Genomic DNA, 56,278 nt, shown 5'->3' with positions numbered 1-56,278 from the left:
GACTCTGGAGGTGAACGGCTACGGTCCCTCCCTGCTGTGCTCCCTCGTGGGCTTCACCGACGGCGGGGGCCGCTCGGTCGGCCTCGTCTACCTGTACAAGCGGGGCACCTTCTACCCGTTCGCCCCTCGGGGCAAGGGCCGGGACAACGCAATGGAGCTACAGGTGGAGGCGGCGATCGGGGACGATCTGCCGATGGAGAAGGACAAGTCCCGCTGGTTCCCGGTCTACGGTGCCCCGGGCCTCTGACGAGGAGGCAGATGTCTTTCTCCGCTTCCGGCGCACACCGGAGATGGCATCCGGGGCCGGGACAAATTACCCTTGGAGGTGCGAGTACACCCGTGAGCCGCCGGTGCCACATCCACATCCTGTGGCCACGGCGGCAGGGCGAACACAGCGGCCACAAGGTGGAATGCCGCGCGGGCTCCCGGCGTTGGGACCCGTTGAAGAGGACTACACCCGCCACGGCGGGCCGATCCGGCACGCGACCGGGGTCGCCAGACGGCCGCAACCCCTTTTAAGAGGAGCTTTACAACATGACGGTTCAGAGCGAGGCCACCGCGCAGGGAGTCATCCTCACCGATGGTGCGGCCGACAAGGTTCGGACGCTCCTTGAGCAGGAGGGCCGGGACGACCTGCGCCTGCGCGTGGGTGTCCAGCCCGGTGGTTGCTCGGGGCTGCGTTACCAGCTCTACTTCGACGAGCGCGACCTGGACGGCGACGTCATCGCCGACTTCGACGGGGTCGAGGTCGTCACCGACCGCCGCAGTGCCGCCTACCTCATCGGCGCGACCATCGACTTCATGGACACGATCGAGAAGCAGGGGTTCACCATCGACAACCCCAACGCCACCGGTTCCTGCGCCTGCGGTGACTCCTTCAACTAGGGGTCTCCACGGTCGGCCGGGCACGTTCGACCAGGCATAGCCGCCCCGGCGGGGGCGGTGCCCTCAGGGGGAGGGTGGACGCAGCAGAGCGTCCGCCCTCCCCCTCAGTGTGTCCGGTTCCGCGGGCCTGAGGACGGTGTCGGTGCGCTATCCGTGCCCGCCCGGCCTTTAAGGACCGTCGCCCCCTGGGTAACCTAGGCGGGTCCATCGGTCGCGCCCCCGGCGTGGCCGACTACGCCCACAACATGTCCAGCCCGTCCCCCGAGTGCATTCTTCTTCCCAACCAAGGAGCTCACGTACAGTGCGTATCGCGGTTGCCGGATCCATCGCCACCGACCACCTGATGACCTTCGACGGTCGGTTGGCCGAGCAGATCATCCCCGACCAGATCCAGCAGTTGTCCCTCTCCTTCCTGATCGACGAGCTGGATGTGCGCCGCGGCGGCGTCGCAGCCAACATCTGTTTCGGTATCGCCGGCTTCGGACTGAGCCCGATCCTGGTCGGCGCGGCCGGGACCGACTTCGAGGAGTACCGCGCCTGGCTGGACCGCCACGGCGTCGACACCTCCGCGGTGCTCATCTCCGAACTGCGCCATACGGCCCGGTTCATCTGCACCACGGACAAGGACCAGAACCAGATCGCGTCGTTCTACGCCGGTGCGATGGCCGAGGCCCGCAACATCGAGGTCCGGCCGATCGCGGACCGCGTGGGCGGCCTCGACCTCGTCCTCATCGGCGCCGACGACCCGGTGGCCATGGTCCGGCACAGCGAGGAGTGCCGCTCGCGCTCCATCCCCTTCGCCGCCGACCCCTCCCAGCAGCTCGCCCGCATGGAGGGCCCGGAGGTGCGCACCCTCATCGAGGACGCGACCTTCCTTTTCACCAACGAGTACGAGAAGGCCCTGGCCGAGCAGAAGACCGGCTGGTCGGACGCCGAGATCCTGGGCAAGGTGGGTATCCGGGTGACCACCCTGGGCGCCAAGGGCGTCCGGATCGACCGCGAGGGCGAGCCCAGCATCCAGGTGCCCTCCGCCGCCGTCGACAACCTCGTCGATCCCACCGGTATGGGCGACGCCTTCCGCGCCGGGTTCCTCTCGGCCCACTCCTGGGGGGTCCCCCTGGAGCGCGCGGCCCAGGTCGGTAACGCCACCGCAGCCCACTGCCTGGAGGCGGACGGACCGCAGGAGTACAAGCTCACGTCCGAGTCCCTCCTGGGCCGTCTGGAGCGCTCCTACGGCGCTGACGCCGCCGCTGAGGTCAAGCCCTTCCTGTGATCGGGCGCCACTTTCGGGCGGGATGACGCGCCTTTTGGTCGGGGCGGTGTCTCCGAGCCCGTAAAGTGGATGGTCGTGACCCGCACGGGTAATCCCGTGCCCGCCCGGTGCGCTGAAACGCGTGCCGGGCTACTTCGCCCAAGCCGTTCGCGCCGGGTCACGCGCGACGGTGGGGAACCCGCTTCCGCCCCGCACCGCGGGATCCGGGGCTCGGGCGCCCGGAGCGCCTCCCAGATCTAGGCAAGCCTTACCTGGGATTCCCTGATTCACCTTGAAAGGACTATGCATGCGCTACACCGGACCGAAGGTGCGGTTGTCCCGGCGCGCCGGCACCCCGCTGACCCGTAAGGCGGTCAGCTACTTCGAGAAGCGCCCGTACCCGCCCGGCGAGCACGGCCGTCGCGTCCGTCGCAACAGCTCTGACTTCGCCGTCCGTCAGGCGGAGAAGCAGAAGGTGCGCTGGTACTACGACCTGACCGAGAAGCAGCTGCTCCGGATCTACGAGAACTCCAAGAAGCGCGCCGGTCGTACCGGTGAGGAGATGCTCGCCGAGCTCGAGCTGCGTCTGGCCACGGTCGTCCTGCGTGCCGGTCTGGCCGCCTCGATCTACGCCGCGCGCCAGTTCATCAACCACGGCCACATCACCGTGGACGGCAAGAAGGTCGACATCCCGTCGTACCAGGTCAAGCCGGGCCAGATCATCAGCGTTCGGGAGAAGTCCCGCACGATGGTCCCGTTCGTCGAGGCTGCCGAGGGCATCCACGCGGACGACAAGATTGCCGGTTTCCTCGCCGTGAGCCACAAGGACCTGCGCATCGCGGTCATCGACCGCCCCAAGCGTGAGCAGATCCCGGTGCCGTTCGACGAGCAGCTCGTCGTCGAGTTCTACGCTCGCTAAGCACCTCCCGCACCCGCGGGTCCAGCCCTTCTCCGAGGGCGGTCCCGTGCCGCGGGGAAGGCCGCGCGGACCCCGTGTCCGCGCGGCCTTCGTGTTGCCCGGCGCCCTGCACCGGCACGTCTGACGGTCACGCGGTGCGTCGGGTCCCCCCAGGCGCCACCCCCAGGACCGGCGGGTGCCAATCGTTATCGCACCGGAACCGAAACCCCCGTTAGGGGCCCGTCGCGCCGTCAGTACATCCGGCGGATGTGAAACGCGCTACCCCGCGCCAAGGGCTCCTCGACGACGAACTCGTGCATCTTCATCCGGCACCAGGACGGTATGTCGGCGCTCGCCGCCGGATCGTCCGCGGTGACCGCGATGACCGCTCCGATGGGCACTTCGTGCAATCTGGCGGCCAGCATGATGATCGGGATCGGGCACTTGCGGCCCACCGCCTCCACGGTGACCAGAGGCTGCTGCGAGACCGGTCGCTGAGGCACGGCTACTCCTGTTGGTTGTCGTCCTGTAGCCCAATCTTGACCTGGGCCGCTCGAAAAGGCGCACCCGGTTAAGGGTGCCGTAAACCCAGCGATACGCTCGCCTTAGTCTCGTGCCGTGAACGCGTGCAGCACCGCCACAGGCGGCGATGTACGCGCTGACGGCGAGGGCCCGGGGGAACCGCGCCGGGCCGCGCCTCGTAGCCAGCCGGGAGGATGTCCCTCGGGGGCGACTGGGCCCGGCTCCGCGGGACCACCACGCGTTCCGTCAGGGGCGATCCTGGCAACACGCTGACCAGGCAAGCCCCTGATCGGCACGCTGGGCGGTTCGCGATAATGTTTCCCCCTGACAAGCTTTGGATACTTAGGCCGCCCGTGGAGAATCCACGGGCTTCACCGCTGGGAAGGCAATCCGTGAGTCCGACCCGCCAAAAAAATCGGCGCTCAACACTGCGCCGATGGGCACCACGCGGCGCCGCGCTCGCCGTGATGGGGCTGGCCGCGACCGGCTGCGCGTCGAACGAGCTCACTCGTTTGGGCATGCCGGCGCCGATCACCGAGCAGGCTGAGCGTGTTCTCTCGCTCTGGCAGGGCTCGTGGTTGGCGGCTTTCGCGGTCGGCATTCTCGTGTGGGGACTGTTCATTTGGACGATCCTCTTCCACCGCAAGCGCTCTGAGCAGCTGCCGCCGCAGGTGCGGTACAACATGCCCATCGAAGCGCTGTACACCGTTCTGCCGATCGTCATCATCTCGGTGCTGTTCTTCTTCACCGCCCGTGACCAGGCGTACCTGATGGATACCGAGGAGCCCGCGGACGTCCACGTAGAAGTCGTGGCCTTCCAATGGGCCTGGCAGTTCAACTACATGGACGACACGAAGGAGAACGGCGGAGAGGTGCTCTTCTCCGAGGTCGGTATCCCCAATCCGGACGGGACCGCCGACCCCGAGACGCAGACGACCCTCGTCCTGCCCGAGAACTCGGCCGTTCACTTCGACCTCTACTCGCCCGACGTCATCCACTCGTTCTGGATCCCGGCGTTCGGTTTCAAGATGGATGTCGTGCCGGGCCGCGACAACGCCTTCCAGGCCAACCTGAAGGAAGGCACTGAGGGCACCTACATCGGCCGTTGCGCCGAGCTGTGCGGTGTGGACCACACCCGCATGCTCTTCAACGTCGAGGTTCTGCCGGAGGGCGAGTACGAGAGCTGGGCCGCCGAGCAGGAGGCAGCCGCCGTAGAGGACCCCGAGGATCAGGGCGCCGGTCCTGACACCGACGCCGCTGAGGGTACGGGTGCCGACGGCACCGACACCGAGGGCACGGGCGCCGAAGCGGCCGAGCCCGAGGAGAATGACGAGTAAATGACCACGACGGCAACCGAAACCGAGACTGGCGGGCCTCAGGCACCGTCACGAAAAGGGTCGATGATCGTCAGCTGGATGACGTCGACCGACCACAAGGTCATCGGGTACATGTACCTGATCACCTCCTTCGCGTTCTTCCTCTTCGGTGGTGTGCTGGCGCTCCTGATGCGCCTCGAGCTGTTCGAGCCGGGCATGCAGTTCATGTCCAACGAGCAGTTCAACCAGCTGTTCACCATGCACGGCACGATCATGCTGCTGATGTTCGCGACCCCGCTGTTCGTCGGGTTCTCGAACGTGATCATGCCGCTGCATATCGGTGCGCCCGACGTGGCGTTCCCGAGGATGAACCTGTTCAGTTACTACCTGTTCCTGTTCGGCAGCCTCATCGCCATCGGCGGTTTCCTCACCCCGGGCGGCGCCGCCAGCTTCGGCTGGTTCGCCTACACCCCGCTCTCCGACGCGGTCCGGTCACCGGGCCTCGGCGGTGACCTGTGGATCCTGGGTCTGATCGTGTCCGGTCTGGGCACCATCCTCGGTGCGGTCAACTTCATCACCACCGGCCTGTGCATGCGCGCGCCCGGTATGACGATGTTCCGCATGTCGATCTTCACCTGGAACACCCTGCTCACCAGTGTCCTGGTGCTCATCGCGTTCCCGGTGCTGACCGCAGCCCTGATCGCCCTCGGCGCCGACCGCATGGTCGGTACACAGGTCTTCAACGCGGAACACGGTGGTGCCATCCTCTGGCAGCACCTGTTCTGGTTCTTCGGGCACCCAGAGGTGTACATCATCGCGCTGCCGTTCTTCGGTATCGCGACCGAGATCCTGCCGGTGTTCAGCCGCAAGCCGATCTTCGGCTACAAGAGCCTGGTGGCGGCCACCATCGCCATCGCCGGTCTGTCCGTGACCGTGTGGGCGCACCACATGTTCCCGACCGGAGCAGTACTACTGCCGTTCTTCTCGTTCATGACGTTCCTCATCGCGGTCCCCACCGGGGTGAAGTTCTTCAACTGGATCGGGACGATGTGGCGCGGCCAACTCACGTTCGAGACACCGATGCTGTTCACGATCGGCTTCCTGGTCACCTTCCTCTTCGGTGGTCTGACCGGTGTGCTGTTGGCTTCGCCGCCCATCGACTTCCACGTCACAGACTCCTACTTCGTGGTGGCGCACTTCCACTACGTGGTGTTCGGCACCGTGGTGTTCGCGATGTTCGCGGGCTTCTACTTCTGGTGGCCCAAGTTCACCGGCAAGATGCTCAACGAGAAGCTGGGCAAGTTCCACTTCTGGCTGCTGTTCCTCGGCTTCCACGGCACCTTCCTGGTGCAGCACTGGCTGGGCGCGGCCGGCTTCCCGCGCCGGTACGCGGACTACCTGCCCGAAGACGGGTTCACGGAGCTCAACCAGATCTCCTCGATCTCGTCCTTCGTGCTGGCCGCCTCGACGCTCATCTTCTTCTGGAACGTGTACATCACGTCGAAGCGGGCGCCGATGGTCACCAGCGACGACCCGTGGGGCTACGGCTGCTCCCTGGAGTGGGCGACGTCCTGCCCGCCGCCGCGACACAACTTCACGTCGCTGCCGCGGATCCGGTCCGAGCGTCCGGCCTTCGACCTCAACCACCCGCACGCCGCGGCACCCGGTGCCGTCGCGGCCGGTGCCGAGAAGAAGTAGGGGCGAGCTCACATGAAGATGCAGGCCTATCTGTTCATGGGCATCTCGACCTTCTTCGGTCTTGCCGCTGCCCTGTACATCTACTGGTCCTACCAGGACACCGGCGCGATCGAGTGGACGGGCACCACCGCCCTGGTCATCTCCATCGGCTTCGGTTGGATGATCGGCTACTGGCTCTGGCAGGCGGCTCGCCGCAGCGAGCACTTCCACGGCCTCCCGCCCGAGGAGCGCCTCGACGGCGAGATCTCCGAGAACTCCGGCGAGTACGGCTTCTTCAGCCCGCACAGCTGGTGGCCGCTGTGGGTCGCGCTGGCCGTGGCCTTCACGGCGGTCGGTATCGCGATCGGCTGGTGGATGGTGTTCATCGGCTTCCTCGCGATCATGCTGTCGTCGATCGGCTGGGTCTTCGAGTACTACCGCGGAGAGTTCCAGCACTGACGCGCACAACCGGCGCCTTCGCCCCATGCGGGTAGATGACCACTCAGGTCGGGCGCGAGTGTCACCGCCCCGGTGACCGGAGGGTCCCAGGACGGCCCCCGGGCACCGGGGTATTCTTTTCGGGCGACCCCCACGTGGCCCTTGACCCCACGGTGCATCCAGGCCCTGACCCTGCTGTTTCCGTGCGGACCGGTTCCGCACACGTCAGGGCCCGTCGAAACGGACGCTGGAGGTCCCTGGAATGAAGCGACGCATCTCCCGCCCCCGGCTGGCCGTGGCCGTAGCCGCCGTCGTGCTGCTCGGCTCGGCGTGTTCCCCGAGCCCCGACGACGACCCCGGAGACACCTCGGTGCAGGAGGAGCAGGACCAGGAGCAGGAGGAAGAGGACGAGGGGCCGGAGGTCCTGATCAGCCCCGCCCCGGGGGACACCGGCGTGCAGCCCAACAGGCCCGTCCGCGTGGAGACCGCTGACGGGATGCTCACCGAGGTCCGCGTCGAACAGGAGACCCCGGACGAGGTCGCCTCCGGCGATGGGGAAGAGGCCGCGGGAGGGGCCGAGGGGGACCTCTTCGAGGTCACCGGGGATTTCAACGAGGCCGAGGACGAGTGGGCCAGCGACCGGAACCTGCGCCCCGGTGCCACCGTCACCGTGGTCGCCACCGCGGCCGACGCCGACGGTCAGGAGACCGAGGCCGTCTCGGAGTTCACCACCCTGGACAGCGTCGAGGGGCAGCGCCTCGAGCTCGCGTCCAACTTCCCCTCCAGCGGGCAGACCGTCGGTGTGGGCATGCCGGTGATCGTCAACTTCGACCTGCCCGTGACCAACAAGGCGCAGGTGGAGAACTCCATCGAGGTCACCGCCGAGGAGGCGACGGAAGGCGCCTGGAACTGGGTCGACGACCAGATGGCGGTATTCCGGCCCAAGGAGTACTGGGAGCCCTACCAGGAGGTCACGGTGGACCTGCGCCTGGCCGGTGTGGAGTCAGCGGACGGGGTCTACGGCGTCGACAACCACCGCATCGAGTTCGAAGTGGGCCGCGAGCTGATCTCCACCATGCACGTGCCCGACCACGAGATGAGCGTCGAGGTCGACGGCGAGACCGTCCGCACCATCCCGGTGAGCAACGGCGCGGCGGAGGAGCACTTCGACACCACCACCTCGGGGGTCCACCTCACCATGGAGAAGCACGAGTCCATCGTGATGGACTCGGCCACCGTCGGCATCCCCGAGGACTCACCCGACGCCTACCGGCTGGACGTGGACTGGGCGGTCCGCACGTCCAACAGCGGCGAGTTCACCCACGCAGCCCCCTGGAACGAGGACAACCTGGGCCGGGCCGACACCTCCAACGGCTGCACCAACATGACCGTGGGGGACGCCCGCTGGTTCCACGACGAGTCCCTGATGGGCGACATCCTGGAGACCACCGGCACCGACCGCGAACTGGAGTGGAACAACGGCTGGGGCTTCTACCAGCGGTCATGGGAGGAGTGGCTGTCCCACAGCGCGACCGGGGAGCCCCAGTCCACCGACGGTTCCGGCACCCCCGGCCCGGTGCACGGCGAAGGGTTCTAAACGGCGTGGACCGCTGGGCCGTTGCCGCTAAGGGGTGCTCCGCGGCCCACCGCCCCCCTCCGCGGGCGTGAGGAGGCCGTTGAGGCGTTCGAGGGTGCGGTCCCAGGTCCACTCCCGGGAGACCCACTCCCGGCCGCGTGCTCCCATCAGGGCGGCGCGGTCGGGGTCCCTGAGGAGCCGGCTGAGCGCCCGGGCGGTCGGCCCGGGGGCCGATCCGTCCACCACGTGACCGGTCTCGCCCTCCAGGACCGCGTCCGGGGCACCCCCCGACGCGCCGGCGAGCACCGGCAGTCCGGTGGCGGAGGCCTCAAGGTAGACCATCCCGAGGCCTTCCACGTCCAGGCCGCCCCGCCTGGTCCGGCAGGGCATGGCGAAGACGTCGCCGGCGTCGTAGTGGGCGGGCAGTTCCTCGGGCGGCACGGGGCCGGTGAAGCGCACCGAGTCCATGCCGAGCGCGGAAGAGTAGAGCTTCGGGGCGTGGGGGCCGTCTCCGACGAACAGTAGGACGGCGTCCGGCACGTCGGCCAGGACCCGCGGCCAGGCCCGGATGAGAGTGTCCTGGCCCTTGCGGGGCACCATGCGGGACACGCACACGACCACGGGGCGCCCGCCCAGCCCGAGACGTGCGCGGATCGCCGCGCCGCCCGCCCCGGGACGGAACCGGTCCGTGTCCACGCCGGGGGCCAGCCGCCGCATCCGGTCCGTTGCGGCGCTGGAGAGCGAGCGTGCCAGTCGGCGCCGCGTGTACTCGCCCAGGTAGGTGACGGTGTCGACGCCCTCACCGATCCCGCGCAGTGCCGAACTCGCCCCCGGGAGCACCGTCCAGCCCGTCTCGTGTCCGTGCGTGAGCGCCACTTGGCGGCGCACCTGGGAGCTCAGCGAGGCGGAGATCAGGCCCAACGGGGCGGCCGCCCCGTAGAGCACCGAGTCGCAGTCCTCCATCTCGGCGATCACCCCTGCCCGCCGGGCCACCCTCGGGGTGGGCAGCAGCACCTTCGCCGCGTCGCGCACGACCGGGAAGGGCTGGCGCAGGTCGAAGTGGGGGTCGGTGCGCTCGTCGGCGGCGCTGGGGGAGGAGCAGTAGACCAGAACCGAGCCCTCGGGCCTGCGCCGAGCCAGCTCGTGCACGAAGGACTCGATGCCGCCCGCACGCGGAGGGAAGTCGTTGGTGATGATGAGAGTTCGCGACACCCGGCGAGTCTAGGACGTCCGCCGCCCTCGGTGCGGGAAACCCGGTCGCCGCGGAGAAGTTCGAGGCCGGGGAGGTCGGAGCCGGAGAGAACATGAGGGGCCCCGGACACCGGGATCGAACCGGTGTCCGGGGCCTCTCGGCCGTTCGTTCCGGGGCGCGTCCGGACCGTGTTCTCGGGGCCTCGGGGCCTAAGGGCGTACGGCGGTGACGAAGCTGCTGCGGTAGTGGTCGTTCAGCGTGACCGTGCCGATGGGACGGGCAGAGGTGGAGGCGTGCACCATCTCGCCGCCGCCCGCGTACAGGCCCACGTGGCTCGGCTCGGAACCGTAGAAGAACAGCAGGTCACCGGGCTGCTTATTGTCCCAGGAAACCTGGTTGCCCGCGTTGACCTGGTCGTAGGTGGTCCGGGGCAGGCTCACGCCCGCTTGGGACCATGCGGCCTGGGTCAGACCGGAGCAGTCATAGCCGTCCGGGCCGGTGCCGCCCCAGACGTAGGGCTTTCCGATCTGGGCGTAGGCGAAGTCGAGCACGGCCTGCGCGTTGCCGGTGGCCGGGCCGTCGTAGCTACCGCCGCCACCGCCACCGTTGCCACTGTCGGAGCTGTCGTCGTCACTGACGTTCTCGGTGGCCGCGGCCCGCTCCTCCTCGGTGAGCTCGTCGAGGAGGTCCTCCTGTTCGGCGATGGCGTCCTCGGCGTCCTCGGTCGCTTCCTCCGCCTCCTCCAGGGCTTCGGCGGCCGACTCCTCGGTGTCCTCAGCCTCGATACGGAGCGTCTCGAGGTGGTCGAGCTCCTCCACGTACTGGTCCAGGCGCTCCTCGTGCTGGTCCGAGAGGTAGGTCAGGTCGGCCTGGTGCTCCAGGGCCTCCTCGGGGCCGGACGCGCCGATGAGATGGGTGGGCGAGTCGTAGTCCACGCCCGTGTAGGCGGCGTTGGCGAGGGTCCGGACGCCTGATCCGAGGGACTCGACCTCTTCCTCGGCGGCCTCGATGTCCTCGAGAATGCCGTCCAGCTTCTCCTCGGCGGCCTCGTAGGTCTCCTGGGCATCGTTGTAGGCCGCGTTGAGTTCGATGAACTCCTCTTCGAGGCTTTCGATCTCCTCGCGGACGTCATCGGCCGTCGGGTCCGCGTGCGCCACGGCGGAGGGCAGGAGAAGGGCACCGAGGGCGAGGGAAGCGATGACCGCGGTTCGGCGTCCGTGGTCGCCACGGGATACAGACACGTTGGGTAACACCTTTCTCCCCTTGCCCCAGGCCGTGCGGGAACAAGGGACTGCACCGGGTGGGGGTCCTTGGGCCAGTGAGGGTGGCCGAAACGGTGTGGGGGTGTGCCCGACCCGGGCGCGGTTGTCACCACCGGGTTGTGGTGAAGAGGAGCAACCACGCTCGGCGATGAACACTAGTGCATCCCTTGGGGCGCACTCAACTGTTTCGTGACATTCCGGCGCGAGACATGGCCTGTCCGAAAACAGCACTTGACCCACCCGTGACACCACAAGGCCGCCGCCCCGATCAAGGAGCGGCGGCCTCGCGGATCAAAGCCTCAGGGGCGAACGGCGAACTCGAACTGGCCGCCCCAATAGGCGGCCAGGCCGACGACCTCCAGGTTGCGGCCGGTACGGGGGGCGTGCACCATCTGGCCGTCCCCGGCGTAGAGGCCGTTGTGGCCCAGCCCGGAGAAAAACAGGATGTCGCCCGGCTGGACGGAGCCCATGTCGTTGATGCGGCTGCCCACCTCGGCCTGCGCGTACGTGGTGCGCGGCAGGTCGACGCCGGCCGCGCGCCAGGACGCCTGGACCAGGCCGGAGCAGTCGTACCCGTCGGGGCCGGTACCGCCGTAGATGTAGGGCAGGCCCACCCGGGAGTAGGCGGCGTCCAGGGCCGTGGCCGCGTCGCCGCTGCCGGCGTGGGACTGGTCGCCGGAGTCGTCGCCGCCCTCGGCGGAGGCGTCGGAGTCGGGGAACTGGTCGAGGAGCTCCTGCTGCTCCTCGATGGCCTCCTCCACCTCGTCCTTGGCGTCCTCGGCCTCCTCGAGCGCCTCCTCGGCCTCTTCGAGGGACTCCTCGGCCTCGTCCTTGAGCGCGAACAGCCGCTCGGCGGAGTCACCGAAGTCGTCGAGCTGCGACTGCTGGGTGTCCGACAGGTAGTTCAGGTCGGCGTTCTGCTCAAGCAGGGCCTCAGGGCCGTCGGAGGTCAGGACGTTGGCCGTGGAGTCCAGCTCGCCGCTCTGGTAGGTGGCGTTCGCGAACTGCTGGACCTTCTCACGCAGGTCGTCGTAGCGGTCCTGCTCGTCGCCGACCTGCTCGTCGAGCTCGTCGTGCGCGGCCTTGGCCGCCTCGTAGTCCTCTTCGGCCTGGTTGTAGGTCTCGACCGCGGAGGAGGCCTCCGTGTTCAGCTCCTCAATGCGGTCCTCGACCTCGTCCTGTGTCGGCTCCGCGTGTGCGATGCCGGGGGCGATGAAGGTACCGGCGGCAACGACGCCAAGACCGGTCGTAGCGATTCGGCGAGTTGTACGCCGACCACCGGGGTTCTTCATGGCGGTCCACGCTCCTTGAGATTGAGAAGTCCGCATGGGGTGCTTGGGAGACGGAAAGCAAGGGGGAACCCGTGCACGGCACGGGCCTCGCATGAGTGTGCGGGTCTCCGCCGGTGTGGGGAAGGCACAGGGGTGGTCTTCTATCCGACGGAGCACTCACGTTCCTGGAAGAACCTAGCGGACCGTCCTGCACGTCTCAACCACGACGCAGAACCCGCATCGCTCTGAACTGTGGCGACCGCTGTCTCAGAAGTGGACGTTTCGGCAGGAAAGCGAGGGTGCGCGCGGCAGTTTCGGGTCCGGTGGACTTTCTTGAGTGGTGTGGCTCTCAATCGGCTTCCCACCTGAGGCAGCACCGGACCCGGGCGCCGATTCAGGTGTGGGACTCCAGCCGACGCAGGAAGATCGGGGAGGGCACCGCGCGCGCCCCCGCGCGTCGAACCGCCGTGACGATCTCCTTGTCGGAGGTCACCACCGCGATCGGGCGGCCGGGAGGCTCCGCCCGCACGAGGCGGACGATCAGCTCGTCAGCGGTCTCACCCGGGGCGCTGAACAGCAGCCGCACGCGCCGGTTGGGCGCCGCCGGAGGCGCCTCCACATCGGCGCCGTCGAACACACACGTGATCTCGGCCTTGGTCCGGCTGGCGAGCCCCTCCAACGAGGTGAGCAGCCGGTTGCGCTGGTCGACCAGCGGCAGGGTCCCGTAACCGGTCTTGGTGACGTTGTAGCCGTCCACCAGGAGGTGCACGCGGGGAACCGTCAGCAGGTACTCCAACAGCCCGGGCGCGTCGTCGGGCAGACCGCCCAGGGACACCCGGTTCCCCTCCTCCCGAGCCTCGGCGACCAGGTCGGCCGGGCTGTTGAGGGACGTGGGCAGAGCCAGTTCGCGGCGCAGGCCGTGCGACGCCTCCACCAGCACGTCCAGCAGTACGCGCAGACGCGCCTCGTCGGCGTTGCGGCCGGTGCGGACCGCCCGCCGCGCGTTCTCCACCTGGGCTTCGGCATCCGCCAGGCGCGACCGCAGGCGGCGGTTCTCCGCCTCCAAAGCGCCTACCTGGTTCTCGCTCTCGCTGCGCCGGTCCGCGTTCTCGACCACCACGCGCTCCGCCTCGGCGGTGGCCTTCTTGGCCCGCTGTCGCTCGTTGTGGACCTTGCGGCGCAGCTCGGAGATCTCCGAGCGCTGCTCCGAGATCTGCTTCCGGAGCCTGGCCAGCTCGGCCTGGTGCCCGCTGCGGGTCTCCTCCAGCTGTCGGCGGACGTCGTCGAGGGCCTCGGCGGCCTCGTCGACCTCCTTGGCGCTGGTCTGCCGCTCCAGTTCCTCGTGGACGTCCTCGATGATGTCCGGCCAGCCCTTGGGCCGGAGCAGATAGGCGCAGGCCGCCACCGCCACCGGGTCGGCCGCGGGCGGAACCACGCCGGCCCGCATGCCCTCGGCGAGTTCGGGCCACACCTGCTCCACCCGAGCGGCGACCATCCCCCGGAAACCGTCGTGGTTCTCGAGCTGGGCGGCGATCTGCGGACCGGCCAGCCTGGCCCGGCGGCGCGGTTCGAACTTGGCGACCCGGCGCAGCAGGGGCGGAAGGTCGGAGGGGCGCATACCCCCCAGCACATCGGATCCGTACTCGACGACGCGGGCGCGCACCGGCTCCGGAAGGGGGCGGCGGAGCCGCTCCCCGCCGTCCTCGGAGTGCTCGGACCCCGAGCCGGTCTCGGGGTCCGGTTCCGTGCCGTCGGCCTCGCCGCCCGCGCCCGGGCGGGCGCTCATGCCTGACCCGTCGGGCTCTCCGCCGAGGAGTCGGAGACCGACCGGTCGGCGTCGGGGCGGGGGACGATCGTCACGCTGTCGGTGGCGCCGCACCACCGGCACTTGACCCGTTCGACGGTCTCGGCGAGCACGGTGCGCTCCTCGACCACCCCCGCGCCGGACAGCTCTTGGTGGACGAAGTCCTCAGAGCGCAGCGTGCGGGTCACGTCGAACCGTGTGAGGTTGCCGCACCCGGTGCACCGCCATCGCTCATTGTCACCCGGCATCGCGATCCCCACGGTTCCTCCTACTGGTGTCAGGCTGCTGTCGTTCTCGTCCCGGACGGCGGGCCCGCCGCACCCGGTGCCCCACATCTTTCCATGTCGGGAGGGACGGACCGTATCCCGGAAGCCGTTGGTCGTGCCCCCCGACTACCCTGACCGCGTGGTTCGACACTCAGCGGCGCCCGTCGGCGTCCAAACCAGCATCGGCGACCTAGGCACCCCTCTGTCCGGGGTGTCCTTCGTGGTCGTCGACCTGGAAACCACCGGCACCAGTGCGTCGGGCTCCCGGATCACCGAAGTCGGTGCGGTCCGGGTACGGGGCGGAGAGACCGTCGACGAGTTCTCCACCCTGGTCGACCCCCGGACCCTGATCCCGGCCAACGTCACACTGCTGACCGGCATCACCCAGTCGATGGTGGCCACGGCGCCGCCGATCGAGGAGGTCCTGCCGCGCCTGCTCGCCTTCCTGGCCACCGACCCGGACACCGTCCTGGTCGCGCACAACGCGCCCTTCGACACCGGCTTCCTCAAGGCCGCCTGCGAACGCGAGGCCGTCGAGTGGCCCGCGCCCCCGGTCGTGGACACCCTGCGCCTGGCACGGGCCGTGCTGCCCCGGCCGGAGGTGCGCAACCACCGTCTGGGCACCCTTGCGGCCTACTTCGGCGCCCCCACGACCCCCAACCACCGGGCCCTGGACGACGCCAAGGCCACCGTCGACGTCCTCCACGGCCTTCTGGAGCGGCTCGGCCCCATGGGGGTGACCAGCCTGGAGGAACTGCGCGCCGTCAACAAGCCCGCCACCCGCGCCCAGCGGTCCAAGCGGCACCTGGCCGAGGACCTACCCGAGGGGCCCGGCGTGTACGTGTTCACCGACGCACGGGGCGAGAGCCTGTACGTCGGAAAGAGCAACAATCTGCGCCGCCGGGTGGCCACGTACTTCACCGCGGCCGAGTCCCGCCGCCGGATCCGGGAGATGGCCGGCCTGGTCGAAGGGGTCACGCCCATCCTGTGCACCACCGACCTGGAGGCCTCGGTCCGCGAGCTCCGCATCATCGCCGAGCGCAAACCCCCGTTCAACCGCCGATCACGCAACCCCGAACGCGCCGCGTGGGTCAAACTCACCCAGGAGGCCTACCCCCGCCTGTCCGTGGTCCGTGCGGTCAAGGACGACGGCGCGCCCTACCTGGGCCCCTACAACTCACCCAGGGACGCGGAAGAGGCCAAGGAAGCGCTGTTGCACGCCCTGCCGCTCCGCCAGTGCACCCACACCTTCGCCCCGCCGGAGCGCACGGTGACACCCTGTGTGCTGGCCCAGCTGGGCCGCTGCGGAGCCCCGTGCGACGGTTCGGAGCCGTTGCAGGCCTACACCGTGCACGCGGCCGCTGCCCGCACCGCCATGACCGGCGACCCCGCCGTCGTGGTGGACGCGCTGACCGGGCGCATCCGGGACCTCGCCGCCGAGCTGCGCTACGAGGAGGCCGCGAGCCTCCGCGACCGGCTCACGGCGTTCCTGCGCGGAGCCAGGCGCTCCCAGCGGCTGTCCGCGATCGCCGCCGTCCCGCACCTGGTCGCTTCCCGGCCCGGCGCTACGGGCTGGGAGACCGTCGTGGTCCGCCACGGCCGCCTGGCCGCCAGCGCAGTCCTGCGGCCGGGCACAGAGCCCAGCGCCTTCCTTGCCTCGCTCACCGCCACCGCCGAGCGGGTGACCGCGGGGTTCGGACCGGTTCCCAACGCCACGGCGGGGGAGACCGAACTCGTGCTGGACTGGCTTGTTTCACCTGGTACGCGCCTGGTCGAGGTCGAGGGTGAGTGGACATGCCCGCTGCGGAGCGCCGAAGCCCACACCGAAATGACACACTGGGCACATGGCCGCGCTTCCGCTCAATGACGACTACCCCGTCCGTCGCGCACCCGTCATCGCCTACGGGCTGATCGCGGCCAACGTCCTCGTCTACCTGTTGTCGCCCCAGGCGGCCACCGCCGTCTGGTACCCGGCCGACATGCTGGTGCGCTTCTGCTCGATCGACGACTACTTCATGCGCTGGGGCGCCATCCCGGACGAGATACTCGGCCGTGTCGACCTGGCCGCTCCGCTGACCCCCGAGTGCGGGGGCATCGAGGGCAAGTCGATCTGGTTCTCCGTGTTCAGCTCCATGTTCCTGCACGCCGGACCCATGCACCTGCTCGGCAACATGGTCTACCTGTTCGTGTTCGGACCGGTGGTCGAGGACCGCGTGGGCAAACTCCGGTTCCTGGCCCTGTACCTGGTCACCGGCGTCGTCGCCGCCTACAGCCACGCACTGGTCGACGCGGACGGCACCGTGCCGATGGTCGGAGCCTCGGGCGCGATCTCCGGTGTCCTCGGGGCCTACCTGGTGGTGCAGTTCCGCAGCCGGGTCACCACACTGGTGTTCGGGGTCATCCCGATGCGCCTGCCGGGGTGGGCCGTGGTCGGCAGCTACTTCGCCCTTCAGTATCTTCTCTACGTCACATCCTCGACCGCTCCCGGAGCCGGATCCAACGTGGCTTACGCGGCACACGTCTACGGGTTCGTCGCGGGGGTGATCGCGGGACTGGTGGTCTACCGGCTGCGATGGCGCTCCGGGACGCGGCTCTCCGACGTCTACTAGCGCCGCAGTCCGGGCGGCACCGCTTCCGCACCCGAACGCCCAGGAGGCACAGTGATCACCGCGATCGTCATGATCAAGGCCGACGTCCACCGCATCCCCGAGGTCGCAGAGGCCATCGCAGAGATCGAGGGGGTCAGCGAGGTCTATTCGGTGACCGGTGGCGTCGACCTCATCGCCATGGTGCGGGTCCGCCGCCACGAGGACCTCGCCGACGTGATCCCGGGACGGGTCAACAAGGTCCCCGGTGTGATCTCCTCCGACACGCACATCTCCTTCCAGACCTACTCCAAGCACGACCTGGAGTCGGCCTTCGCCCTCGGCTGGTAGCTCCGGCGGCACAGGGCCCGCACACGGGAACGGGGCGCGGCGCATACACGGCCGCGCCCCGCCCGTGTTTCGTGAGCGGTCTCCGGGAAGGCGCTCAGAGGCCCTTGGCGAAGCCCTGGCTGGTCTGGACCCACGAGGCCAGCAGGCGCTCGGCGGCACCGCTGTCCACGGCGGCGCCGGCCCGCTCATAGCCCGCGCGCACCGACTCGGTCAGGGAGCCCTCGACGCCGTCGACGGCGGCCAGGGCGGCACCGGCGTTGAGCAGCACGGCGTCGCGTACCGGCCCCCGCCGCCCCGCCACCAGGTCCCGAACCGCCTGGGCGTTGAACTCCACGTCACCGCCGCGCAAGGCGTCGGGCGCCGAGCGCTCGATACCGAGGTCTGCCGGGTCGAGGCGTTCGCGCCTGGCTTCACCGCCGGAGACCACCCAGACCGTGGACGTGGTGGCCGTGGTCAGCTCGTCGAGGCCGTCGTCCCCCCGGAACACCAGGGCGGAGGAGTCGCGGCGGGCGAGCACACCGGCGATCACCTCGCACATGCGCTCGTCGAACACGCCGATCGCGGACGCGGAAGGCTGCGCGGGGTTGGTCAGCGGCCCCAGGAAGTTGAAGACGGTCGGAACTCCGAGCTCGCGGCGGGGCTGGGCGGCGAACCGCAGCGAGGGGTGGAACAGCGGGGCGAAGCAGAACGTGATGCCCGCTTCTTGGGCGACCCGCACGGTCAGCTCCGGCGGCAGGTCCAGCACCACGCCGAGCCGTTCGAGCACGTCGGCGGTCCCGCAGGAGGAGGACGCGGCGCGGTTGCCGTGTTTGACCACGCGCGCGCCCGCGGCCGAGGCGACGATCGCGGCCATCGTGGACACGTTCACGGTGTGCGCCCGGTCGCCGCCGGTACCGACGATGTCCAGGGTCGGGCCGTCGACGCTGATCCGGACGGCGTTGTCGAGCATGCCTTGGGCCAGGCCGCTCACCTCGGAGACCGCCTCACCCTTGGCGCGGAGGGCGATCGCGAACCCCGCGACCTGGGCACCGGTCGCCGAGCCGGACATGATCTCGTTCATCGCCCACTCGGTGTCGGCGGTGCTCAGAGAGACCCCGCCCAGGAGAGCGGTGATCAGGTTGGACCAGTTCCGCTCCTCGACGGCGGAACTCGGCTGTTCCTGCTGCTGGCGGTCCTGTTCGGGCACGGGTGCCGACGATGCGGGGACGTTCATTGTGCGACTCCACGGATGTGAGATCGGGTGGGAGAGAGCGGTGGGGCGGGCACGACGGAGCGGGCCGCCGACATCAACCGCCCAGGACAGGGGAGGGAGGCAGGACGGGGCTACGCCATCGCCCTCGGCCCCACGGTTGAGGCCGCCGTTCGCCCACTGGCTGAGGATGCATGTCCCTGTCGCCGTTCTCCCGCTCGGTCATCGCCCGACCGTGTTCGTCACATCCCACCGGATCAGCCGCTGATCGCCGCGGCCCGCTGGCGCATGAGTCCGGCCAGCGACTCGGCGAGTGCGACGGGATCGATCGGGTGGCTCACCACCTGGTCGGCCTGCGACCAGGTCGCCAGCCAGCCGTCGTCGACCCGGCCCACCAGCAGGAGCACCGGCGGGCAGCGGTAGATCTCGTCCTTGACCTGGCGGCACAGGCCCATCCCGCCGTTCGGCGCGGCCTCACCGTCGAAGATAGCCACGTCGATGTGCTCGCCGGGCTCCTTGGACTCCAGTTTGCGCAGCGTGCCGGGCGCGGTCGCGCACTCGACGAACTCCACCTTCGGGACATCCGTCGCGGGGCGGCGGCCGATGGCCTGCCGTACCTGCTCGCGTGTGTCCGCCTTGTCGCTGTAGAGCAGCACGCGCATCTTGGCACCCGTGTCCGTACCGCTGACCACCATCGCGCAACCGTCCCATCGCGTCTGTCCGCGGCCGCCGCCTGGGGGTGCGGCCGGGTCGTTAGTTGGCTGTATGCCTATGACTCTATTGCCTCGCGGTCACCGCGCCCAGATCGGCCCGGAGGTCCGAGGCGGAGCTGAGACCTTCGACACCACAGAATGCCAGGAGCTCGGTGGCCTTCGCTCACCGCCCCCGGGCCCGGCGTTGTTCAACGGTGATCATTTTGATATCTCAGCGTTGGATTGGTGCGGTTCAAGCTCGTGTCCCGGGGGTACAGAACGCCTCAGCCGTCCTGGATGGAGCCTTTTCGGCTGTCCGGGCGCGCCAGACGCGGACGCAGGGCGCACGAGCGGCTACAGTAACGCCCGAGTCACAGGGAGAGAGCGGATCCGGCCTCCTGTGGCGGCCGATCCGGGCGTTGATCCGTCGCCTTACGGGGGGTCGAGTACGGACCTGCGCGAGAAGCCGTAATAATGCTCCCGTGGCGACAGCAACCGCGAACCCAAAAACAGCAACCGCATCAGCGCATGGTGCGGCGAAGCGTCCTGACCTGGTGAGTGTTGGCACCATCGTGTGGTTGGCCAACGAACTCATGTTCTTCGCAGCGCTGTTCGCGATGTACTTCACCATCCGATCGGTGACCAACGGGAACCCTGAGCTCGGCAGTTGGCCGCAGGAGGGCGTCCACCTCAACCTGGTGCTGGCGACGACCATCACCGTGGTGCTGGTGGCTTCCAGTTTCACCGCGCAGTTCGGTGTCTGGGCCGCAGAACGCGGCGACGTCCAGAAACTGCGCATGTGGTTCTACATCACGTTCTTCATGGGCCTGTTCTTCATCCTCGGACAGGCGTATGAGTTCTACGAGCTGGTGGTCGACTACGGCCTGACGCTCCAGTCGAGCGCCTACGGGTCGGTGTTCTACCTGACCACGGGCTTCCACGGACTCCACGTCATCGGTGGTTTGATCGCGTTCCTCATCATGCTGGGACGTACGTACGCCGCGAAGCGCTTCACTCACCAACAGGCGACCAGTGCGATCGTCGTGTCCTACTACTGGCACTTCGTCGACGTCGTCTGGGTCGCTTTGTTCTTCACCATCTACTTCCTTCAGTAACCCGAAACGGGGAAACCGTGAAATGGATTACCGCGCGGCGGCGGCATCCCCTGGCGGGGTATGTCGTCGTCATCCTCGCGCTAGCCCTGTTCGGGGTGGGGTATGCCGCAATGGCCCCCACCGCCGACCAGGCACGGGCGCAGACACTTGCCGCTGATGCCCCGTCCGAAGAGGACGTGGACATCGCCGAGGGCAAGACCATCTTCGACCAGACGTGTGCCTCGTGCCACGGTCTGGACGGCTCCGGTAGCCCGACCGGGCCCGACCTGCGTGAGGTTGGTTCGGCCGCGGTCAACTTCCAGGTCAGCACCGGCCGTATGCCGTCGATGGACCCGGACAACCAGATGCCGCGCAAGCCGATGGTCATGTCCGAAGAGGAACTCACCAACCTGATCGCCTACTACGACGACAGCATCAGGTCCGACGGTGCCGGTGCCGACGTTCCCTACGAGGTGCCCGGCAGCGAGCCGCAGCGTGCGGAGTTCGAGGACGACGCTTCCTACGAGGAGGCCGTCGCCGAATACGAGTCGGACTACGACGCCTACATCGAGGGCGCCGACGACGTCGACATGGGCATGAAGCTCTACCTGACCAACTGTGCGCACTGCCACAGCTGGTCCGGTGGCGGCGGTGCCCTGACCGACGGCGCCTGGGCACCCGATATCCACGACGCGACCCCGCGCGAGATCTACGAGGCCATGGTCAGTGGCCCCGGCGCCATGCCGATGTTCAGCGACGGCGCCATCTCGCCCGAGGAGAAGCAGGAGCTCATCTCCTACGTGAAGACGCTGGAGGCCGAACCTGACGCCGGCGGCATCTTCGCGCTGGACCGAGTCGGCCAGGTGGCGGAGGGATTCATCGGGTGGACCATCGGTCTCTCCCTGATCATCGCCTGCGCGATCTGGATCACCGCGAAGCAGCGTGCCCATGACTGAGAACAACAGCAACGACAACAACGAGACCGGGGCCGACGACGCCAACGAGCGCGTGGTCGGTACTCCGACGGACACCAATGACGTGGTGACGGAGGCCCCGGCCGAGCCGCAGGGTGAGCACAACGGGCCCTACCTGGCCTCGGAGACGCACTCGCACTCGGAGGAGAAGCAGCGCCGAGGCGAGAAGGTCGCCTCGCTCTGGTTCATCCTCGCTTTCCTCGGCGGTATGGGCTTCATCGTCTCGTACTTCCTCTACCCGCCGAACGCGGCGGGGGAGCCGGCGATCGGCGACCCGCTGATCGGCCAGTACTCGAACATGCTGCTTGGCGGAACGCTCACCCTCGCGCTGTTCGGCATCGGTGCCGGTATGACGGAGTGGGCGCGCAACATCATGCCCCACTACGAGGTGGCGTCGCCCTACGACGACCTGCCCTCCGACGAGGAGGAGAAGAGCTCCTTCAGCGAGTTCTTCATGAAGAGCGCCGACGAGAGCGGCTTCACGAAGCGCCCGCTGATGCGCCGCACGCTCCTCCTGGCCATGCTGCCGCTGGGTATCGCGCCGGTCGTCCTTCTGCGCGACACCGGTCCCATGCCGGGCGACAAGCTGATGCAGACCCCGTGGGTGGACGGCATGCGCATGCACGTCGAGGGGACCCACCGGGAGATCAGGGTCGAGGACCTGGAGAACGACCCGAACGGGATGATCTCCGCCCTGCCCGCGCTCCCCGATGACCACTACCCGGACTCGGAGTTCCACCCGCACGGGATCAGCATCAACGACCAGGCCAAGTCCGTCATCATGCTCATCAAGGTGCCGGACGGGGACTGGAAGGACGGGATGAACGAACCCGTGCGCGAGGGCAGCGACGAGACGCACATGAACTGGACCCACCAGGGCATCGTCGCGTACTCGAAGATCTGCACGCATGTGGGATGCCCCGCCGCGCTCTACGAGCGCACCACGCACCGCATCCTGTGCCCGTGCCACCAGTCCACGTTCGACGCGGTGGATGCTGCCAAGGTCGTCTTCGGACCGGCTCACCGAGCTCTGCCCCAGCTGCCGATCGGCGTCGACGACGAGGGCTACCTCGTCGCGAGGGGCGACTTCAACGAGCCGGCCGGGCCGACCTTCTGGGAATACGCGAAGGACTAGTCGATGAGTAAGACCACGCAAGCACCAAAGGCACTGCGCGGCGTCGGAAACTACATCGACGACCGCTTCCACCTGGCCAAGACCGGTGAGAAGAACCTTCGCAAGGTCTTCCCGAACCACTGGTCGTTCATGCTGGGCGAGATCGCGCTGTACTCGTTCATCATCCTGCTCGTCACCGGCGTGTTCCTCACCCTGTGGTTCAAGCCGAGCATGGCCGAGATCATCTACGACGGCTCGTACGAGCGCCTCCAAGGCGTTCCCATGACTGAGGCCTTCGCCTCGACCCTGCACATCAACTTCGATGTGCGAGGCGGGTTCCTCATGCGCCAGATCCACCACTGGGCCGCGCTGATCTTCGTGGCCTCGCTGGTGGTGCACATGCTCCGGGTGTTCTTCACCGGTGCGTTCCGCAAGCCGCGTGAGATCAACTGGCTCATCGGTATCGCCATCTTCACCCTGGCCATCCTCGAGGGCCTCTTCGGCTACTCGCTGCCGGACGACCTGCCCTCGGGCATGGGTGTCCGGATTCTCCAGGGTGTGATCCTGGCGCTGCCGCTGGTCGGCACGTACATCTCGATGTTCCTCTTCGGCGGGGAGTTCCCCGGCGAGGACATCATCACGCGCTTGTACATGCTCCACATCCTGCTGCTTCCAGCGCTTCTGTTGGCGCTCATCGTGGCGCACTTCATGATCCTGTGGCACCAGAAGCACACGCAGTATCCAGGTCAGGGGCGAACAGACAAGACCGTGGTGGGAACGCCCATGTTCCCGGCGTTCGCGGTCAAGGCCGGTGGGTTCTTCTTCTTCACCTTCGCCGTGACCGCCGGTCTGAGCGCCTTCGTCCAGATCAACCCGATCCACCTGTTCGGCCCCTTCACACCGACGTCCATCACCTCCGGCCTCCAACCGGACTGGTACATGGGCTTCATGGAGGGTTCGCTGCGGATCTTCCCGAACACGCTGGACTTCGAGCTGTTCGGGTACCCGATCATCACAGCGGTTCTGGTGCCGGGCCTGGTGATTCCCGGGCTGATCTTCGGTGCGCTCGGCGCGTGGCCGTTCATCGAGCAGTGGATCACCGGGGACAAGCGCGCCCACAACGTCGCCGACCGTCCGCGCAACGCCCCGGTCCGCACCGGTCTGGGCGTCGCCGGCATCGTCTTCTACGGTGTCCTCTGGATGGCCGGGTCGAACGACGTGCTCTCGGAGACCTTCTCGATCGACCTGTACCTGACCACGTACATCTTCCGTACGCTGGCCATCGCCGGTCCGATCCTGGGTTACATCATCGCCAAGCGGATCTGCCTCGGCCTGCAGCGCCGTGACCGCGAAGCCCTGGAGCACGGTTACGAAAGCGGCACCATCCAGCAGCTGCCCAGCGGTGAGTTCATCGAGGTTCACAGGGAGAACTCCGACGAGACCACCCACGTGCTGCAGAGCAAGCCGACCATCACCTCGACCGCACTGGACGAGGGCGAGACCGATGAGAAGGGTGTGGAGAACCCCGCGGCGCGCAAGCCGATGGGCAAGTTCCGCCGTGCCCTGGCTCACTGGTACACGAAGGACAACGTGTCCTTCGAGGGCGTGGAGGCCCACTCGGGCCACCATCTGCACCACTCCTCCGATGGGGACGGCAAGGCCCACTAGGGCTGCAGCGACGACGGACCCGGCCGCATCGAGCGGCCGGGTCCGTCGTGTTTCCAGGGAACCCTGCCCGGGCCGGTCCCCTGAGCCCGCCCGTGCAGCCCCATCCCGCTCCGTTCGCCCGGTAAGCGGGACCGCCGCCTCCCGTCCAGCCCAGACCCGTCCAGGGGCGTCCACAGCCCTGCCGTGGCCGCGGCACCGACCACCACGTTCGGGGTTGCCCGGACCTGTCCGGGGCTTGCTTCCGGACGGCTCCGTGCTGCTCTCAAGCGGCTTCGCCCGTACGGGTACCTGCCCCGTTGCCCCAGTGCTCCTTCCGGCGCGCACGGCTGGCCTCAGTCCCGCACACGAAAAGGGCCGACCGTCGGCAAGGACGGTCGGCCCCTTCAAGTGGAGCGCGCTGGGCTTACGCGTAGATGTCGTCGATCTCCTGGCTCCACTGCTTGCTGACGACGTGGCGCTTGACCTTCAGGGAGGCGGTCATCTGGCCGCCCTCCTCGGTGAAGTCGCTCGGCAGGATCTTGAACTTCTTGATGCCCTCGGCCTTGGACACGGCCTTGTTGGCGTCGTCGACGGCGCTCTGGACGGCCGCGTTGAGGTCGGCGTCCTCGGTCATGTCCGCGATCTCGCCGCTCTTGTTGTTCGACTCCTTCCAGAGCTCGAACGACTCGGGGTCGATCGTGATCAGGGCCGCGATGAACTTGCGGTTGTCACCGACGACCATGCACTGGCTGACCAGGGCGCTGGCGCGGATGCGGTCCTCGAGGAGCGCCGGGGCGACGTTCTTGCCGCCCGCAGTGACGATGATTTCCTTCTTGCGGCCGGTGATGCTCAGGAAGCCGTCGTCGTCCAGCGAACCGAGGTCGCCGGTGCGGTAGAAGCCGTCCTCGAACGCCTCCTTGGTGGCCGCCTCGTTCTGCCAGTAGCCGATCATGATGTGGTCGCCCTTGAGCAGGACCTCGCCGTCGTCGGCGATCCGGATCGTGGTGCCGGGAAGGGGCTGCCCGACGGTCCCGATCTTGTTGAACCCGGGGCTGTTGACCGAGGTCGGGGCGGTGGTCTCGGTGAGGCCGTACCCCTCGGTGATGGTCAGCCCGGCTCCGCGGAAGAAGTGGCCGAGGCGGTCGCCCAGGGCGGAACCGCCGGAGACCGCGTACTTGGCCTCGCCTCCCAGCCGGGCCATCAGCTTGCTGTAGACCAGCTTGCTGAAGAGGCCGTGCTTGAGCTTGAGCCCGAACGGCACGCTGCCCTTGCTCAACGCCTTGCTGTACGCGATGGCGGTCTCGGCGGCGGCGTTGAAGATCTTGCCCTTGCCCTCGCCCTCGGCCTTCTGCTGGGCCTTGGTGAAGACCTTTTCGAACACGCGGGGGACCGCGAGCAGGAAGGTGGGCTTGAAGACGGAGAACTGGTCGATCAGCTCCGGACCGGTGCTGGGGTAGTGGCCCAGCACTGCCTTGCCCTCGATGACCATGACCTGGACGAAACGCGCGAAGACGTGCGCCAGGGGGAGGAAGAGGAGGGTGGACGGGGTGCCCTCGTGGCCCAGGATGACCGGCTTGGCCGGGCCCTCCAGCGCCGAATGGGAGATGAAGAGGAAGTTGCGGTGGGTGAGTTCGCAACCCTTGGGACGGCCGGTGGTCCCGGAGGTGTAGATGAGGGTGGCGAGGTCGTCGGCCTTGACTGCGGTGCGACGCTTCTCAAGGTCCTCGTCGGAGACGTCGGCACCGGAGGCGCGCAGGGCCTCCATGTCGTCACCGTCGAACTTCCAGACGCTGCTGAGATCGGAGGCCTTCTCGCGGACCTTCTCGATGCGCTCGGCGTGGGCGTCGTTCTCGACGAAGATCGCCTTGGCGCCGGAGTTGGTGACGATCCACTCGATCTGCTCGGCAGAGGAGGTCTCGTAGATCGGCACGGTGATGCCGCCGATGGACCAGATCGCGTAGTCGGCGACCGTCCACTCGTAGCGGGTGCGCGACATCAGGGCGACACGGTCACCGTGTTCGATGCCCGCTTTGATGAGGGCCTTGGCATAGCCGACGACGTCACCGTGCAGCCTCTCGACGGTCACGTCACGCCACTGGCCGGATCCGGGTTCCTCCTGGCGGCGGGCGGCGACGACGTTCGGCTCGCTGGCCGCGCGCGCAAAGAGCGTGTCGGTCAGCCGCGCGTCGTCGGAGATCTCGGCCTTCGCGGGAGAGCTGTATTCGCGCACGTGGTGCTCCTGGACGTGTACTAGGTCTAGTAGTGGGGACGTGATGACCGTAACAACACAACACTACTCGCGAGTAGAACAGGTTGTCGTTCGGTATCCAACAGTGATCGGAGCTTGACGCGTGAGTGAAGATGAACGCGCAGTTCACTCGCGTGACCCGCGGTGTGGAGTACCGCTGCTCCGGCTCTTCCCCCCTGTGGTCTTCTACGCGTGATCTTTCCCGGCGGGAGGGTGTTCGACCCCTGTCGGGTGATCCGGGAGTGCGCAGGTCGGGCCGGTGATCCCGGTTACTTCTCGCGCGGAGCCGAGACTATCGCCCGCACAGTGTTTCGTGCACATCCGGTTACTTCTGGGGCCTATGCGTCCTGAGTGTCCGTGTGGCGGCATCGGGGGTGGGAGGCCGCCGAGTCCGCGTGGCCCTCTCCCTCTGACCTGGGTGGCCCGGCGGCCCCCGAACCATCCCTGGTGCGCCCCTGAACCTGCCCTGAGAGGCCTGCCAGTGGGAGGTGTGGGCGGCTAACGTGTGGTCAGCGGACCGTACTAACTGGAGGCTTGCGGACATGACCGAGAACAATGGTGAACGGGCCGAGCGGTCGAACGGCACCCGCCCCGACAGCCCCGACCTGATCGATGACGCCCTTCGGCTGGTCGACAGCCTCCAGCGCAAACTCCTGGTGGCGGGGGTCAAGCGCGGGGTCGGGGCGGTCACCAACCCGCCGCCCAAGGGAGACGTGTGGGAAGAGGCGATCCGGGCCGAAACCAAGGAGGAGCGCCCGCCGGCCGAGGAGATCGTGGAGATCGTGCGCAAGAGCGCCCCTGAGGTGGCCGGGCACCTCGGTCGGGCCGGGATGTCGCTCGCGGGCGCGCTCGGGCGCACCTGGGGCGTGGTGGAGCGTTCGTTCGAGCAGGGCAAGGAGGAGGCGGCGCGGGCGCGCGAGGAGCGTGAGGCGCGGGAGCGTGCTCAGCGCGCCCGTGACGAGCGCGCTGGCGCGTCATCGCCCGGGGTCGAGGTGGACGGCACGGATCAGCAGGTCACCTCGGGTGAATAGGACATACACGGAGGCATCCGCTCCGGGGGTGTTCGGGGTCGCCTGAGCCTGGTTTAATCGAATGGTTTGCACCATTTGGAAACCCAATGCCATGAACCTTGAGACTTATGTCAGAGTTCGGGCGTAAGTAGAAGGAGCTGCCCCCATGCTGACCATTGGCGTAGACATCGGCGGAACCAAGGTCGCCGCCGGTCTCGTCGACCACGACGGGCAGATCCTGGACAAGGTCAAGTACCCCACCCCCGCCAACGACCCCCGCGAACTGGCCGAGGTCGTCGCCAAAGCAGTGGAGGAACTGCGGGCGCGCGAACCCGAGGACGCGGTCAGCGCCGTGGGGGTGGGGGTGGCCGGGTTCGTGGACGAGGACCGGGCCACCGTGCAGGTAGCGGTCAATCTGGGCCTTCGCGACGAGCCGCTCCAGGAACGCGTGCAGCAGCGGGTGGAGCTCCCCGTCGTCATCGAGAACGACGCCAACGCCGCGGCCTGGGCTGAGGCCCGCTTCGGGGCCGGGCGCGGCAGCGACCACATCGTGTGCGTCACCTTGGGTACCGGGATCGGCGGCGGCCTGGTGCTCGGCGGGGACCTCCACCGCGGCCGCTACGGGGTGGCCGCCGAGGTCGGCCACTACCGGATGGTGCCGCACGGCCGCCGCTGTGCCTGCGGCAACCACGGATGCTGGGAGCAGTACGCCAGCGGCCGCGCGCTGGTCGCGGAGGGGCAGGACCTGGCCCGCACCAACCCGCAGCGGGCGGAGCGCATGCTCAAGCTCGCCGAAGGGGCCGTGGAAGGGATCGGTGGCGAGGTCATCACCCAGGCCGCGGTGGAAGGCGACAAAGCCGCCCTCGAGTGCTTCCGGGTCGTGGGGGAGTGGGCGGGGCTCGGCCTCGCCGACCTCGCCGCGATCCTGGACCCGGAGTGCTTCGTCCTGGGTGGCGGGGTCTCCGACGCCGGCGACATCATCCTCGACCCGGTACGGACCTCCTTCGCCCGGCACGTCACCGGTCGCCCGGGCCGCCGCCTAGCCGAGGTCCGGGTGGCCGAGCTGGGCGGCGAGGCCGGCATCGTCGGGGCCGGAGACCTCGCCCGCCACTGATCGCGCGGACACCCCGCCGCAGGTAGCTCGCCGGGACTGCTACTCGTCGTCGGCCGGGGTGTCGCCCCCCGGCTCGGACTTCTTGGCCTCCTTGCGGGCCTTGCGCTCTGCGCGCTTGGCCTCTTTGCGGGCCTTGCGGTCGGACTTGCGGTCGGCGCGCTCGGTCCGGCGCTGGTCCTTGGCGCTGGCCTGCTGCTCGCGCTTGGCCTCCTTCTCCTCGGCCTCGACCTCGGCCTTGACCGCCTGGGCGTAGCGGTCCACGTACTCCTGCCCGGAGAGCTCCATGAGCGAGTACATGATCTCGTCGGTGACGGCGCGCAGGACCCGCTGGTCCTTCTCCATGCCGTGGTAGCGGGAGAAGTCGAGCGGCTTGCCGAACACCACCTTGGGGCGCACACCCAGCTTGGGGACGGTGCGGCCGGGGGGCATGATCTTCTCCAGGTTGATCATCGCCATGGGGACCACCGGGGCCTTGGCCTCCAGCGCCAGGCGGGCCACCCCGGTGCGCCCGCGGTACAGCTTGCCGTCGGGGGAACGGGTGCCCTCGGGGTAGATGCCGAGGAGATCGCCGCGCTTGAGCACGCGCAGGCCGGTGCGCAGGGCCCCCTCGCTGGCCTTGCCGCCGGAGCGGTCGATGGGGATCTGCCCCACCCCGGTGAAGAAGGCCCGGCTGGCGAAACCCTTCACCCCGGTGCCGGTGAAGTACTCGGCCTTGGCGAGGAACGTGATCTTGCGCGGCAGCGGAAGCGGACCGAAGAAGTGGTCGGAGAACGACAGGTGGTTGCTGACCATGATGGCCGGACCGCGCCGGGGCACGTTCTCCACGCCTTCCGCGCGGGGTTGCCACAACACGGCCAGAATCGGCCCCAGGATCGCCTTGACCACCCAGTAGAACATCGCTTCAGATCACCCCTGCACACGCGGGGAGTACTGCGCAGGTGCTGCCACGTCTCACTGTCCCGCTCGGCCGACAACGTCAGGAACACGCCCACCGCGGGTGCGGGGAGCACTGACGTTCGTCATCTTCCCACCACGTGCGGGTAACCACCAAAGCGTCCGGAACGGACGTCCGTGTCCGTCACGTGGGAAGGGGCCGCACCCCGGGCTCAGTCGAGGATACTCACCGTCGGCGGGGGACCTCGCGGGCGACCCGCTCCAGAGCGGCCGGGAACACCCCGGTCGCCCGCGTGGTTCGGGCGTAGGAACGTTAATCTGCCATCGATGACAAACGCTCATCCGAGCGACTAGCCTCGCGGCTGGGGCCGCCCGCCAACGGAGTCCTCCGCCGTACGATCCCGGGAGCAGACCTGTGAGACCGACCAGCGCCATCCCCCTGATCCCGGGTGCGGACCCATACAGTCACCCCGGATCCGGCGTCGGCGTTCTCCTCTGCCACGGTTTCACCGGCTCGCCCCATTCGATGCGCCCCTGGGCCGAGTACCTGGCTGACGCGGGGCTCACGGTCGAACTGCCCCGGCTCCCCGGGCACGGCACCACATGGCAGGACATGGCCACCACCACCAGCGATGACTGGTACGCCGCCGTGGAGGAGGCGCTGCTCGACCTCGCCGACCGGTGCGACGAGGTGTTCGTCATGGGCCTGTCCATGGGCGGCGCACTCACCCTGCGCCTGGCCCAGGAGTACCCCGAGCTCGTCGGCGGCGTGGTCCTGGTCAACCCCTCCCTGGTGGTGGAGGACCGCCGGCTCCCGGTCATCGCCCCGATCCGCCGCCTCGCTTCCCGGATCCTGCCCTCCACCCCCGGCCTGTCCAGCGACGTGGCCATGGAGACCGCTGCCGAGGGCGGATACGACCGGGTCCCCACCGCGGCCGCGGCGACACTCCCGAAGCTGTGGCGCACGGTTCAGGAGGGCATGTCCGGTTTGCGAGCGCCGGTTCTGGCCTACCGGAGCCCCCAAGACCACGTTGTGGGACCGGACAGTCTGCGTATCCTCGCTAGGAGAGCGGTCAACACCCGGCTGACGATCCACCTGCTTCACGACAGCTACCACGTGGCGACCCTCGACCATGACGCCGCCACCATCTTCGAAGGAAGCCTCGCGTTCGTACGCGAACGCAGGAGAAGCGGGGAAGGAGCCGACCGATGACGCAACGTCGGGGCAACGGCCTGCTCGCCGACGCCTACGTTCCCCTGATCCTGCTCGCGCCCTCACACGCCGACCTGATGCTGGACGCGCTGCGTCGCAGTGGGATCGCCGCCTACGCCGTCCCCTTGGAGGAGGACGTCCTGGAGCCCACCGGCGGCCAGGTCGAGGACCCGCCCACCGACCACCTCTACGTCGATGCCGAGGAGCGTGCGGCGGCCGAGCACGTACTCGGCTCCGAACTCCCGGACCTGGGCGACCGGGAGGGCGAACCCGACCTGTTGGCCTCGCGCGGGGAGAGCCGTGCGGAGTCGGAGGCCGAGGAGCACGGCCAGGAGTCCCCGGCCGTCCACGAGGGCAACGAAACGCCGGTCGGCGGCGACCTGCTGGACAGCCCGCCGACCAACGTGGACCAGCCCGACCAGGCGAGCTCCGACGACGAGGACGAGGTCTGGAACGACCTGGTCGCCCGCTTCTACGACGACTCCGAAGGCCCCAGCGATCAACGCGGCCGTGTCGCGTGGCCCGACGCGGAGAACCTCAACGCCCCGGACGAACGCGAAACCCAGCTCGGCGACATCCTCGCCAACCTGCCCCGCGACCGCGAAGAGACCGACGACGAGGAAGAGCACCGGCGCGAGGAGGCCCAGCGCAGGGCCGAAGCGGAGATGGAGGGGCACTACGAGCCCCCGCCCCCGCCACCCCTGCTCCAGGGCGACAGGGTCGGCATCGCCGCCTGGTTCGGCCTCCTGGGCGGCCCGGTGCTGCTGTTCGGCGCCGCCTTCCTGGGTATCTCGCTGCCCAACTGGATCATGTTCCTGACCGTCGCGGCCTTCATCACGAGCTTCGTCGTGCTCATCCTGCGCATGACCGACTCCCGGCCGCCCGGTGACAGCGGATCCGACAACGGGGCGGTGGTCTGACCCCTGGGCTTCGACGTCCCCCTCTGGCGCTCCTTCGCCCTCTACCGGGCCGCGGCGCTGGTCTACGCCCTGGTTCTGGTGGTCCAGCACCACGAGTACCTGGCCCGGCCGTGGGTGGCCTGGGCCGTGCTCGTCGTCATGTCCGTCTGGACCGTCGTGACGACCTACGGCTACGCCCGGCCGGCCTGGCGTACCTGGCGACTGCTCACCGCCGACCTCTTGGTCGCCTTCAGCTGCCTGTTCGCCACGGCGCTGGCGGCCACCCCCCACTACCTCACCCAGTCACCACCGCTGAGCTCCTACTGGTTCGCCGGTGCCGCGCTGTCGGCAAGCGTCATCTGGGGGCGGCGCGGGGCCGCGACGGTCGCCCTCGCCTACGGGGGCGCCGACGTCACCCTGCGCGTGCTCATGGACGCCCAGGTCACCGCGGCCACGGTCCGGGGCGTCGTCCTGCTGCTGCTCGCCTGCCTTGCCGTGGGATACATGTCCCGGGTGGCCGAACAGGCCGAGGAGCGCTTCGCTCAGGCGGTCACCCTCGAGGTGCGGATCCGCGAACGCGAGCAGCTCGCCCGCTCCATCCACGACTCGGTGCTGCAGGTACTGGCCCTGGTGCGCAGGCGCGGCGACGAGATCGGGGGAGAGGCAGCCGAACTCGGGCAGATGGCCGGTGAGCAGGAAGTGCGGTTGCGCTCCCTGATCACTGACGGCCTGGACTCGGCCGCAGAGGCCCCGCCGCCGGACTCCGCGGCCCCTGCCCCGGCCCAAGGCGCCCCGGTCGATCTGCGGGAGCTCCTGCGGCGTATGGAGTCCGTACGGGTGTCGGTCTCGGCCCCGGCCACGCCGGTGCCGTTGCCGGAGCACGCCGCCGTGGAACTTGCCGCGGCCGTGTCGGCGGCCCTGGACAACGTGGAGCGGCACTGTCCGCCGGGGACCCGGGCGTGGGTACTGGTGGAGGACGAGGACGGCGCCGTCGTCGTGACCGTGCGCGATGACGGCCCCGGCATGCCGCCCGGCCGTCTGGAGCGGGCCCGCTCGGACGGCCGCCTCGGGGTGGCCCAGTCCATCCTGGGAAGGGTTCGCGACCTCGGCGGAACCACCGAGGTGTTCAGCGACCCGGACGAGGGTACCGAGATCGAACTCCGGGTAGCCCGCGGCGTCTCTTCCCCGAAGTGAGGGCGTCAGCGGTTCCGGTCGTCCTGGGAGGCGGAGTCCTCCTGGTGGGAGAAGCGCTCCTCGTTCCAGGGGTCGGCCCGGTTGTGGTAGCCGCGCTCCTCCCAGAACCCCCTCCGGTCACCGACCATGTACTCCACCGCCCGTAGCCACTTCACGCTCTTCCAGCCGTACAGGTGCGGTACCACCAGGCGCAGCGGGAAACCGTGCTCGGGGGTGAGGGGTGCGCCGTCGCGGTGCGTGGCGAGCACAACGCCCTCCTCGAGGAAGTCGTCGAGCCGCAGGTTGGCGCTGTAACCGTACTCCCCCCACACCATCACGTGGGTGACTTCGGAGGCGGGCGGCGCCAGTTGGAGGAGGTCGACCGCGCGGACCCCGCCCCAAGGAACGTCGGGGATGCTGAACCGCATCACGCAGTGGAAGTCGCGCACCGTGTCCGCGCGGGGGAGTTCGGCGAACTCCTCCCAGGTCCACCGGTAGGTGCCCAGCGACTCGGTGGCGCCGAACACGCGGAAGTCCCACCGCTGCGATCGGAAGGTGGGGACCCGGCCGTAGTGCAGGGGCTTGTGCTCACGCCGAAACGCCTGCCCTGGGGGCAGCCGCAGCCGCTGTGTCCCACCTAGGCCTCCGGCCTCCGTGCCCTCGGACAACCCGTCCCCCCGGTCCTGTAGCTCCGGCCGCTCCAACACTGGCACTGGTGTCCCCCTCTGTTGGGAGACGACGGCATCCTGACATCCTGCCAGCAACCGAAGAGAGCTAGGTCACTCCCCCCGGGTGTGCGGCCGGGCGCTGACTGTGCGCTATAGTCACTGCCATGCAGCGAAACTTTTGGCGCTTTTATGGCTACCGGCCCCACTCCCCGGTCGCCTGTAAAGCGCTGCGCTGACACAGACGACTTCCCAGGAGCCCCGGGCCGGTACAGGCCCGGGGCTCCTTTGTTTTCGCACCGGGTCAGGCCACAGCCCGGCCAGGCGCCACACCGCGCGGCTCAGCCACCCACACAACGAACAGGGACTACCTACATGGTCATCGTCATGGCGCCGAACGCCACCGCCGACAACATCGACGCGCTCGTCGAACTGGTCTCCTCCGCCGGGGGCGAGGCCTACGTGACGCGCGGTGTGAGCCGCACGATCATCGGCCTGGTCGGCAACGTCGAGCAGTTCCAGGACCTTGGCCTGGCCGCCAAGCCCGGAGTCAGCGACGTCCTGCGCATCTCGGCGCCGTACAAGCTCGTCAGCCGCGAGAACCACGACAGCCGCACCGTGGTCAGCGTGCGCGGTGTCCCGATCGGCGGCGACAACATGACCGTCATCGCCGGCCCCTGCGCGGTCGAGACCCCGGAGCAGACCCTCGAGGCCGCCCGCATGGCCAAGGCCGCGGGGGCCGCCCTGCTCCGCGGCGGCGCCTTCAAGCCCCGCACCTCCCCGTACGCCTTCCAGGGCCTGGGCGAGGAAGGCCTGAAGATTCTCGCCGACGTGCGGGAGAAGACCGGCATGCCCATCGTCACCGAGGTCGTGGACGCCGCCGACGTCGAACTGGTCGCCTCCTACGCGGACATGCTGCAGGTCGGCACCCGAAACATGCAGAACTTCGCCCTCCTCCAGGCCGTCGGCGACGCGGGCAAGCCGGTCCTGCTCAAGCGCGGCATGAGCGCCACCATCGAGGAGTGGTTGATGGCCGCCGAGTACATCGCCCAGCGGGGCAACCTCGACATCGTCCTGTGCGAGCGGGGTATCCGCACCTTCGAGAAGGCCACCCGCAACACCCTGGACATCAGCGCGGTCCCGGTGGCGCAGAACCTTACCCACCTGCCGGTGATCGTGGACCCGTCGCACTCCGGCGGCAAGCGCGACCTGGTCCTGCCGCTGTCGCGCGCGGCCATCGCGATCGGCGCCGACGGCGTGATCGTGGACGTGCACCCGAGCCCCGAGACCGCACTGTGCGACGGCCCGCAGGCGCTCCTCGAGGAAGACCTGTCCGAACTCCGCGATCTCTCCGGCACCCTGGCCACGCTGAGCGGCCGTACGCTCACCCCGGCGCCCGAGCGGGAGTTCGCCGCCCTGTGACGGAGCCCCGGGCAGCCCGGTGGGGGGGAGAGGCTGACCGTCGGGAGGTGAAGCAGCCTCCCTGAGCGGGGAGAACGGAGAACAGTGCCCCTCGGACGCTCGCGGCAGGAGCGTCCGAGGGGCACCTTCGTGTTCGGGGCCCGAAGCCCTCAGCCAGGTGCCAGCCTGATGGGGCCGACCCGCACGGGCTCAGCCTGCTCGGGTCCGGTCAGGAAAGCGGGTGCGCTCAGGAAACGGGTGCGGCGGCCTTGGCCGTGCTGGGGGAGACCCGCTTGGGAGCTTCCTCGCCCAGGAAGCTGGGCTTGTGCAGCTGGGCCGTGGTGACCAGGTGCTCGGCCAGCTCTTCAGCGTCCAGCCGCTTCTCGATCTGGCGCAGGTCGCCGATCTTTGCGGCGGTCTCCACCTGGCGGGGCGTGAGCATCGTGCAGCAGTCCTCGTCGGGCAGTTCCGAGATGGCCAAGGTGCCGATCCTGCGGGCGTGGTCCATGATCTCGGTCTTGTCCATACCGATGAGCGGGCGCATGATCGGCAGGTCCACCGCGTCGTCCAAGGCGGTGATGTTGGTCATCGTCTGGCTGGAGACCTGGCCCAGCGCGTCCCCCGTGATCAGGCACTCCGCCTTGAGGTTGTCGGCCAGGGCCTCGGCGGTCTTCAGCATCAAGCGCCGCTGGGCGACGATCTGGAGCCGCTCGGTGCCGGAGCTCTTCAACTGCTGCTGGGCCTTGCCGAACGGCACCACGAACAGCCGCGAACCCACCTGGTAGCGGTCCAGCTGACGGACCAGGCTGTAGGCCTTGTAGATGGACTCGGGGCCGGTGAAGGGCATCCCGGAGAAGTGCAGGAAGTCCACTTTGAGGCCGCGCCGGATCATCCGGTGCGCGGCGACGGGGGAGTCGATGCCCCCGGACATCAGCACCAGGCCGCGGCCGCTCATCCCGGCGGGCAGACCGCCCTGGCCGGGGATGCCGTCGGTGAAGACGAACGCCTCGTCCTTGTCGATCTCGACGTGCAGGGTGTTGTCGGGGTGCTTGAGGTTCACCTTGTAGCCGTGCGCCTCGATGATTCTCGCCCCGAGGAAGCCGGCCAGCTCCCCGGAGTTCATCTCGAAGCGCTTGTCCCGGCGGCGGGCACGCACCGCAAAGGTGCCCTCGCGGTCGGCCATCGAGCGCACGCCGACGTCCACGATGGAGTCCAGGTCCTTGGGCACGCGCCGCACCAGGTGCACCCAGACCACGCCCATGACGTTGGCCATGCGGTCGGCGATCTCCGCGACCTCGAGGTCGGAGGCGCCGCGCTTGCGCACGATGATCACGCCGGCGCCGCGCTGGGAGAGCCGGATCTCGCCCAGATCGCGCACCGAGGAGCGGATGTTGTTGTGCAGGCGGCGCTCGAACAGCTTGCGGTTGGAGCCCTTGAGGACGATCTCGCCCAGCTTCATGAGCACGCAGAGCTCACCGAGCCCGCTGTCGGCGCCGACCTCGGTGGGCGGGATCGGTGCGGACTCCAACGACGCGGACATGGTGCTACCTCCGGAAGATGATGCTGCGGTGCCCCGGTGAGGGTGGGAGTGGCGGTGGCGGAACCGGGTGCGTCAACCGCCACCCTCCAGTATCGAACAATTCCCGGACCGTTCGGACCATTCCCGTTCGCCGGTGTGGGCCTCGCCGCTCACGTGGGTCAGTAGTTTCAGTGCCTACCCGGTTGTCCCTGCTCCCGTTCCCTTCTCCGGTCACGAGTGTCGGACAAGCCGTGAGCGGCGAACATTCGAGCGTAGATCTCCCGGAGCACGGGTTCCTTGTGCCGGTTGTAGTCCATGACGACGCCACCCTTCTCGGTGGTGGCGGCAGCGGCCTCCAGTTTGGCCTCACGGTAGCGGGCGAGGTCCTCCGGGTTCCTGGAGAGCCAATCCCGGAACATGCGGTGACGGATGAGTTCCGGGCAGTCCGCGCCGAACACGTGCAGGTTGGTGCGCGGCTCCCGGAGAGTGAGCATCCGGTGCTCGTGCCAGGGCGGTTCCCGGAGGGTCAGCACGAACCCGCTTCTCTCCAGGGCGGGCACGTAGGAGTCCTCGTCGGCGGGGTCGGTGACGGTGAGGTCTGCGTCGATCACCGGTTTGGCGGGCAGGCCGGGGACCGAGGTCGAACCGACGTGTTCGACCCGCAGTGCCCGGCCGCCGAGCGCCGCGCGGACCAGGGCGGCCGCCCGCGCGAACCACTCGGGCCATCGCGGGTCGTATCCGACCACGTGGACGGGTTCGGGTGCGGGGCGGCCGAGCACCCAGAAGCTGTCGTCGTGCGGGGTCTGGTGGTGGCGGGTGATCTCCTCCGGCGTGGGCATGGAGCCAGCCTAAGAGGCCCGGGGCGCGCCCATGGGAAGACGGCGCGGGCGTGGGGGGCGGTCCTGACCCCGCCTGGAATGCGGCGCGGCCCCTCCCGGAGGTGGCCGGGAGGGGCCGCGCCGAAGCCTGGTCGAGCTCAGGTCTGACCGGAGTGATCAGCCGAAGAAGACCTCGGCCTCCTCGTAACGCTCCGCGGGAACGGTCTTGAGGGTGTCGGTGGCCTCGGACAGGTCCACGCGCACGATGTCGGTGCCCTGGAGGCCGACCATCTTGCCGAAGGTCTTCTCGTGCACGGCCTCGATGGCGTTCACCCCCAGGCGGGTGGCGAGCACCCGGTCGAAGGCGGTGGGGGTACCGCCGCGCTGGACGTGGCCCAGGACGACCGAGCGGGCCTCCTTGCCGGTGCGCTTCTCGATCTCCTCAGCCAGGGTCTGGCCGATGCCGCCGAGGCGCACGTGCCCGAAGGAGTCCTTGTCGCCCGTGGCCAGCTCCAGCTGCCCCTCCTTCGGGTGGGCACCCTCGGCGACCACGATGATGGGGGCGTACTGCGTCTCGAAGCGGCTCTCGACGTGCTTGACGACCTCGTCCATGTCGAAGGGGCGCTCGGGGATGAGGATGACGTTGGCGCCGGCGGCCATGCCCGAGTGCAGGGCGATCCACCCGGCATGGCGGCCCATGACCTCGACCACCAGTGCCCGGTGGTGGGACTCGGCGGTGGTGTGGAGGCGGTCGATCGCCTCCATGGAGATGTTGACGGCCGTGTCGAAACCGAACGTGTAGTCGGTGGCGTTGAGGTCGTTGTCGATGGTCTTGGGCACACCCACGACGTTGACCCCGCGGTCGTGCAGCTGACGCGCCACACCCAGTGTGTCCTCGCCGCCGATGGCGATGAGCGCGTCCACGCCCAGGCCGGCCATGTTGTCCTTGACCCGCTCGACACCGCCCTCGATCTTCATCAGGTTGGTGCGCGACGAACCCAGGATCGTGCCGCCGCGCGGGAGGATGCCGCGCACGGCGGCGATGTCCAGCTGCTTGGTGGCGCCCTCCAAGGGCCCGCGCCAGCCGTCCCGGAAGCCGATGAACTCGTAGCCGTAGTCCTTGACACCCTTACGGACCACGGCGCGGATGACCGCGTTCAGACCTGGGCAGTCTCCACCACCGGTCAACACCCCGACTCGCATGCGACTTCTCCTCGACGTTGTGGATATTTACGGCGCACGGCGCCATATGGTCTAGACCATAGTGGGACGGAGGAGCCCAGGCCAACCCGGATGGGGAAGTCCCTTCCGAAACCCGCAGCCCATGGGCTTGGGAGCGTAACCGAAAGTGCCGGGCTTCCCCGGGTGCCCGCCGAAGACCCCCTAGGCGCAGGGTCAGTGGTCTAGACCGCGGTCGATGGCGTAGCGCACGAGCTCCACCCGGTTGTGCAGGTGCAGCTTGGTCAGGGTGTTCTGCACGTGGTTCTGGACCGTGCGGTGGGAGATGGTGAGGCGGCGCGCGATCTGCTTGTAGGCCAGCCCCTTGGCGACGAGCCGGAGCACCTCGGTCTCGCGCGGGGTGAGTTCGGGCGCCTTTTCGGCTCCTCCGCGCGCTTGGCCGTCCTCGGCGGAGAGCCGCCGGTACTCGCCGAGGACCAGACCCGCCAAGCCGGGGGTGTAGACGGCCTCGCCGCTGTGGACGCGCCGTACCGCGTCGAGGAGTTCTTCGCGCCCCGCGGACTTCACGAGGTAGCCGGTGGCCCCGGCCTTGACCGCCGCAAGTACGTCGTCGCTCTCCCCGCTGGCCGAAAGGACCAGGACCCGGGGCGGTTCCGGCAGCGTGATCAGGGCCGAGGTGAGCTCCACGCCGTTGGTGTCCGGCAGGTGGAGGTCGACCACGGCCAGGGTGGGCCGCGCTGCTGGGGCGATGCGCAGGGCCTTCGCCCCGTCGCCGGCAGTGCCGACCACCTCGACGCCGGCTTCGCTCAGGTCGCGCGCTACCGCGTCGCGCCACATGGGGTGGTCGTCGACCACCATGACTCGGATGTCTTCGCCGCTCATACCGGTGACCATAGCGGCGCGGGAACCCCACGCGACAGGGGAGGCGCGTGGCCGGTCGCGGACGGGCCGGAGATTGCGCACGTGGACGCCGGCCGGCCGCCCGCGCCGGATCCTAACCCGGCGCGGGCGGCCACCAGCCGTCAGCAGACCGCTGGGGACTCCGGTGGCCCTCAGCGGCCGTCAGTCGTCATCGTCGTCATCGTCGTCATCGTCGTCATCGTCGTCATCGTCCTCGACGTCGCCCAGGTCGATCCCGCCGGGTGTGGCGGTGATCGTGATCGTGGCGCCCTCCTCGGCACTGCCTTCCGGGGACTGGTGCGCGACCACCCGGCCGCCCAGGATCCGGTCGACCTCGACCTCGAACCCGGCGTCCTCCAGCTCGTCGCGGGCGTCGCGGACCGACTCGCCCACCACGTCGGGGATCTCGACCTCGGGCGGCCCGGTGGACACGGTCAGGGTGACCGTGGACTCGGAGCCAACGTTGGTGCCGGTATCGGGGTTCTGGTCGATGACCGTGCCCTCGTCGATGGTCTCGCTCTCCTCCTCGACGATCTCGGTCTCCAGGCCCAGCTCCTCGAGGGCGTCCTCGGCGTCTTCCTGCTCCTGGCCGACCAGGCTCGGGACGGGGATGCCGAGGCTGACGGTGAGGACCACCGGCTGCTCGCGGTCGGCCTCCGCTCCCGCTTCGGGTTCGGTCTCCAGGACCTCACCGGGGTCGTTTTCGGGAGCGTCGACCTCTTCCTGGACGATGTCCTCGGCCTCGAATCCGAGGTCCTCCAACTCCTTGAGCGCGTTGGCGTAGTCCTCGCCGACCAGTTCGGGCATGTCCACCGACTGCGGTCCCTTGGACAGGAACACGGTCACCGGGTCACCCGGTGAGAGGCGCTCCCCGATCTCGGGTTCGGTCTCGGCAGCCTCGCCCGGTGCGGCCTCGTCGCTGTAGACCGTGTCGTCGGACTGCTCGACGACGAGCCCGGCCGAGCGGATCATCTCGCTGGCCGTGTCGGGGTCGGTGCCCACGACATCGGGTACGGGCTCGAACCTGCCGATGAGGAACCACCAGCTCGTGACGCCCACGACCAGGGCCAGGACGACGGCACCGATCACCGTCAGGCGGTTGCGGGCGAACCACGAACCGCCCTCGTCCGGGCCGTCGTCGTAGTCGTCCCCGTCCAGGTCGGCGCCGCTCATGTCGACGACCATGGTGGCGTTCTCGGTCCCGAGCCCGGCGCCGCCGGCGATCAACTGGGGCGCGGTCATGGTGGCTGCGGCACTGCCCTGCGGCGCGACCGGAGCCAGGGGCCCCTTGGCGGCCGCGGCGTCGTCGGGAAGGGTCCGCAGGACCTCCAGCACTTTCGCCAGGTACTGCCCGGCGTTGCCCGTCCGGTACCGGGGATCGCGCTCGGTGGCCTTGGTCACCAGGGCGTCCACGGCGGGCGGCAGGTTGGGCAGGAAGTGCGAGGGGCGGGGAACGTCCTCGTTCACGTGCTGGTAGGCGATCGCGATGGGCGTCTCGCCGGTGTGCGGCTGGCCTCCGGTGAGCAGCTCGTAGAGCATGATGCCCGCGGCGTACACGTCGCTGCGCGCGTCGGCCACGCCCTTCTCGATCTGCTCCGGCGCCAGGTAAGCGGCGGTACCCATGAGTGTGCCGGTGCGGGTCAGGCCCTGGTTGGACTGCTCCACCGCGCGGGCCAGCCCGAAGTCGGCCACCTTCACCCGGCCGTCCTTGGTGATGAGGACGTTCTCGGGCTTGACGTCGCGGTGCACCATGCCCGCCTGGTGGGCGGCGCCCAGCGCGGCCAGGACCGGGGCCATCGCCTGCAGGGCGTCCTTCGGACCCAGCCGACCCTTCTCCTGGAGCAGGTCGCGCAGGGTCTGGCCCGGGACGTACTCCATGGCCAGGAACACGTGTCCCGCGTCCTCGCCCTGGTCGAAGACCTGCACCACGTTGGGGTGGGAGAGCTTGGCGACCGAGTGCGCCTCGTTGATGAAGCGCTGCACGAAGGAGGGGTCCTGTGCAAGGGAGGGGTGCATGACCTTCAGGGCCAGCCGTCGGTCCAGCCGTAGGTCGTGGGCGACGTAGACCGTAGCCATACCGCCACCGGCGATCCTTGACTCGACGAAGTAGCGACGGTCCAGCGTCGCGCCTACAAGCGGGTCGGAAGTGGTCATGTCCACGGCGGAGTAGTGTCCTTGCTGCGGGGAGCGCGGGCATTCGCGGCCGGTGGCGCGTACCCGACACAGGGTGTCGAACCGACACAATAGCGGAAGCCGGTGTCGGGTCTCGCCCCGCGGTTCACGGTCGCGGCGTCCCCGCGTCCAACGGCGTGGCGGCCGGTGTGGAGTCGGTGTGGGACGTTCGCGCCTGGGCGGTCAGTCCGTGAGGTGCCGTCCGGCGGCACGCACACCCCTCCCACGGTAGGGGACAGCGGCAAACCTGGCAGTGACGCCGCGCTCACCCGCGCTTTACCGAAGGCGCCTCCTGAAGGCCGCCGGTGGCGGTGGGCGCGGGCACTGCTGTTCGGCCGCGGTCAGACCACGTCAGGGCTGGATGCTTGGGCATGTCGGCGGACCGGGATGCGTCCGGCCAGCCGCGCTCCGCGCCCGGCCCGGACGGCGTCGCGCATCGCCGAGGCCATGAGGACCGGCTTCTGCGCGCGGGTCACGGCGGTGGCCAACAACACGGCGTCGCAGCCCAGCTCCATCGCCAGTGCGGCGTCGCTGGCGGTACCGATCCCGGCGTCCACGATGACCGGGACGTTCGCCTGCTCGACGATCAGCTCGAGGTTGTGCGGGTTGCGGATGCCCAGCCCCGAGCCGATCGGCGCGGCCAGCGGCATGACGGCCGCGCAGCCCAGCTGCTCCAGGCGGCGCGCCAGTACCGGGTCGTCGTTGGTGTACGGCAGGACGGTGAAACCGTCGTCCACGAGGGCCTCGGCGGCGTCCAGGAGCTCCACCGGGTCGGGGAGGAGGGTGTGCTCGTCGGCGATCACCTCCAGCTTGACCCAGTCCGTTTCCAGGGCCTCGCGGCCGAGTTTGGCGGTGCGTACCGCGTCGGCGGCGGTGAAGCACCCTGCGGTGTTGGGCAGGGGGCGGATCTTGTTCCGCTCCAGGATGTCCCAGACCGACCCTTGGGTTCCGGGGCTGACCCGGCGCATCGCCACGGTGGTGAGCTCGGTGCCGGAGGTCTGCAGGGCCTCCTCCAGGACCTCGAGTGAGGGTGCTCCGCCGGTTCCGGTGATGAGGCGGGAGTCGAATGTGACACCCGCGATCTCGAAGGGGTCGTCGAGCGTGTGTGTAAGGGGCGTCTCGGGCATGGTTCAGCCTCCCTGTACTGCGGTGAGAACGTCCACGCGGTCACCCGGGGCCAGGGTGGTGTCGGACCACGCGGTGCGGCGCACCACCTCGTCGTTGACGGCTACGGCGATCCCGCCCTGGATCTGCCCGTCCCGGGTCGATGCCACATCGCGTACGACCGCTTCCACGGTGGTGGCCGCGGTCTGGCGCGCCTCGCCGTTGATGATCAGTTCCACTGCTTCTCCCACGTCTTGTTCCAGTGTTCTCTCAGGTCGTCTGCGCACCGCCGCCGGCCAGTTCCCGGTCGGCGGCGAACCGGCGCGCGTGGTCGGGCAGCGAGCCGGTAGTGAGTGCATCGGCCATGACCGCGCCGGTCTCTGGGGCCAGGAGCACCCCGTGCCGGAAGTGCCCGGCGGCCAGGTGCAGGCCCGGGACCAGGGTGGGCCCCAGGAGGGGTTCGTTGTCCGGTGATCCGGGCCGCAGCCCCACACAGGTCTCGGTGACCTCGAGCTCGGTCACCCCGGGTACGAGCTCGCGCGCGTCCCGGAGGACCTGCCACAGCCCGCCCATGGTGAGAGCGGTGTCGTGGCCCAGCTCCTCCTGGGTCGCGCCGACGATCACTTCGCCGTCGGCCCGGGGGACGAGGTAGACCGGGAAACCGCGGACCAGGCCGCGCACGGTGCGACTGACCAGGGGCGGTTCCCCCGAGGGGGTTCGGGCGCGCAGCAGTTGTCCCTTGACCGGGCGCAACGGGGGCACTACCGGCTCGGGAACCTTGATCCGGTCGCCCCAACAGCCCGCGGCAAGGACGACCTGCCCAGCGGCGACCAGGGAGTCGTCCGCCAGGCGCACGCCCAGGCGGGCGCCGTCGGGGCCGGGGGAGGTGACCTCCTCGGCCCGTCCCGCGATCTCGCGCACACCGGCGCGCTCACCGGCCCGTGCGAGGGCCAAGAGCAGTCGGCGCGGATCCACGGAGTGGTCGTCGGGGGCCAGCACCCCTCCGCGTACGCCGGGGGCGAGCATGGGTTCCAGGCGGCGGCACTCCCGACTGGTCAGGCGTTCGGCGGCCACGCCCAGGCGCTGCTGCAGCGCGTGCAGTTCGGTGAGGACGGCCAGGTCGTCGCGGTCGAAGGCGACCAGGAGCGTTCCGGTGGTCTGGAGGCCGACGTCCACGCCGCTGGCGTCCTCCAGCTCCTTGACGAAGTCGGGGTAGCGGCGGGCGGAGCGCACCCCGAACTCCATCAGGGGTTCCTCGCCGAACACCGCCTCGGTGGCGGGGGTGAGCATGCCGGCCGCGACGGTCGAAGCCGCGCGGGCGGTCGAGGGTTCGTTGACCGGGTCGGGTTCGATCAGGGTGACGGGCAGCCCTCGTTGGGCGGCCCGCCAGGCGGTGACCCGGCCGATGATGCCGCCGCCGACCACGGTCACGGTCTCACGTGTACCGGTATTGGTAGGACGAATCTTTGCGTGCTGGGGAACATCGAAGGTGCGCACGGCGCCGTGTTCCACTCCCTTCGCCGGCATGATCCGGATCAGGTTCGTGCGGTCGGAGGCGGCCAGCCTCCCTCTCAGCCGGGTCCACCCGGCTCCCGCGGGACGTGTCTGCTCTCCTCCCATATTAGGGCAGGGTGTCCAGACCCGGTGTGGCGGGGATCTCGGTGCGCCGAGTACCAGGTGCCGCCGGACGACCACCGGCGCTCGGCGGATGTGGCAGATTGGTGGGGTGACACAAAGCGACCCTGAACTCGACGAACTCGTCGGCGACTGGCTGACCCTGCGCGAGGCGGCCAAGCCGCTGGGCGTGAGCCCCAACCGGATCAAGACACTCATCCGCGAGAAGCGCATGATGGGCGTGGTCCGTGGCGGTGAGCTCTCCATCCCCGCCGCCTTCCTGGACGGTGGGGACCTCGTCAAAGGGCTGTCCGGCACCATCGTGCTGCTCTCCGACGCGGGCTTCTCCACCGAAGAGGCCCTGCGCTGGCTCTTCACCTCGGACGACAGCCTGCCGGGCACGCCCATCCAGGCCATGCGCGAGGACCGCGGCACCGAAGTGCGCCGCCGTGCCCAGAGCCTGGCCTTCTAGAGGACACGGCCTCCTAGAGCACCGTTCACGGGCAGCTTCAGGCGGGGCCGCGCGAGACACCGCCGGGCGGCCCGGAGGGCGCGCCCCTTCGGCCGCCCGGAGCGCCAGGCCCTACAGTGGGGCGGGTGAGGACCAGCCACGGAACCAGCCTGCGCAAGCGCCTGGACGCATCCCTTCTGTACCTGTGCACCGACGCCCGTACGGAGCGCGGCGATCTCGCGGAGTTCGCGGACGCTGCGCTGGCCGGGGGAGTGGACATCATCCAGCTCCGGGACAAGGGCCTGGAAGCGCGCCAGGAGCTGGCCGCCCTCGAGGTCATGCGTGCGGCGTGTGAGCGCCACGGCGCCCTGCTCGCCGTCAACGACCGGGCCGATATCGCCCGTGCGGTGCGCGCCGACGTCCTGCACCTGGGGCAGCGCGACCTCCCGGTGCCCATGGCGCGCGACATCGTCGGCGCCGACCCGGTCATCGGCCGCTCCAACAACGACGTCGACGCCGCCGCGGCCTCCGCGGAGGAAGCCGGGAGCGACTACTTCTGCGTGGGTCCGACCTGGGCCACGCCCACGAAGCCGGGACGCCCGGCCGCCGGCTTGGACCTGGTGCATCGCGCTTCGGCACTGGGTTCTGACCGGCCGTGGTTCGCGATCGGCGGGATCGACCTCGACAACGTGGACCAGGTGCTGAGCGCCGGTGCCACGCGGGTGGTCGTGGTCCGCGCGGTCACCGAGGCGGAGGATCCCCGCGCGGCGGCCACCGCGCTCAAGGCCCGCTTGACCGCCCGCGCCGACAACACCTGAGGGACACACCGACCGCGGCCCCGGAGCCCCGCCAGGGGGTACCGGGGCCGCGTCGTGTCCTTCTGCCCCGCGCCTTTGGCGGTCCGGGCCTCTCCGCTCAGCGCCGCCCAGCGCGCTGGAACAGCCACTGGGTCAGGACGAGCGCGGCCACGGTGAGCCCGGACATCCACAGGACCAAGGCGGTGACCTGGTCGCCGACGGGCGCCCCGGAGGTGAGTTCGCGGAGGGTCTCGATGGCCAGGGAGACCGGTTGGTGCTCGGCGAAGCCTTGGAGGAAGGACGGCAGCCCCTCGATGGGGACGAAGGCCGACGACAGGTAGGGCACGAACAGCGCGACGAAGGCGAACGTCGCCGCGGTGTCGGCCGACCGGGCGGCCAGCCCCCAGGCAGCCGCGACCAGGGTGAGTAGGACGATGTAGGCGCTCACCAGCGCCAGCACCCACAGCCACCCGGTGGGGGAGGCCTCCGGTCGGAAGCCCAGCGCGACCGCCGCGATCAGGACGAGCAGCGTCGACACCAGGTTGCGCAAGGTTCCGGCCACCACGTGTCCCGTCACCACCGCCGAGGCGCGGATGGGCATCGTCCGCAGCCTTCGGATCACGCCCTTTGAGAGGTCGGAGTGCACCGCCGTCGCGGTCATCGAGGCCCCGAAGCCGGCGCACAGGAGCATCACCCCGGGCGCCACGTAGTCCACGTAGGACGCGTCGCTGGTCAGGCCTTCCACGGCGGAGCCGAAGACGGTCACGAAAAGGAGCATGACGGCGACCGGGGCGACCACGGCGGTCACCATGCTGTCGACGTCCCGCAGGGAATGGGTCAGTCCGCGCTTGGTGAGGACGGCCTCGGCGCGCAGGGGAGCGGTCATGACGGTTGGTCCTTCGCTGTGGGGCGGTCGGTGAGTGCGAGGAACACGTCGTCCAAGGTCGGGGTGTGGACCGTGACCCGGGAGACGGGGACACCCGCGCGGTGGTGGAAGTTCAGGGCGGAGCGCAGGTGCTCGGCGGAGCCGTCGCCCCGCATCCACTCGATACTCCCGTCGGCGAGCGTGAGCTCGACCAGTTCCTGGCCCACGCGGCGCTTGAGCTCGGCCGCCGTGCCTTGGGCGACGATCCCGCCGCCGTCCAGGACTGCGATCCGGTCGGCCAGCACGTCCGCCTCCTCCAAGTACTGCGTGGTGAGGAAGACCGTGGTGCCGTGCTCGGTAAGGCCGGTGATCGTGTGCCACAACGCCTGGCGGCTGCGGGTGTCCATGCCGGTGGTCGGCTCGTCCAGGAACACCACCGGTGGTGAGCCCACCAGGCTCGCGGCCAGGTCCAGCCGCCGACGCATCCCGCCCGAGTACCCGCCGCAACGGCGGTCGGCCGCGTCGGTGAGATCGAAGTGGTCGAGTAGCTCACGGGCGCGCCTGTCGGCGGTGCGGCGATCGGCGCCGAGGAGGCGGGCGACCATCACCAGGTTCTCCCTGCCGGTGAGCGCCTCGTCGACGGAGGCGTACTGGCCGGTGGCGCTGATCGCGCGGCGGACCCGGCGCGCTGCGCGGACCACGTCGTGGCCCAGGACCCGCGCCGTGCCCCCGTCGGGTCGGACGAGCGTGGTCAGGATGTTGATCAGGGTGGTCTTGCCCGCGCCGTTGGGCCCTAAGAGGGCGAGGATCCCGCCCGCCGGAACTTCGAGGTCGACACCGTCCAGGACGGTGTGGTCGCCGTAGCGCTTGCGTAGTCCGGAGACGCTGACCGCCGGGGCGGTGGTCTCTTGTGGCGGGCTCTGGGTGAGTGTTCGTGTGTTCATGTTCTACAGTGTAACCCTTACCCAGTACCATTGCGCAACCCCTACGCAGTACATTTGCGTGCCGATTACGCAATAGGATGGCCGCATGGCTGAACAGGAACCGCCGGGCGATCCGGTGCGGACGATCCCCAAGGTGCTGCTCTCGGCGTGGGGGGTCGGCCCTACACCTCGGAAGGGCCCCCGGCCCAAGCTCACCATCGCCCGCATTCTGGAGATCGCCATCGCCCTCGGCGACCAGGGGGGTGCCGAGGCGATCACCATGAGTCGAACCGCCGCCGAGCTCGGCGTCGGCACCATGAGTCTGTACCGCTACGTCGAGTCCCGCTCCGACCTGCTGCTGCTTGCTGCCGATGCTGTTCTGGGGGCGCCCCCCGAACCGGTCGGCGCCACGTGGCGAGAACGCGCGCACTCCTTCGCTCTGGGGCTGCGCGACGTCTACCGGCGGCACCCTTGGGCGAGCGGGATCCCGGTGACCGTCGAGCCCCTCGCCCCCTCCTTCGTCCGCTGGGGCGAGCTGGGCCTGGGTGCGCTTGAGGAGACCGGGCTCAGCATCGCCGAGTGCGCGCGGATCACGACCCTGATCTGGACCTACGCCCGGGCCGAAGGTGAACTCGCCGAGGAGCAGCGCCGCTCCTGGGAGGCCCAGGGCCTCGACCCCGCCGACGCCCACCGCGCCTTCGTCCACCGGCTCGACACCCTGGTCTCCGCCGAGGACTATCCGCGCGTGCGCGAACTCCTGGGCAGCGACCTCCTCGCCGCCGACGCGGAGGATGACGACCCAGCGGCTGAGTTCGCGCGGGCGGTCGACCTCCTCCTCGACGGGGTGGCGGCCCGCGCCGCCCTCCCCTGAACGGGTCGGCCGGGCGCCCCGTCCAGGGGAGGCGGGGCCGCGTCAGGGCACCAGCAGTACCTTGCCCAGGACCCGGCGCTCCTCCAGCGCGGCGTGGGCCTCGGCGGCCCGTTCCAGCGGCAGGGTCAGCCCCACGTGCGGCCGGAGCCGACCGGCCCGGGCCTCCTCGAGGGCCAGCCGGGCCAGGTCCCGCCTGCTCGCCCCCTTCACGTCGTCCAGGTCCATCATGCCCAGGGCGGTGATCCCGCGGTCCCGGACCTCGGCCTCGTCGATCTCGACGAAGTCACCGTTGGTGGTCCCGTAGCTGACGAAGCGTCCGCCGTCGGCCACGGCGGCCAGGGCCGACCTGCCCAGGTCCCCGCTGGCGCCGTCGACGACCACGCTCACACCGGCGCCCCCGGTGATGGCGCTGACCCGCTCCAGCCACCCGGGTTCCGAATAGTCCACGACCTCCTCGGCGCCCAAGGAGCGGGCCAGTTCCAGCTTCTCCGGACCCCGGGCCGCGCCGATCACCCGCGCCCCCGCGAGGCGGGCCAGCTGCACGGTCAGGCTGCCCGCCCCGCCGGTGGCGGCCAGGACGAGCACCCAGGTATCGGGGGAGAAGCGGGCGGCCCGCTCCAGGAGCAGGGCGGTGGCCCCGTCGGTCAGCAGGGCAAGGGCATCGTGGTCGGCCAAGGTGTCGGGGACCCTGATGAGGGAATCGACGGGCACTACCGTCCGTTCGGCGTATGCGTCGACCGGGGCGCTGGGGGATCCAGCCGGCCCGTCCACCGGTCCGGTCTCCGCGACCACTTCCACACCCACCCAGGCGGGGTCCGTTCCCGGTCCCACCTCGACGACCCGGCCGGAGACCCCGCTCCCGGGTACGTACGGGGGTGCTACCGGGAAGTGCTCCTCACCCCACCCCGAGCGGATCAGCGTGTCCAGGTAGATGACGTTCGCCCCGGTCACTTCCACCAGGGCCTCCCCGGGGCCCGGTTCCGGATCGGATACCTCTCGGGTGACCAGGACCTCGGGGCCGCCGAACTCGTCCACTCGTACCGCGCGCATGTCCACCACACTCCTTTGCTGATTGATGGTGGCCACTCTGCTTCCTCAACTAATGTTCAGGTCAACGGGTAGGGTGGAAACCTAAGCGGGAGCCGGTCGGAACCGCAGACGACAGAACCGCCGCGCACGGGGCACGGCGGTGGTGGCAGGGAGGGCCGCGGTCAGACCGCGACGTGCGCGAGGGCGCTCGGATGGCGGCGCAGGAAGCCCTCGATGGACTGGGCCGGATGGCCGGTCAGGTCCGGGACAGTGCTCGCCACGACGTCCATCTCGTCGGCGGCGATCGCGGCGTACGACGATGCCCAGCCCTCGACCTCCCACTCCGCGGCCCCGGTGAGGCGCCGCGACTCCAGCGCCTCCTCCCAGGTCTCGGGTACATACCGGATCGTGCGTCCGGTCAGACGGCCCAGCTTTTCCACGGTGGCCCCCACCGACAGCGCCTCGGGGCCGGTCACGTCGTAGCTCGTGTTCTCCGAAGCGGCGATCACCAGGGGGTCGGTCAGCACGGCTGCGGCGACGTCCGCGACGTCGTCCCTGGACACCCACGCGACCCTGCCCTCCCCGGCCGGGCCGCGCACCACGCCCTCGTCGTCCACCCACGCGGGCATCAGGTCCAGGTACAGGCTGGGTCTGAGGAACGTGTGTGACACACCCGTCGACCGGATGTGCGCCTCCGTGTAGAAGTGCGTGCGGGCGAACGTGAAGGTGGAGGCGGGGCCCGCCTTGAGGAACGACAGGTACACGATCCGGGACACCCCAGCCATGACCGCTCCGTCCACCGCGCTCAGGTGGGTCTCCACCCGGTCCTCGGACTCGGTCGCCGAGACCAGGAAGAGCGTGTCCACGCCCCGACAGGCACGCTCGAAGGAGGCAGTGTCCTCGTAGACGGCCATCGCGGCGCTGCTGCCGGGGTATTCCGGTGCCCGGTTGATGTCGCGCACGATGAGGCGCTGGGCCAGGCCGAGCCGTGCGATCCGTGCGGCCACACGCCCGCCCAGCGCACCGGTCGCCCCGGTCACCCCTATGGTGTGGTTTGTCATGTGATCGTCCCCCATGGGACCCCATCCTGCGTTACGAGTGCGCGTCGGCCGCTCACCGGCACGCCCCTTTTTCCGCCTGCGGGTCAGGGGCTGGTCCGCTCTTGGTGCCCGTCGGGCGGTTCCGGCGGGGGAGGCGTGGCGGGGCCCTTGGTGGAACGCCGGTACGAAAGCCTCCGCAGCAGGGTCTCGGCCGGGCCGCGCCGCTCCGCGCGCTCCATGGCGTAGGCGGCCACCACCGTCACCAGCCACACCCCGGTCGCGAACAGGAACATCGTCCACGAGGAAAGGTAGGCGGCCAGCCCCAGCCCCCACGCGGCCAGCAGGGGCGCGCACAGCACCGACTGCGCCAAGTAGGCGCTCATGGAGCGCCGCCCCGTGGCGCTCAGCGCCGTGACGACGGCCCCGGAACGCCCCCGTTCCTGGACCCGCTGTGCCACCAGGGCGATCAGTGCGATGTAGCCGAGCCCGCAGATCAGGCCGGTGACCATGTGCGGCATGGCCAGCATGTCCCCCTGCATGGGTGCGAGGTCCCAGACACCGACCTGGGCCAGAGCCAGGGGGAGTCCACCGAGCCAGCCGACCGGGATACCCACGGCCGCGACCCGGCGCAGCAGTTTACGGTTCCGCCCGGGCTCCTCCAGGATCCTGCGGCGCGCGGCCCAGAAGCCGAGCAGGATCGCGGCGGGGATGGTGAGGGTCAGCAGCCCTTGCCCGACGGCGGCCAGGGGCCAGATCGCCACGCGGTCCGCCGCCGCGGAGAGGTATGAGGGGTCGGCGATGTTGGCGGCCAGGAAGTCCGCGCTGAAGGGGCCCTGCTCCTCGACGTCGGTCCCGTCGACGAAGGGCATGGCCAGAAGGCTGAGCGCGGCGAACGTGGCCATCACACCGACCAGCACCGTGCTCCAGATCAGGAGTGTGACCTCCCTGCGCCGGAAGAACAGCCAACCCAGGATCAGCCCGGCCAGACCGTAGGCACCGATCACGTCGCCTACCCACAGCAGGAGTGCGTGGAAGAAGCCGAAGACCAGAAGCCAGAGGTTGCGTCTGCGCAGCAGTCCGTCGACGTCCCTGGCGCTGACCCCCGCGGCCTGCTGGCGCGCGGCCAGTTGGACCATGCCGTAGCCGAACAGGAAGGCGAACATCGGGTAGCTGCGCATGTCCACGGCCATGACCGTGAAGAACTGTGCGGCACCGTCCAGCGCGCCCTCAGGCTCCGGATGCATCGTGGAGCCGTCGCTGGGGGCGGCCCAGAGGTACCAGACCGAGTTGGCCAGCACGATGAACAGGAGCATGAAGCCCCGTGCGAGGTCGGGTGCCAGAGCCCTCTCGCTCGTGCTGGTCGGTCCGCGCAGGGCGGTCTGCCTGGACATGGGAGGGCCCCCGTGGTCGAGAATCCTTCGTGTTCGGTACGGAGTCAGTGTGAACGACGGGTCGCGGCCACCACCAGATCGCCCAACGGGCCTCGGGTCTGCGCTTCCAGCTCCGGTCTGTCCAACGCCGCGAGGGCCTGGTCCGCGTACTCGGTGATCATCGACTCGCAGGCGGCCAACGCACCGGAGGACTCGATCAGGCCGCACATCCACTCCACCGAATCCACGGAGAGGTCGGCGTCCCCCAGGAGCTCCTGGAAGCGCTGCGCGTCGGCGGTGCCGGTCCGGGCGAGGGTTTCGGCCACGACCAGGGTGCGCTTTCCCTCACGCAGGTCGTCACCGGCGGGCTTGCCCGTGGTGGACGGGTCGCCGAACACCCCGAGCACGTCGTCGCGCAGCTGGAAGGCGATGCCCAGCGGGATGCCGTAGTCGGTGTAGACACCGGCCAGCTCTCTGTGCCGCCCGGCAAGGGCGGCGCCCACGTGCAGAGGGCGCTCGACCGTGTACTTGGCGGCCTTGTAGCGCATCACACGCAGCGCGGCCTCGCGGGTGGCCGTGCCACGGACCTGTTCGAGGGTGTCCAGGTACTGGCCGGCCATGACCTCGGTGCGCATCGCGTCGAAGGGCGGTCGGCCGCCCTGGAGCGTCTCCGGGGAGAACCCGCTGTTCTGGTACATCTCGTCGGACCAAGCCAGGCAGAGGTCGCCGATGAGAATCGCGGCCCCCTGTCCGAAGCCCGCGCTGTCGCCGTTCCAGCCCTGGTCGGCGTGCAGTTTGGCCATGCGCTTGTGCGTCGCGGGCAGCCCGCGACGGGTGTCGCTGTTGTCTATGACGTCGTCGTGGACCAGCGCGCACGCTTGGAGGAATTCCAGGGAGGCGGCGGCCCGGATCATCCGCTCGTCGCCGTCGGCGCCGCCCGCTCCACGCCAGCCCCAGTACGCGAAGGTGGGGCGCAGGCGCTTGCCCCCGGAGACCATCACCTCCAGGGATTCCATGGCTGGGGCCAGTTCCTCCCCGATTTCCAGCAGTTGCTCCCGGCGCGCGGCGCAGAAGGAGGAGATTTCGCGATCCACGTCGGTTCTGATGACTGACGTGACCGATGAAGGGGAAGATGAGGAAGCGGACATACCCTGCACATTATCGGCTGGCTTGAGGATGCGGGGCACCACTCCGCGCCCGGGCCTGTCTCCGCGCTCGGAGAACGTGAGACGGCAGTGTTTCTCCCTTTGAGACGGCATTTGGTCATTCCTGTTGTCCTGTCTCGCTTCTTGGGAAATAGGACAACTTGGTCACTCACTGTCTCATGAAGTGGGACAGGCTGTCCGGTCGTGGGGGCCCTGGCCTAAGGTTGTGCCTATGTTGGCTGAATCCACGCGCCCTGCGGCGCCCCGAAACCCGGCCTCCAAGCCCCGTCATATCCGCGAGATCCTCGACTCGGGCGATCCGGTGTTCTCCTTCGAGTTCTTCCCGCCCCGCAGTGCCACATCGCAGGAACGCCTCTGGCGGTCGATCCGGGACATCGAGGCCCTCGGCCCGTCCTTCGTCTCCGTGACCTACGGGGCAGGGGGAGGTACCCGCGACCTGACGGTCGAGACCACCGAGCGCATCGCCACCGACACCACGCTGATGCCGGTAGCGCACATCACTCTGGTGGACCACTCCGTGGCCGAGCTCCGCCACCTCATCGGTCGGCTGTCCGCCGCCGGGGTGTCCAACATGCTGGCCGTGCGGGGGGACCCGCCCGGCGATCCCGACGGTGAGTGGATCACCCACCCCGAAGGCCTCACCTACGCCGAAGAGCTGGTCCGGCTGATCAAGGAGAGCGGTGACTTCTCCGTCGGCGTGGCCGCCTTCCCCTACAAGCACCCGCGCTCCGCCGACGTGGAGACCGATACCGACCACTTCGTGCGCAAGTGCGAGGCGGGCGCCGACTACGCCATCACCCAGATGTTCTTCGACCCCGAGGAGTACCTGCGCCTGCGCGACAGGGTGGCCGCCCGCGGCTGCGAGGTGCCCATCATCCCCGAGGTCTTCCCTGTGGTGAAGATGTCCTCGATCCGCCGCTCGGAGAAGCTCTCCGGCGCCCCGTTCCCGCGCGCGCTGGCCGAGCGCTTCGAACGCTTCGGCGACGACCAGGAGGCCATCCGCGCCTTCGGTATCGAACACGCCCAGAACATGTGTGAGCGGCTGCTCTCCGAGGGCGCCCCGGGCATCCACTTCATCACCTTCAACCAGTCCACGGCCACCAGGGAGATCTACCAGGAGGTCGCCCCCCACCGGATTCAGGAAGCGGAAGCCTCGCACCCATGATCGTGAAGGATTGGTCGGGGGTGCCGGGGAACGCGAAGGACTCCAGCACCTCCACGAACCCGCACGAACGGTAGAGGTGGCGCGCCGCGGAGGGCCCTGTGCGTGTGGACAGCACCGCGGTGCGCTCCGGCCGCCCCGAGCACAGGGCGTACAGCAGGGCGCGCCCGATCCCCTTGTTCTGCGCGTCCGGGTGGACGTGCACTTCGGCGATCTCCAGCGGGTCGGAGAGGAAACGGCGGACGTGCCGTGAGCGCCCGTGGGACCGCAGTCCCTCGGTGACGACGTCGTGCCACCACTGTCCCTCGGACCCGTGGAAGGCGTAGGCGAAGCCGACGGGCTGTTCGTCGCGTACCGCCACCACCGACCTGAACCCCGGGTACCGGGCGTGGCTGCCCATGATGGCGGCCCGCCCAGGCAGTTGTGCGGGCGGCGGTCGCATGGCCGCCTCGTAGACCTGGAGAAGGGCGGGGACGGCGTGCGTAAACGCTGGGGGAGTGAGTTCGCGCAACTCGGTGTCGGCTGCCACGTTCCCAGGGTAGAGCGTGGCAGCCGGTTCGCGAGGGTCTTCGGGTGGTGGCGGGTGACGCCGCCGCGCCGGGCTGCTTCTTGACGCCCTCCGCCCAGGGGGTGTTAACTAGTTCGAGTCGAACATGAGTTCGACAGGCTCGCCGGTGGATCCGGCGGGGCGCGGTGCGGCCGGGCCGGGGAGGGGAAGCCCCCGCCCGGCCGCGCTGTTTCCCGGGCCCTCACGCATCTTCCGGGTTACGGGGGTTTCCCGGGCTCTGCGGGCCCCGTGGCTGCGGGCCCTCGGCACACGAAAGCCGGGCGCCCCCGAGAAGGGGACGCCCGGCTCTCCTGCTCTGTGCGGCGGTGCCGTTGTTCCAGGAAGCTCCTAGAACGCGTCGACCGCGCGGCGGGCCTCCGGGTCGAGGACGCCCCAGTTGATGAGCTCCTCGGTCAGGTCCCCGGGGGACTTGTCGTAGATGACCGCGAGTGAACGCAGGTCCTCCTGGCGGATGGACAGCACTCGCCCGTTGTAGTCACCCCGCTGGCTCTGGATGGTGGCGACGTAGCGGGAGAGCGGGCCCGCCTTCTCCTGCGGGAGCTGCTGCATGCGCTCCAAGTCGATGACGAGCTTGGGTGTCGGACCCAGGGGAGTGGGCGCGGCGCCGCCGGGCAGCAGTTCCGACATCGGCACCCCGTAGAAGTCGGCCAGCTCGGCCAGCTTCTGGACGGTGACGGCGCGGTCGCCACGCTCATAGGAGCCCACCACGACGGCCTTCCAGCGTCCGTGGGACTTCTCCTCCACCCCGTGCAGGGAAAGGCCCTGTTGGGTGCGGATGGCACGCAGTCGCGCACCGAGGGACTTGGCGTATTCGGATGGCATCTTCTTGTCGCTCCCGGCCGTGACGGTGGCTGGCGTGAGTGGGGGAGACGTCCGCTCGTACTCGGCGGGCCGCCTGGGCGGTCCAGCGGATGGTCACGGGGTGCAACCCCACCCGGTAGTGGTTACAGACAGTGACGGTAGAGGGGGGCTGGTGTCCAGGTCAAGCCGTTGGTGTGAAACGCGACTAATCAGTGGCCAAACCGTGCGTAGGTGAGACGCCTCTCATTTGCGTACCAGTGGGTACGAGTAGGACGTTCTCGCGGGTCGGAAAGCCCGCCCCTGCAGGGAATTCCGTGTTTCCCACGAATGAGGGGCGAATCCGTAGTGTCATGACACGGATACGCTTAGCAGGGCAATCAGTGCCTTGGGGTGTGATGAGCATCACATTTTCAATCTCGGCGTGTGGAGTGCGCTCAGGGGCCCCGTCGTCCGCGCTGGTAGCGTGGATCCGATCGACATCCTTTAACGACCTGTTCTGTGAGGCAGGGAAGGGGTCACTACTTTGCGTGCGCAAAAGTCAACAAAAAGTGATATGGGTTCCGGTGCTTCCCCAGCGCCACCCGAGGTGCCCGACGGCACCAGGGCCGTCCTCGACGGCAACGAGATCAACCGGGCACTGACCCGCATCGCCCACGAGGTCCTCGAGCGCACCAAGGGCGGCGAACACGTCACCCTCCTCGGTATCCCCTCGCGCGGCGTACCGCTCGCGGAGCGCCTTGCCCAGCGCATCGGGCGGGTCGAGGACCTCAGCGTCCCCGTCGGATCCCTCGACATCACGATGTACCGCGACGACCTCCGCCTGGCCCCCGCACGGGCCCTCGGCAAGACGGAGATCCCCTCCGGCGGCCTCGACGACCGCGTCATCGTCCTCGTCGACGACGTCCTCTTCTCCGGCCGCACCGTTCGCGCCGCCCTCGACGCCCTCGGCGACCTCGGGCGCCCGCGCGCGGTCCAGCTCGCCGTCCTCGTCGACCGGGGCCACCGCGAACTCCCTATCCGTGCCGACTACGTGGGCAAGAACCTGCCCACCTCGCTGCGCGAGAGCGTCACCGTCCAACTCGACGAGAGCGACGGCCACGACGCGGTCCTCCTCGGACCCGCCCGCCCGTCACCCTCCACCACCCTCAAAGGCGGCCTTCGGCCCGAGTCTCCCGCCGAGTCACCCTCCACCACCCTCAAAGGCGGCCTTCGGCCCGAGTCTCCCGCCGAGTCACCCTCCACCACCCTCAAAGGCGGCCTTCGGCCCGAGTCTCCCGCCGAGTCACCCTCCACCACCCTCAAAGGCG

General features: G+C 69.3%; 52 protein-coding genes, 1 pseudogene and 1 riboswitch (1 of these 54 running past the window's edge). Of the genes and pseudogenes, 26 read left to right on the top strand and 27 right to left on the bottom strand.

Going from position 1 to position 56,278, the window contains the following annotated elements; translation table 11 throughout:
* From pspAB to rpsD, 4 genes are all read left to right on the top strand, one after another.
* Window positions 1–247, top strand: the 3' portion of a protein-coding gene (pspAB, locus tag ACYVDG_RS04285; RefSeq protein WP_460746969.1) for a PspA-associated protein PspAB. 374 nt of this gene lie to the left of the window's left edge; the window shows 247 of its 621 coding nt (coding positions 375–621); the start codon falls outside the window, past its left edge; the stop codon is at window positions 245–247.
* A 287-nt stretch (window positions 248–534) separates the two neighbouring features.
* Complete coding sequence (locus ACYVDG_RS04280; protein WP_460746968.1) at window positions 535–885, top strand: HesB/IscA family protein; 351 nt, start codon at window positions 535–537, stop codon at window positions 883–885.
* A 301-nt stretch (window positions 886–1,186) separates the two neighbouring features.
* Window positions 1,187–2,158 (top strand): carbohydrate kinase family protein, encoded by a 972-nt coding sequence (locus ACYVDG_RS04275; RefSeq protein WP_460746967.1) that lies wholly within the window; start codon window positions 1,187–1,189, stop codon window positions 2,156–2,158.
* A 286-nt stretch (window positions 2,159–2,444) separates the two neighbouring features.
* Entirely contained in the window at window positions 2,445–3,056 is a 612-nt protein-coding gene (gene rpsD, locus ACYVDG_RS04270; RefSeq protein WP_460746965.1) for a 30S ribosomal protein S4, read from the top strand.
* Window positions 3,057–3,286: 230 nt separating this feature from the next.
* Here rpsD and ACYVDG_RS04265 read toward each other — a convergent pair whose 3' ends face one another.
* Complete coding sequence (locus tag ACYVDG_RS04265) at window positions 3,287–3,538, bottom strand: sulfurtransferase TusA family protein (RefSeq protein WP_460746964.1); 252 nt, start codon at window positions 3,536–3,538, stop codon at window positions 3,287–3,289.
* A 411-nt stretch (window positions 3,539–3,949) separates the two neighbouring features.
* Here ACYVDG_RS04265 and ctaC point away from each other — a divergent pair, with 411 nt between their 5' ends.
* From ctaC to ACYVDG_RS04245, 4 genes are all read left to right on the top strand, one after another.
* Window positions 3,950–4,894 (top strand): aa3-type cytochrome oxidase subunit II, encoded by a 945-nt coding sequence (ctaC, locus tag ACYVDG_RS04260; protein ID WP_460746963.1) that lies wholly within the window; start codon window positions 3,950–3,952, stop codon window positions 4,892–4,894.
* Entirely contained in the window at window positions 4,895–6,571 is a 1,677-nt protein-coding gene (ctaD, locus tag ACYVDG_RS04255) for an aa3-type cytochrome oxidase subunit I (protein WP_460746962.1), read from the top strand.
* Between the two features lie 12 nt (window positions 6,572–6,583).
* Window positions 6,584–7,009, top strand: a complete 426-nt coding sequence (locus ACYVDG_RS04250) for a cytochrome c oxidase subunit 4 (RefSeq protein ID WP_460746961.1) — start codon at window positions 6,584–6,586, stop codon at window positions 7,007–7,009.
* Between the two features lie 241 nt (window positions 7,010–7,250).
* Entirely contained in the window at window positions 7,251–8,585 is a 1,335-nt protein-coding gene (locus ACYVDG_RS04245) for a L,D-transpeptidase (protein ID WP_460746960.1), read from the top strand.
* A 27-nt stretch (window positions 8,586–8,612) separates the two neighbouring features.
* Here the strand turns inward: ACYVDG_RS04245 and ACYVDG_RS04240 are convergent, their stop codons facing one another.
* From ACYVDG_RS04240 to ACYVDG_RS04220, 5 genes are all read right to left on the bottom strand, one after another.
* A complete protein-coding gene (locus tag ACYVDG_RS04240; protein WP_460746959.1) occupies window positions 8,613–9,776 on the bottom strand; it encodes a glycosyltransferase family 4 protein in 1,164 nt (387 codons plus the stop codon).
* A 189-nt stretch (window positions 9,777–9,965) separates the two neighbouring features.
* The gene (locus tag ACYVDG_RS04235; RefSeq protein WP_460746958.1) at window positions 9,966–10,997 is read right to left on the bottom strand and encodes a C40 family peptidase; all 1,032 of its coding nucleotides are present in this window, start codon (window positions 10,995–10,997) and stop codon (window positions 9,966–9,968) included.
* A 320-nt stretch (window positions 10,998–11,317) separates the two neighbouring features.
* Entirely contained in the window at window positions 11,318–12,310 is a 993-nt protein-coding gene (locus tag ACYVDG_RS04230) for a C40 family peptidase (protein WP_460746957.1), read from the bottom strand.
* A gap of 373 nt (window positions 12,311–12,683) precedes the next feature.
* Entirely contained in the window at window positions 12,684–14,075 is a 1,392-nt protein-coding gene (locus tag ACYVDG_RS04225; protein WP_460746956.1) for an NYN domain-containing protein, read from the bottom strand.
* Window positions 14,072–14,353 carry a hypothetical protein gene (locus ACYVDG_RS04220; RefSeq protein WP_460746954.1) on the bottom strand — a complete coding sequence of 94 codons (282 nt, stop codon included), beginning with the start codon at window positions 14,351–14,353 and terminating at the stop codon, window positions 14,072–14,074. Before ACYVDG_RS04220 ends, ACYVDG_RS04225 begins: the two co-directional genes overlap by 4 nt.
* Before the next feature lie 145 nt (window positions 14,354–14,498).
* Here ACYVDG_RS04220 and ACYVDG_RS04215 point away from each other — a divergent pair, with 145 nt between their 5' ends.
* The 3 genes from ACYVDG_RS04215 to ACYVDG_RS04205 are packed head-to-tail and all read left to right on the top strand — an operon-like array spanning window position 14,499 to window position 17,295.
* Window positions 14,499–16,226, top strand: a complete 1,728-nt coding sequence (locus ACYVDG_RS04215; protein ID WP_460746952.1) for a DEDD exonuclease domain-containing protein — start codon at window positions 14,499–14,501, stop codon at window positions 16,224–16,226.
* Window positions 16,204–16,968 (top strand): rhomboid family intramembrane serine protease, encoded by a 765-nt coding sequence (locus ACYVDG_RS04210; RefSeq protein WP_460746951.1) that lies wholly within the window; start codon window positions 16,204–16,206, stop codon window positions 16,966–16,968. The genes ACYVDG_RS04215 and ACYVDG_RS04210 overlap by 23 nt, the downstream gene beginning before the upstream one ends.
* A gap of 51 nt (window positions 16,969–17,019) precedes the next feature.
* Entirely contained in the window at window positions 17,020–17,295 is a 276-nt protein-coding gene (locus ACYVDG_RS04205; protein WP_014910589.1) for an Lrp/AsnC family transcriptional regulator, read from the top strand.
* Between the two features lie 94 nt (window positions 17,296–17,389).
* On the opposite strand, the gene trpD is transcribed toward ACYVDG_RS04205, so the two are convergent.
* Both trpD and ACYVDG_RS04195 read right to left on the bottom strand, forming a co-directional pair.
* Entirely contained in the window at window positions 17,390–18,508 is a 1,119-nt protein-coding gene (gene trpD / locus ACYVDG_RS04200) for an anthranilate phosphoribosyltransferase (protein WP_460746949.1), read from the bottom strand.
* 233 nt (window positions 18,509–18,741) lie between these two features.
* Window positions 18,742–19,179 carry a hypothetical protein gene (locus ACYVDG_RS04195; protein WP_460746948.1) on the bottom strand — a complete coding sequence of 146 codons (438 nt, stop codon included), beginning with the start codon at window positions 19,177–19,179 and terminating at the stop codon, window positions 18,742–18,744.
* A gap of 479 nt (window positions 19,180–19,658) precedes the next feature.
* On the opposite strand from ACYVDG_RS04195, the gene ctaE reads away from it, so the two are divergent.
* The 4 genes from ctaE to qcrB are packed head-to-tail and all read left to right on the top strand — an operon-like array spanning window position 19,659 to window position 24,026.
* The gene (gene ctaE / locus ACYVDG_RS04190; RefSeq protein WP_460746947.1) at window positions 19,659–20,291 is read left to right on the top strand and encodes an aa3-type cytochrome oxidase subunit III; all 633 of its coding nucleotides are present in this window, start codon (window positions 19,659–19,661) and stop codon (window positions 20,289–20,291) included.
* Between the two features lie 17 nt (window positions 20,292–20,308).
* On the top strand, window positions 20,309–21,226 hold the full coding sequence (gene qcrC / locus ACYVDG_RS04185; RefSeq protein ID WP_460746944.1) for a cytochrome bc1 complex diheme cytochrome c subunit: 918 nt from the start codon (window positions 20,309–20,311) through the stop codon (window positions 21,224–21,226).
* Window positions 21,219–22,379 (top strand): cytochrome bc1 complex Rieske iron-sulfur subunit, encoded by a 1,161-nt coding sequence (gene qcrA / locus ACYVDG_RS04180; RefSeq protein WP_460746942.1) that lies wholly within the window; start codon window positions 21,219–21,221, stop codon window positions 22,377–22,379. The genes qcrC and qcrA overlap by 8 nt, the downstream gene beginning before the upstream one ends.
* A gap of 3 nt (window positions 22,380–22,382) precedes the next feature.
* Entirely contained in the window at window positions 22,383–24,026 is a 1,644-nt protein-coding gene (gene qcrB, locus ACYVDG_RS04175) for a cytochrome bc1 complex cytochrome b subunit (protein WP_460746940.1), read from the top strand.
* Between the two features lie 403 nt (window positions 24,027–24,429).
* Here qcrB and ACYVDG_RS04170 read toward each other — a convergent pair whose 3' ends face one another.
* Window positions 24,430–26,235, bottom strand: coding sequence for an AMP-dependent synthetase/ligase (locus ACYVDG_RS04170; protein ID WP_460746939.1), 1,806 nt, complete (start codon window positions 26,233–26,235; stop codon window positions 24,430–24,432).
* A gap of 560 nt (window positions 26,236–26,795) precedes the next feature.
* Here ACYVDG_RS04170 and ACYVDG_RS04165 point away from each other — a divergent pair.
* Window positions 26,796–27,284: a hypothetical protein gene (locus ACYVDG_RS04165; protein ID WP_460746938.1), complete on the top strand. Its 489-nt coding sequence runs from the start codon at window positions 26,796–26,798 to the stop codon at window positions 27,282–27,284.
* Window positions 27,285–27,429: 145 nt separating this feature from the next.
* The gene (locus tag ACYVDG_RS04160) at window positions 27,430–28,377 is read left to right on the top strand and encodes an ROK family glucokinase (protein WP_460746937.1); all 948 of its coding nucleotides are present in this window, start codon (window positions 27,430–27,432) and stop codon (window positions 28,375–28,377) included.
* A gap of 39 nt (window positions 28,378–28,416) precedes the next feature.
* On the opposite strand, the gene ACYVDG_RS04155 is transcribed toward ACYVDG_RS04160, so the two are convergent.
* Entirely contained in the window at window positions 28,417–29,274 is an 858-nt protein-coding gene (locus ACYVDG_RS04155) for a lysophospholipid acyltransferase family protein (RefSeq protein ID WP_460746936.1), read from the bottom strand.
* Between the two features lie 412 nt (window positions 29,275–29,686).
* Here ACYVDG_RS04155 and ACYVDG_RS04150 point away from each other — a divergent pair, with 412 nt between their 5' ends.
* From ACYVDG_RS04150 to macS, 3 genes are read left to right on the top strand one after another with little or no spacing between them, the layout of a single operon-like run.
* On the top strand, window positions 29,687–30,484 hold the full coding sequence (locus tag ACYVDG_RS04150; RefSeq protein WP_460746935.1) for an alpha/beta hydrolase: 798 nt from the start codon (window positions 29,687–29,689) through the stop codon (window positions 30,482–30,484).
* Window positions 30,481–31,404 (top strand): hypothetical protein, encoded by a 924-nt coding sequence (locus ACYVDG_RS04145; protein ID WP_460746934.1) that lies wholly within the window; start codon window positions 30,481–30,483, stop codon window positions 31,402–31,404. Before ACYVDG_RS04150 ends, ACYVDG_RS04145 begins: the two co-directional genes overlap by 4 nt.
* Window positions 31,405–31,407: 3 nt before the next feature.
* Window positions 31,408–32,577, top strand: a complete 1,170-nt coding sequence (gene macS / locus ACYVDG_RS04140) for a MacS family sensor histidine kinase (RefSeq protein ID WP_460747004.1) — start codon at window positions 31,408–31,410, stop codon at window positions 32,575–32,577.
* A gap of 5 nt (window positions 32,578–32,582) precedes the next feature.
* Here the strand turns inward: macS and ACYVDG_RS04135 are convergent, their stop codons facing one another.
* Complete coding sequence (locus ACYVDG_RS04135; RefSeq protein WP_460746933.1) at window positions 32,583–33,224, bottom strand: molybdopterin-dependent oxidoreductase; 642 nt, start codon at window positions 33,222–33,224, stop codon at window positions 32,583–32,585.
* Window positions 33,225–33,596: 372 nt separating this feature from the next.
* Here ACYVDG_RS04135 and aroF point away from each other — a divergent pair, with 372 nt between their 5' ends.
* Window positions 33,597–34,643, top strand: a complete 1,047-nt coding sequence (gene aroF / locus ACYVDG_RS04130; protein ID WP_460746932.1) for a 3-deoxy-7-phosphoheptulonate synthase — start codon at window positions 33,597–33,599, stop codon at window positions 34,641–34,643.
* A 226-nt stretch (window positions 34,644–34,869) separates the two neighbouring features.
* Here the strand turns inward: aroF and thiI are convergent, their stop codons facing one another.
* The 8 genes from thiI to thiO form a co-directional block, all read right to left on the bottom strand.
* Entirely contained in the window at window positions 34,870–36,162 is a 1,293-nt protein-coding gene (thiI, locus tag ACYVDG_RS04125; RefSeq protein ID WP_460746930.1) for a tRNA uracil 4-sulfurtransferase ThiI, read from the bottom strand.
* A gap of 167 nt (window positions 36,163–36,329) precedes the next feature.
* Entirely contained in the window at window positions 36,330–36,980 is a 651-nt protein-coding gene (locus ACYVDG_RS04120; RefSeq protein ID WP_460746929.1) for a GrpB family protein, read from the bottom strand.
* A 156-nt stretch (window positions 36,981–37,136) separates the two neighbouring features.
* Window positions 37,137–38,162, bottom strand: coding sequence for a 6-phosphofructokinase (locus tag ACYVDG_RS04115; RefSeq protein WP_460746928.1), 1,026 nt, complete (start codon window positions 38,160–38,162; stop codon window positions 37,137–37,139).
* 192 nt (window positions 38,163–38,354) lie between these two features.
* Entirely contained in the window at window positions 38,355–39,020 is a 666-nt protein-coding gene (locus ACYVDG_RS04110) for a response regulator (RefSeq protein WP_460746927.1), read from the bottom strand.
* 180 nt (window positions 39,021–39,200) lie between these two features.
* A complete protein-coding gene (gene pknB / locus ACYVDG_RS04105) occupies window positions 39,201–41,198 on the bottom strand; it encodes a Stk1 family PASTA domain-containing Ser/Thr kinase (RefSeq protein ID WP_460746926.1) in 1,998 nt (665 codons plus the stop codon).
* 353 nt (window positions 41,199–41,551) lie between these two features.
* Window positions 41,552–42,337: a thiazole synthase gene (locus ACYVDG_RS04100; protein WP_460746925.1), complete on the bottom strand. Its 786-nt coding sequence runs from the start codon at window positions 42,335–42,337 to the stop codon at window positions 41,552–41,554.
* A 3-nt stretch (window positions 42,338–42,340) separates the two neighbouring features.
* Complete coding sequence (gene thiS, locus ACYVDG_RS04095; protein WP_460747003.1) at window positions 42,341–42,553, bottom strand: sulfur carrier protein ThiS; 213 nt, start codon at window positions 42,551–42,553, stop codon at window positions 42,341–42,343.
* A gap of 31 nt (window positions 42,554–42,584) precedes the next feature.
* Entirely contained in the window at window positions 42,585–43,841 is a 1,257-nt protein-coding gene (gene thiO / locus ACYVDG_RS04090; protein WP_460746924.1) for a glycine oxidase ThiO, read from the bottom strand.
* Window positions 43,810–43,920, bottom strand: a riboswitch (TPP riboswitch). (Overlaps the previous gene by 32 nt.)
* A gap of 102 nt (window positions 43,921–44,022) precedes the next feature.
* Between thiO and ACYVDG_RS04085 the strand changes: the two genes are divergently transcribed.
* Both ACYVDG_RS04085 and thiE read left to right on the top strand, forming a co-directional pair.
* A complete protein-coding gene (locus ACYVDG_RS04085) occupies window positions 44,023–44,400 on the top strand; it encodes an Rv2175c family DNA-binding protein (RefSeq protein ID WP_460746923.1) in 378 nt (125 codons plus the stop codon).
* A gap of 125 nt (window positions 44,401–44,525) precedes the next feature.
* The gene (gene thiE / locus ACYVDG_RS04080; RefSeq protein ID WP_460746922.1) at window positions 44,526–45,197 is read left to right on the top strand and encodes a thiamine phosphate synthase; all 672 of its coding nucleotides are present in this window, start codon (window positions 44,526–44,528) and stop codon (window positions 45,195–45,197) included.
* Between the two features lie 97 nt (window positions 45,198–45,294).
* On the opposite strand, the gene ACYVDG_RS04075 is transcribed toward thiE, so the two are convergent.
* Window positions 45,295–46,062 carry an ABC transporter permease gene (locus ACYVDG_RS04075; RefSeq protein ID WP_460746921.1) on the bottom strand — a complete coding sequence of 256 codons (768 nt, stop codon included), beginning with the start codon at window positions 46,060–46,062 and terminating at the stop codon, window positions 45,295–45,297.
* The gene (locus ACYVDG_RS04070; RefSeq protein ID WP_460746920.1) at window positions 46,059–46,985 is read right to left on the bottom strand and encodes an ATP-binding cassette domain-containing protein; all 927 of its coding nucleotides are present in this window, start codon (window positions 46,983–46,985) and stop codon (window positions 46,059–46,061) included. The genes ACYVDG_RS04075 and ACYVDG_RS04070 overlap by 4 nt, the downstream gene beginning before the upstream one ends.
* 85 nt (window positions 46,986–47,070) lie before the next feature.
* On the opposite strand from ACYVDG_RS04070, the gene ACYVDG_RS04065 reads away from it, so the two are divergent.
* Window positions 47,071–47,835: a TetR/AcrR family transcriptional regulator gene (locus ACYVDG_RS04065; protein ID WP_460746919.1), complete on the top strand. Its 765-nt coding sequence runs from the start codon at window positions 47,071–47,073 to the stop codon at window positions 47,833–47,835.
* A gap of 42 nt (window positions 47,836–47,877) precedes the next feature.
* On the opposite strand, the gene ACYVDG_RS04060 is transcribed toward ACYVDG_RS04065, so the two are convergent.
* The 4 genes from ACYVDG_RS04060 to ACYVDG_RS04045 form a co-directional block, all read right to left on the bottom strand.
* Window positions 47,878–48,885: a zinc-binding dehydrogenase gene (locus tag ACYVDG_RS04060; protein ID WP_460746918.1), complete on the bottom strand. Its 1,008-nt coding sequence runs from the start codon at window positions 48,883–48,885 to the stop codon at window positions 47,878–47,880.
* Between the two features lie 161 nt (window positions 48,886–49,046).
* Entirely contained in the window at window positions 49,047–49,940 is an 894-nt protein-coding gene (locus tag ACYVDG_RS04055; RefSeq protein ID WP_460746916.1) for an SDR family oxidoreductase, read from the bottom strand.
* A gap of 68 nt (window positions 49,941–50,008) precedes the next feature.
* Window positions 50,009–51,295 carry a DUF418 domain-containing protein gene (locus ACYVDG_RS04050; protein WP_460746915.1) on the bottom strand — a complete coding sequence of 429 codons (1,287 nt, stop codon included), beginning with the start codon at window positions 51,293–51,295 and terminating at the stop codon, window positions 50,009–50,011.
* A gap of 44 nt (window positions 51,296–51,339) precedes the next feature.
* Window positions 51,340–52,422, bottom strand: coding sequence for a polyprenyl synthetase family protein (locus ACYVDG_RS04045; protein WP_460746913.1), 1,083 nt, complete (start codon window positions 52,420–52,422; stop codon window positions 51,340–51,342).
* A gap of 319 nt (window positions 52,423–52,741) precedes the next feature.
* Between ACYVDG_RS04045 and metF the strand changes: the two genes are divergently transcribed.
* Window positions 52,742–53,605, top strand: coding sequence for a methylenetetrahydrofolate reductase [NAD(P)H] (gene metF / locus ACYVDG_RS04040; RefSeq protein WP_460747002.1), 864 nt, complete (start codon window positions 52,742–52,744; stop codon window positions 53,603–53,605).
* Here metF and ACYVDG_RS04035 read toward each other — a convergent pair.
* Together ACYVDG_RS04035 and bldD are read right to left on the bottom strand one after the other, a co-directional pair.
* Window positions 53,523–54,131, bottom strand: coding sequence for a GNAT family N-acetyltransferase (locus ACYVDG_RS04035; RefSeq protein WP_460746912.1), 609 nt, complete (start codon window positions 54,129–54,131; stop codon window positions 53,523–53,525). The two genes, metF and ACYVDG_RS04035, sit on opposite strands and share 83 nt — an antisense overlap.
* A gap of 366 nt (window positions 54,132–54,497) precedes the next feature.
* Window positions 54,498–54,992, bottom strand: coding sequence for a transcriptional regulator BldD (gene bldD / locus ACYVDG_RS04030; RefSeq protein ID WP_013154123.1), 495 nt, complete (start codon window positions 54,990–54,992; stop codon window positions 54,498–54,500).
* Window positions 54,993–55,524: 532 nt separating this feature from the next.
* Between bldD and pyrR the strand changes: the two are divergent.
* Window positions 55,525–56,115 (top strand): annotated as a pseudogene (gene pyrR, locus ACYVDG_RS04025) (bifunctional pyr operon transcriptional regulator/uracil phosphoribosyltransferase PyrR); the annotation flags it as partial.
* Window positions 56,116–56,278 lie beyond the last annotated feature (163 nt).

Source organism: Nocardiopsis oceani (genome assembly GCF_054777395.1).
The sequence above is the reverse complement of the archived record's forward strand: the minus strand, read 5'-3'. Positions and strand labels throughout refer to the sequence as shown.

What these genes read in the sequence shown, in the direction of transcription:
- ACYVDG_RS04280 (WP_460746968.1), top strand. Translation starts at nt 535, where the DNA reads ATGACGGTTCAGAGCGAGGCCACCGCGCAGGGAGTCATCCTCACCGAT.
- rpsD (WP_460746965.1), top strand. Translation starts at nt 2,445, where the DNA reads ATGCGCTACACCGGACCGAAGGTGCGGTTGTCCCGGCGCGCCGGCACC.
- ctaD (WP_460746962.1), top strand. Translation starts at nt 4,895, where the DNA reads ATGACCACGACGGCAACCGAAACCGAGACTGGCGGGCCTCAGGCACCG.
- ACYVDG_RS04250 (WP_460746961.1), top strand. Translation starts at nt 6,584, where the DNA reads ATGAAGATGCAGGCCTATCTGTTCATGGGCATCTCGACCTTCTTCGGT.
- ACYVDG_RS04245 (WP_460746960.1), top strand. Translation starts at nt 7,251, where the DNA reads ATGAAGCGACGCATCTCCCGCCCCCGGCTGGCCGTGGCCGTAGCCGCC.
- ACYVDG_RS04230 (WP_460746957.1), bottom strand. Translation starts at nt 12,310, where the DNA reads ATGAAGAACCCCGGTGGTCGGCGTACAACTCGCCGAATCGCTACGACC.
- ACYVDG_RS04225 (WP_460746956.1), bottom strand. Translation starts at nt 14,075, where the DNA reads ATGAGCGCCCGCCCGGGCGCGGGCGGCGAGGCCGACGGCACGGAACCG.
- ACYVDG_RS04210 (WP_460746951.1), top strand. Translation starts at nt 16,204, where the DNA reads ATGGCCGCGCTTCCGCTCAATGACGACTACCCCGTCCGTCGCGCACCC.
- trpD (WP_460746949.1), bottom strand. Translation starts at nt 18,508, where the DNA reads ATGAACGTCCCCGCATCGTCGGCACCCGTGCCCGAACAGGACCGCCAG.
- ACYVDG_RS04195 (WP_460746948.1), bottom strand. Translation starts at nt 19,179, where the DNA reads ATGGTGGTCAGCGGTACGGACACGGGTGCCAAGATGCGCGTGCTGCTC.
- qcrA (WP_460746942.1), top strand. Translation starts at nt 21,219, where the DNA reads ATGACTGAGAACAACAGCAACGACAACAACGAGACCGGGGCCGACGAC.
- qcrB (WP_460746940.1), top strand. Translation starts at nt 22,383, where the DNA reads ATGAGTAAGACCACGCAAGCACCAAAGGCACTGCGCGGCGTCGGAAAC.
- ACYVDG_RS04165 (WP_460746938.1), top strand. Translation starts at nt 26,796, where the DNA reads ATGACCGAGAACAATGGTGAACGGGCCGAGCGGTCGAACGGCACCCGC.
- ACYVDG_RS04160 (WP_460746937.1), top strand. Translation starts at nt 27,430, where the DNA reads ATGCTGACCATTGGCGTAGACATCGGCGGAACCAAGGTCGCCGCCGGT.
- ACYVDG_RS04155 (WP_460746936.1), bottom strand. Translation starts at nt 29,274, where the DNA reads ATGTTCTACTGGGTGGTCAAGGCGATCCTGGGGCCGATTCTGGCCGTG.
- ACYVDG_RS04145 (WP_460746934.1), top strand. Translation starts at nt 30,481, where the DNA reads ATGACGCAACGTCGGGGCAACGGCCTGCTCGCCGACGCCTACGTTCCC.
- aroF (WP_460746932.1), top strand. Translation starts at nt 33,597, where the DNA reads ATGGTCATCGTCATGGCGCCGAACGCCACCGCCGACAACATCGACGCG.
- thiI (WP_460746930.1), bottom strand. Translation starts at nt 36,162, where the DNA reads ATGTCCGCGTCGTTGGAGTCCGCACCGATCCCGCCCACCGAGGTCGGC.
- ACYVDG_RS04120 (WP_460746929.1), bottom strand. Translation starts at nt 36,980, where the DNA reads ATGCCCACGCCGGAGGAGATCACCCGCCACCACCAGACCCCGCACGAC.
- ACYVDG_RS04115 (WP_460746928.1), bottom strand. Translation starts at nt 38,162, where the DNA reads ATGCGAGTCGGGGTGTTGACCGGTGGTGGAGACTGCCCAGGTCTGAAC.
- ACYVDG_RS04110 (WP_460746927.1), bottom strand. Translation starts at nt 39,020, where the DNA reads ATGAGCGGCGAAGACATCCGAGTCATGGTGGTCGACGACCACCCCATG.
- ACYVDG_RS04100 (WP_460746925.1), bottom strand. Translation starts at nt 42,337, where the DNA reads ATGCCCGAGACGCCCCTTACACACACGCTCGACGACCCCTTCGAGATC.
- thiO (WP_460746924.1), bottom strand. Translation starts at nt 43,841, where the DNA reads ATGCCGGCGAAGGGAGTGGAACACGGCGCCGTGCGCACCTTCGATGTT.
- ACYVDG_RS04085 (WP_460746923.1), top strand. Translation starts at nt 44,023, where the DNA reads ATGTGGCAGATTGGTGGGGTGACACAAAGCGACCCTGAACTCGACGAA.
- ACYVDG_RS04075 (WP_460746921.1), bottom strand. Translation starts at nt 46,062, where the DNA reads ATGACCGCTCCCCTGCGCGCCGAGGCCGTCCTCACCAAGCGCGGACTG.
- ACYVDG_RS04070 (WP_460746920.1), bottom strand. Translation starts at nt 46,985, where the DNA reads ATGAACACACGAACACTCACCCAGAGCCCGCCACAAGAGACCACCGCC.
- ACYVDG_RS04065 (WP_460746919.1), top strand. Translation starts at nt 47,071, where the DNA reads ATGGCTGAACAGGAACCGCCGGGCGATCCGGTGCGGACGATCCCCAAG.
- ACYVDG_RS04060 (WP_460746918.1), bottom strand. Translation starts at nt 48,885, where the DNA reads ATGCGCGCGGTACGAGTGGACGAGTTCGGCGGCCCCGAGGTCCTGGTC.
- ACYVDG_RS04055 (WP_460746916.1), bottom strand. Translation starts at nt 49,940, where the DNA reads ATGGGGGACGATCACATGACAAACCACACCATAGGGGTGACCGGGGCG.
- ACYVDG_RS04050 (WP_460746915.1), bottom strand. Translation starts at nt 51,295, where the DNA reads ATGTCCAGGCAGACCGCCCTGCGCGGACCGACCAGCACGAGCGAGAGG.
- ACYVDG_RS04045 (WP_460746913.1), bottom strand. Translation starts at nt 52,422, where the DNA reads ATGTCCGCTTCCTCATCTTCCCCTTCATCGGTCACGTCAGTCATCAGA.
- bldD (WP_013154123.1), bottom strand. Translation starts at nt 54,992, where the DNA reads ATGCCATCCGAATACGCCAAGTCCCTCGGTGCGCGACTGCGTGCCATC.